Annotated in this window: 55 protein-coding genes and 1 pseudogene (1 of these 56 only partly in view); 27 read left to right on the top strand and 29 right to left on the bottom strand. The window is 68.4% G+C overall.

The window, feature by feature from the left end:
• Nucleotides 1-666 carry the beginning of a PepSY-associated TM helix domain-containing protein gene (locus tag CEK65_RS07880; protein ID WP_152181339.1) on the bottom strand. The gene continues 951 nt to the left of window position 1, outside the view, so the window shows 666 of its 1,617 coding nt (coding positions 1-666); the start codon lies at nt 664-666; the stop codon falls past the left edge of the window.
• Nucleotides 663-998 (bottom strand): DUF3649 domain-containing protein, encoded by a 336-nt coding sequence (locus CEK65_RS07875; RefSeq protein WP_226980511.1) that lies wholly within the window; start codon nt 996-998, stop codon nt 663-665. The genes CEK65_RS07880 and CEK65_RS07875 overlap by 4 nt, the downstream gene beginning before the upstream one ends.
• Nucleotides 999-1,313: 315 nt before the next feature.
• Between CEK65_RS07875 and CEK65_RS07870 the strand changes: the two genes are divergently transcribed.
• The gene (locus CEK65_RS07870) at nt 1,314-1,673 is read left to right on the top strand and encodes a response regulator (protein ID WP_152181338.1); all 360 of its coding nucleotides are present in this window, start codon (nt 1,314-1,316) and stop codon (nt 1,671-1,673) included.
• A gap of 37 nt (nt 1,674-1,710) precedes the next feature.
• Here CEK65_RS07870 and CEK65_RS07865 read toward each other — a convergent pair whose 3' ends face one another.
• The 14 genes from CEK65_RS07865 to CEK65_RS07800 all read right to left on the bottom strand — a co-directional run bounded on the left by CEK65_RS07865 (nt 1,711) and on the right by CEK65_RS07800 (nt 12,720).
• On the bottom strand, nt 1,711-2,364 hold the full coding sequence (locus CEK65_RS07865) for a tetratricopeptide repeat protein (protein WP_152181337.1): 654 nt from the start codon (nt 2,362-2,364) through the stop codon (nt 1,711-1,713).
• On the bottom strand, nt 2,361-2,831 hold the full coding sequence (locus CEK65_RS07860) for a cytochrome c-type biogenesis protein (RefSeq protein ID WP_017915625.1): 471 nt from the start codon (nt 2,829-2,831) through the stop codon (nt 2,361-2,363). The genes CEK65_RS07865 and CEK65_RS07860 overlap by 4 nt, the downstream gene beginning before the upstream one ends.
• Nucleotides 2,828-3,370 (bottom strand): DsbE family thiol:disulfide interchange protein, encoded by a 543-nt coding sequence (locus CEK65_RS07855; RefSeq protein WP_152181336.1) that lies wholly within the window; start codon nt 3,368-3,370, stop codon nt 2,828-2,830. Before CEK65_RS07855 ends, CEK65_RS07860 begins: the two co-directional genes overlap by 4 nt.
• Nucleotides 3,367-5,337: a heme lyase CcmF/NrfE family subunit gene (locus tag CEK65_RS07850; RefSeq protein ID WP_152181335.1), complete on the bottom strand. Its 1,971-nt coding sequence runs from the start codon at nt 5,335-5,337 to the stop codon at nt 3,367-3,369. Before CEK65_RS07850 ends, CEK65_RS07855 begins: the two co-directional genes overlap by 4 nt.
• 37 nt (nt 5,338-5,374) lie before the next feature.
• Complete coding sequence (gene ccmE / locus CEK65_RS07845; protein WP_017914417.1) at nt 5,375-5,854, bottom strand: cytochrome c maturation protein CcmE; 480 nt, start codon at nt 5,852-5,854, stop codon at nt 5,375-5,377.
• Nucleotides 5,838-6,050 carry a heme exporter protein CcmD gene (gene ccmD, locus CEK65_RS07840; RefSeq protein ID WP_152181334.1) on the bottom strand — a complete coding sequence of 71 codons (213 nt, stop codon included), beginning with the start codon at nt 6,048-6,050 and terminating at the stop codon, nt 5,838-5,840. Before ccmD ends, ccmE begins: the two co-directional genes overlap by 17 nt.
• The gene (locus tag CEK65_RS07835; protein WP_152181333.1) at nt 6,047-6,853 is read right to left on the bottom strand and encodes a heme ABC transporter permease; all 807 of its coding nucleotides are present in this window, start codon (nt 6,851-6,853) and stop codon (nt 6,047-6,049) included. The genes ccmD and CEK65_RS07835 overlap by 4 nt, the downstream gene beginning before the upstream one ends.
• A gap of 8 nt (nt 6,854-6,861) precedes the next feature.
• A complete protein-coding gene (locus CEK65_RS07830) occupies nt 6,862-8,190 on the bottom strand; it encodes a S8 family serine peptidase (RefSeq protein WP_152181332.1) in 1,329 nt (442 codons plus the stop codon).
• On the bottom strand, nt 8,187-8,828 hold the full coding sequence (locus CEK65_RS07825; RefSeq protein WP_152181331.1) for a zf-HC2 domain-containing protein: 642 nt from the start codon (nt 8,826-8,828) through the stop codon (nt 8,187-8,189). The genes CEK65_RS07830 and CEK65_RS07825 overlap by 4 nt, the downstream gene beginning before the upstream one ends.
• Nucleotides 8,828-9,409 carry a sigma-70 family RNA polymerase sigma factor gene (locus CEK65_RS07820; protein ID WP_017913785.1) on the bottom strand — a complete coding sequence of 194 codons (582 nt, stop codon included), beginning with the start codon at nt 9,407-9,409 and terminating at the stop codon, nt 8,828-8,830. Before CEK65_RS07820 ends, CEK65_RS07825 begins: the two co-directional genes overlap by 1 nt.
• Nucleotides 9,410-9,472: 63 nt before the next feature.
• Nucleotides 9,473-10,117 carry a hypothetical protein gene (locus CEK65_RS07815; protein WP_226980510.1) on the bottom strand — a complete coding sequence of 215 codons (645 nt, stop codon included), beginning with the start codon at nt 10,115-10,117 and terminating at the stop codon, nt 9,473-9,475.
• A gap of 241 nt (nt 10,118-10,358) precedes the next feature.
• Nucleotides 10,359-10,754 carry a c-type cytochrome gene (locus CEK65_RS07810; protein ID WP_152181330.1) on the bottom strand — a complete coding sequence of 132 codons (396 nt, stop codon included), beginning with the start codon at nt 10,752-10,754 and terminating at the stop codon, nt 10,359-10,361.
• Between the two features lie 23 nt (nt 10,755-10,777).
• Nucleotides 10,778-12,142: a cytochrome C gene (locus CEK65_RS07805; RefSeq protein ID WP_152181329.1), complete on the bottom strand. Its 1,365-nt coding sequence runs from the start codon at nt 12,140-12,142 to the stop codon at nt 10,778-10,780.
• A gap of 65 nt (nt 12,143-12,207) precedes the next feature.
• The gene (locus CEK65_RS07800) at nt 12,208-12,720 is read right to left on the bottom strand and encodes a cytochrome b/b6 domain-containing protein (protein ID WP_152181345.1); all 513 of its coding nucleotides are present in this window, start codon (nt 12,718-12,720) and stop codon (nt 12,208-12,210) included.
• Between the two features lie 276 nt (nt 12,721-12,996).
• Here CEK65_RS07800 and CEK65_RS07795 point away from each other — a divergent pair, with 276 nt between their 5' ends.
• The 15 genes from CEK65_RS07795 (at nt 12,997) to CEK65_RS07725 (ending at nt 28,014) form a co-directional block, all read left to right on the top strand.
• Entirely contained in the window at nt 12,997-13,413 is a 417-nt protein-coding gene (locus tag CEK65_RS07795; RefSeq protein ID WP_150409103.1) for an FdtA/QdtA family cupin domain-containing protein, read from the top strand.
• A gap of 4 nt (nt 13,414-13,417) precedes the next feature.
• Nucleotides 13,418-14,083 (top strand): acetyltransferase, encoded by a 666-nt coding sequence (locus tag CEK65_RS07790; protein WP_152181328.1) that lies wholly within the window; start codon nt 13,418-13,420, stop codon nt 14,081-14,083.
• Between the two features lie 5 nt (nt 14,084-14,088).
• Nucleotides 14,089-15,048, top strand: a complete 960-nt coding sequence (locus CEK65_RS07785; protein WP_152181327.1) for a hypothetical protein — start codon at nt 14,089-14,091, stop codon at nt 15,046-15,048.
• Nucleotides 15,035-15,970 (top strand): GNAT family N-acetyltransferase, encoded by a 936-nt coding sequence (locus CEK65_RS07780; RefSeq protein WP_152181326.1) that lies wholly within the window; start codon nt 15,035-15,037, stop codon nt 15,968-15,970. The genes CEK65_RS07785 and CEK65_RS07780 overlap by 14 nt, the downstream gene beginning before the upstream one ends.
• Nucleotides 15,967-17,097 (top strand): DegT/DnrJ/EryC1/StrS family aminotransferase, encoded by a 1,131-nt coding sequence (locus tag CEK65_RS07775; RefSeq protein WP_152181325.1) that lies wholly within the window; start codon nt 15,967-15,969, stop codon nt 17,095-17,097. Before CEK65_RS07780 ends, CEK65_RS07775 begins: the two co-directional genes overlap by 4 nt.
• Entirely contained in the window at nt 17,094-18,347 is a 1,254-nt protein-coding gene (locus tag CEK65_RS07770; RefSeq protein ID WP_152181324.1) for an O-antigen translocase, read from the top strand. The genes CEK65_RS07775 and CEK65_RS07770 overlap by 4 nt, the downstream gene beginning before the upstream one ends.
• On the top strand, nt 18,347-19,288 hold the full coding sequence (locus CEK65_RS07765) for a glycosyltransferase (protein WP_152181323.1): 942 nt from the start codon (nt 18,347-18,349) through the stop codon (nt 19,286-19,288). Before CEK65_RS07770 ends, CEK65_RS07765 begins: the two co-directional genes overlap by 1 nt.
• Nucleotides 19,285-20,451, top strand: a complete 1,167-nt coding sequence (locus CEK65_RS07760) for a hypothetical protein (RefSeq protein ID WP_152181322.1) — start codon at nt 19,285-19,287, stop codon at nt 20,449-20,451. Before CEK65_RS07765 ends, CEK65_RS07760 begins: the two co-directional genes overlap by 4 nt.
• An 11-nt stretch (nt 20,452-20,462) precedes the next feature.
• Entirely contained in the window at nt 20,463-21,311 is an 849-nt protein-coding gene (locus CEK65_RS07755; protein WP_152181321.1) for a Wzz/FepE/Etk N-terminal domain-containing protein, read from the top strand.
• 108 nt (nt 21,312-21,419) lie between these two features.
• Complete coding sequence (locus CEK65_RS07750; protein ID WP_152181320.1) at nt 21,420-22,268, top strand: class I SAM-dependent methyltransferase; 849 nt, start codon at nt 21,420-21,422, stop codon at nt 22,266-22,268.
• 2 nt (nt 22,269-22,270) lie between these two features.
• A complete protein-coding gene (locus CEK65_RS07745; RefSeq protein WP_152181319.1) occupies nt 22,271-23,503 on the top strand; it encodes an amidohydrolase family protein in 1,233 nt (410 codons plus the stop codon).
• Nucleotides 23,500-24,195, top strand: coding sequence for a class I SAM-dependent methyltransferase (locus tag CEK65_RS07740; RefSeq protein WP_152181318.1), 696 nt, complete (start codon nt 23,500-23,502; stop codon nt 24,193-24,195). The genes CEK65_RS07745 and CEK65_RS07740 overlap by 4 nt, the downstream gene beginning before the upstream one ends.
• Before the next feature lie 23 nt (nt 24,196-24,218).
• Entirely contained in the window at nt 24,219-25,730 is a 1,512-nt protein-coding gene (locus tag CEK65_RS07735; RefSeq protein WP_152181317.1) for a radical SAM protein, read from the top strand.
• A gap of 2 nt (nt 25,731-25,732) precedes the next feature.
• Nucleotides 25,733-26,881 (top strand): glycosyltransferase family 4 protein, encoded by a 1,149-nt coding sequence (locus CEK65_RS07730; protein ID WP_193314726.1) that lies wholly within the window; start codon nt 25,733-25,735, stop codon nt 26,879-26,881.
• On the top strand, nt 26,878-28,014 hold the full coding sequence (locus CEK65_RS07725; RefSeq protein ID WP_152181316.1) for a glycosyltransferase family 4 protein: 1,137 nt from the start codon (nt 26,878-26,880) through the stop codon (nt 28,012-28,014). Before CEK65_RS07730 ends, CEK65_RS07725 begins: the two co-directional genes overlap by 4 nt.
• A gap of 154 nt (nt 28,015-28,168) precedes the next feature.
• Here the strand turns inward: CEK65_RS07725 and CEK65_RS07720 are convergent, their stop codons facing one another.
• Nucleotides 28,169-29,452 (bottom strand): nucleotidyltransferase family protein, encoded by a 1,284-nt coding sequence (locus tag CEK65_RS07720; RefSeq protein WP_152181315.1) that lies wholly within the window; start codon nt 29,450-29,452, stop codon nt 28,169-28,171.
• Nucleotides 29,449-30,957, bottom strand: a complete 1,509-nt coding sequence (locus tag CEK65_RS07715; protein ID WP_152181314.1) for a radical SAM protein — start codon at nt 30,955-30,957, stop codon at nt 29,449-29,451. The genes CEK65_RS07720 and CEK65_RS07715 overlap by 4 nt, the downstream gene beginning before the upstream one ends.
• A 185-nt stretch (nt 30,958-31,142) precedes the next feature.
• Here CEK65_RS07715 and CEK65_RS07710 point away from each other — a divergent pair, with 185 nt between their 5' ends.
• From CEK65_RS07710 to CEK65_RS07700, 3 genes are all read left to right on the top strand, one after another.
• The gene (locus CEK65_RS07710; protein ID WP_152181313.1) at nt 31,143-32,204 is read left to right on the top strand and encodes a serine kinase; all 1,062 of its coding nucleotides are present in this window, start codon (nt 31,143-31,145) and stop codon (nt 32,202-32,204) included.
• Between the two features lie 99 nt (nt 32,205-32,303).
• The gene (locus tag CEK65_RS07705) at nt 32,304-34,016 is read left to right on the top strand and encodes an ABC transporter ATP-binding protein (protein WP_152181312.1); all 1,713 of its coding nucleotides are present in this window, start codon (nt 32,304-32,306) and stop codon (nt 34,014-34,016) included.
• Between the two features lie 133 nt (nt 34,017-34,149).
• A complete protein-coding gene (locus CEK65_RS07700) occupies nt 34,150-34,590 on the top strand; it encodes a hypothetical protein (protein WP_152181311.1) in 441 nt (146 codons plus the stop codon).
• A 92-nt stretch (nt 34,591-34,682) separates the two neighbouring features.
• On the opposite strand, the gene CEK65_RS07695 is transcribed toward CEK65_RS07700, so the two are convergent.
• The 3 genes from CEK65_RS07695 to CEK65_RS07685 all read right to left on the bottom strand — a co-directional run bounded on the left by CEK65_RS07695 (nt 34,683) and on the right by CEK65_RS07685 (nt 37,080).
• Nucleotides 34,683-34,964 carry a hypothetical protein gene (locus CEK65_RS07695; RefSeq protein ID WP_152181310.1) on the bottom strand — a complete coding sequence of 94 codons (282 nt, stop codon included), beginning with the start codon at nt 34,962-34,964 and terminating at the stop codon, nt 34,683-34,685.
• 272 nt (nt 34,965-35,236) lie between these two features.
• Nucleotides 35,237-36,517 carry a phospholipase D-like domain-containing protein gene (locus CEK65_RS07690; protein ID WP_226980508.1) on the bottom strand — a complete coding sequence of 427 codons (1,281 nt, stop codon included), beginning with the start codon at nt 36,515-36,517 and terminating at the stop codon, nt 35,237-35,239.
• A gap of 332 nt (nt 36,518-36,849) precedes the next feature.
• The gene (locus tag CEK65_RS07685) at nt 36,850-37,080 is read right to left on the bottom strand and encodes a hypothetical protein (protein ID WP_017910539.1); all 231 of its coding nucleotides are present in this window, start codon (nt 37,078-37,080) and stop codon (nt 36,850-36,852) included.
• Between the two features lie 190 nt (nt 37,081-37,270).
• On the opposite strand from CEK65_RS07685, the gene CEK65_RS07680 reads away from it, so the two are divergent.
• The 7 genes from CEK65_RS07680 (at nt 37,271) to CEK65_RS07650 (ending at nt 42,401) form a co-directional block, all read left to right on the top strand.
• Nucleotides 37,271-37,780: a DUF2796 domain-containing protein gene (locus CEK65_RS07680; protein ID WP_052250733.1), complete on the top strand. Its 510-nt coding sequence runs from the start codon at nt 37,271-37,273 to the stop codon at nt 37,778-37,780.
• Entirely contained in the window at nt 37,777-38,490 is a 714-nt protein-coding gene (locus CEK65_RS07675) for an ATP-binding cassette domain-containing protein (protein ID WP_043092026.1), read from the top strand. Before CEK65_RS07680 ends, CEK65_RS07675 begins: the two co-directional genes overlap by 4 nt.
• Nucleotides 38,491-38,492: 2 nt before the next feature.
• Nucleotides 38,493-39,746 (top strand): ABC transporter permease, encoded by a 1,254-nt coding sequence (locus CEK65_RS07670; RefSeq protein WP_343192911.1) that lies wholly within the window; start codon nt 38,493-38,495, stop codon nt 39,744-39,746.
• Between the two features lie 2 nt (nt 39,747-39,748).
• On the top strand, nt 39,749-40,345 hold the full coding sequence (locus CEK65_RS07665) for a DUF3299 domain-containing protein (protein WP_152181308.1): 597 nt from the start codon (nt 39,749-39,751) through the stop codon (nt 40,343-40,345).
• Nucleotides 40,332-40,982 carry a DUF3299 domain-containing protein gene (locus CEK65_RS07660; protein WP_226980507.1) on the top strand — a complete coding sequence of 217 codons (651 nt, stop codon included), beginning with the start codon at nt 40,332-40,334 and terminating at the stop codon, nt 40,980-40,982. Before CEK65_RS07665 ends, CEK65_RS07660 begins: the two co-directional genes overlap by 14 nt.
• Nucleotides 40,983-40,994: 12 nt before the next feature.
• Entirely contained in the window at nt 40,995-41,801 is an 807-nt protein-coding gene (locus CEK65_RS07655) for a hypothetical protein (protein ID WP_226980506.1), read from the top strand.
• A gap of 141 nt (nt 41,802-41,942) precedes the next feature.
• Nucleotides 41,943-42,401 (top strand): hypothetical protein, encoded by a 459-nt coding sequence (locus tag CEK65_RS07650; protein WP_152181307.1) that lies wholly within the window; start codon nt 41,943-41,945, stop codon nt 42,399-42,401.
• Between the two features lie 144 nt (nt 42,402-42,545).
• Here the strand turns inward: CEK65_RS07650 and CEK65_RS07645 are convergent, their stop codons facing one another.
• Nucleotides 42,546-43,457 carry a LysR family transcriptional regulator gene (locus CEK65_RS07645; protein ID WP_152181306.1) on the bottom strand — a complete coding sequence of 304 codons (912 nt, stop codon included), beginning with the start codon at nt 43,455-43,457 and terminating at the stop codon, nt 42,546-42,548.
• 137 nt (nt 43,458-43,594) lie between these two features.
• Between CEK65_RS07645 and CEK65_RS07640 the strand changes: the two genes are divergently transcribed.
• Nucleotides 43,595-44,812 carry an FAD-dependent monooxygenase gene (locus CEK65_RS07640; RefSeq protein WP_152181305.1) on the top strand — a complete coding sequence of 406 codons (1,218 nt, stop codon included), beginning with the start codon at nt 43,595-43,597 and terminating at the stop codon, nt 44,810-44,812.
• A 633-nt stretch (nt 44,813-45,445) separates the two neighbouring features.
• Here the strand turns inward: CEK65_RS07640 and CEK65_RS07630 are convergent.
• The 7 genes and pseudogenes from CEK65_RS07630 to CEK65_RS07600 all read right to left on the bottom strand — a co-directional run bounded on the left by CEK65_RS07630 (nt 45,446) and on the right by CEK65_RS07600 (nt 55,102).
• A complete protein-coding gene (locus tag CEK65_RS07630) occupies nt 45,446-48,148 on the bottom strand; it encodes an AAA family ATPase (protein ID WP_152181303.1) in 2,703 nt (900 codons plus the stop codon).
• A complete protein-coding gene (locus tag CEK65_RS07625; protein ID WP_152181302.1) occupies nt 48,148-48,681 on the bottom strand; it encodes a hypothetical protein in 534 nt (177 codons plus the stop codon). Before CEK65_RS07625 ends, CEK65_RS07630 begins: the two co-directional genes overlap by 1 nt.
• Entirely contained in the window at nt 48,678-50,165 is a 1,488-nt protein-coding gene (locus CEK65_RS07620; protein WP_152181301.1) for an ABC-three component system protein, read from the bottom strand. Before CEK65_RS07620 ends, CEK65_RS07625 begins: the two co-directional genes overlap by 4 nt.
• A gap of 456 nt (nt 50,166-50,621) precedes the next feature.
• Nucleotides 50,622-51,177, bottom strand: a pseudogene (locus tag CEK65_RS07615) (site-specific integrase); the annotation flags it as partial.
• Nucleotides 51,178-51,387: 210 nt separating this feature from the next.
• Nucleotides 51,388-52,569 carry a VWA domain-containing protein gene (locus CEK65_RS07610; RefSeq protein WP_152181300.1) on the bottom strand — a complete coding sequence of 394 codons (1,182 nt, stop codon included), beginning with the start codon at nt 52,567-52,569 and terminating at the stop codon, nt 51,388-51,390.
• Entirely contained in the window at nt 52,566-54,881 is a 2,316-nt protein-coding gene (locus CEK65_RS07605; RefSeq protein ID WP_152181299.1) for a DUF5682 family protein, read from the bottom strand. Before CEK65_RS07605 ends, CEK65_RS07610 begins: the two co-directional genes overlap by 4 nt.
• 14 nt (nt 54,882-54,895) lie before the next feature.
• The gene (locus CEK65_RS07600; RefSeq protein ID WP_226980505.1) at nt 54,896-55,102 is read right to left on the bottom strand and encodes a hypothetical protein; all 207 of its coding nucleotides are present in this window, start codon (nt 55,100-55,102) and stop codon (nt 54,896-54,898) included.
• Nucleotides 55,103-55,167: the final 65 nt, after the last annotated feature.

Here is a 55,167-nt window from a genome sequence, read left to right as displayed (position 1 = left end):
CCAGGGCAGGTACATCAACATCAGCGTGACCAGCCCGGTGTAGGTGATCATCGCGTGGTAGGGCAGGGCGAGCACCGCGCTGGCATTGTGGAAGTCCAGCCACGAGCGCTGGCCCTTGGCCGGGCGGAAGGTGAAGAAGTCCTTGAAGATCTTCTTGTGGGTGATCACGCCGCTGATGATCGCCACCAGCATGAACATCGCGCAGAAGCCCACGATGTAGCGCGCCCACAGCGCCGGGATGTAGTGCAGGTCGAAGTGCAGGCGGTAGAAGAAGTCGCCGCCGCGGGTCTCGCGGGTCTGGCTGGCCTCGCCGCTGACCGGGTCGAGCAGTGCGTTGCCGAACAGTTCCTTGCGGCTCGGGCGGGTGCCGTCGGCCGGCGGCGGATTGCGCCAGAACAGGTCGGTGAACGGCGCGCGCGGGTTGGCCAGCGACACGAACCACTGCGGCGACCGTGGCGCCTCGCGCTGCAGCAGCGCCACCGCGCGGGCGGCGACCACGTCGGTACTCGGCTGCGCACGCGGCAGCTCCGGACGCATCCACTGACTGATCTCGTTGCGGAAATAGCTGGCGGTGCCGGCCATGAAGATCAGCAGCAGCACCCACGACACCAGCAGGCCGCTCCAGGTGTGCAGCCAGGCCATCGATTGGCGGAATCCCTGCTTCATGGCGCGTGCTGCTGCAGCCAGGCGATGGCCAGCGCCATCGGCGCCAGCAGCGCGGCGACGCCCAGCCAGGCGCGCCCGGCGCTGCGCGCGGCGAACGCCCACAGCGCGGTGCAGGCGCAGACCAGGATGCCCAGCATCATGCCGCTCAACACCGCCTGCGCACGCACCGATGGCCACAGCATCGGCAGCAGCACGGAGGTGGCCGCGGCCAGCGCATAGCCGCCGACGATCGCGGCCAGGGTCCGCGCCAGCACGCTCAGCCAGGGCGGCCAGGTGCGCCCTGGCGGCTTGGCCGAAGCGTCAGGATCGCGAAGCGAAGTGGAAGAAGACATGCAGGCCCGTGGTAAAGGCACCGGCTGGGCAGCGAGGCAGCGCGTGGCGACGGTGGTGGATGGCAGTTGGTTAATGATACTCATTCTTATTATTGCGGCGCAAATGTGGAGTGAACACCGTCCCGGTAGCGAATGCGGCAACACAGAGGTCGCGGTACGCCGCCGGGCAGGGATGCATCGTTGCGTGTCCCGTGATCGCGCCTCGCTGATGCGCACGTGCGGCGCATATGCACGGGCGACCAGCCAGTTGACGATGGCGGTGTCCGCCGGACTTCTGCACCATCGACAACGCCATTTACCAAACGGGTGCATGTCATGAAGATTTTGATAGTCGATGAAAACCGAACGATGCGGCGCATCACTCGCCATCTATTGCGCCAGCTCGGCTACGAGGACGTGGTGGAAGTGAGCGATGGCGAGGCAGCGCTGGCGGCAATGCGCGCGCAACGGATTGATTTGGTCATTGCCGACGCAAATACGGAGCCGATGAGCGGCCTAGAGTTGTTGCAGTGGGTTCGCTACGACGCAGGACTGAAAGACACGCCGTTCGTGATGCTAGTAATGGACGATCGCAGCGAGAAAATTATCTCAATCCGCGAGGCCGGAGTGAGCGCGTACCTCGTCAGGCCGTTCACGGCGGACACGTTGAAGCAGACCCTGGACTATTTCGTTTGAACGGACCGCCGGCGTCCATTCGGTCGATGCGACGATTTCAACGCGGCTCGGTGCTAGCCGCTGGGACGGGCGTGGTGACCATCGCTTCTGCAGCGGCGATCTTCTGCGTCACCGCCTCGCGCAGTGGCGACGACGCCGGCAGCAAGGTAGACAGATGGTGCCAGTCGCCGGCCGCATCGGCATAGCGCTGCTGCTGGAAGGCGGCGATGCCGTGCATCCATAACGCGCGCTGGTTGTCCGGCTGCTGCGCCAGCACCCGGTCGAGCATGGCGCGTGCGGCGCTGCCCACCGTGAGATCGGCGCGTTGCGCCATGTCGGTCTCGGCCCAGCCGAGCAGGGCCTCGACGTTGTCCGGGGCGATCCGCAGCGCCTGCGCATAGGCCTGCTGCGCTTCGTGCGGGCGCTGCGCCTGCTGCGCATCCCAGGCCTGCTGCAGCCAGCCTTGCAGCAGTTGCGCGGTCTGGTCCGGCGCGGGCGGCGGCAGCGGTTGCAGCGGGACGCCGGCCAGGGCCGTAGGTGTGCCGACGCGCCAGTACAGGCCGGCCCCCAGCAACGGCAGCAGCAGCGCAAGCAGCAGCGCGACGCCGCGTTGCCGACCTGCGCCGGAACGCTGGACGAGCAACGGGCGCAACACCGCGAACAGGGCAATGCCCAGCATCGCGGCGGCGGCGAGCAGAAAGCCGTGCGTCACCAGGCGTCCTCCGCTTCCGTCGTGACGGCGCCAAGGGCGCGGCGGCGTTGCCGCAGCGTCGCCAGCACCATCGCGGCGCCGCCCAGCAGCAACAGCGCCGGCCCGAACCACAGCAGCCAGGTGCCCGGCGCCAGCGGCGGGTCGTACAGCACGAAGGCCGAGTAGCGATCGACCATGTATTGCTTGATCTGCGCATCGCTGCGCCCGGCCTGCAGTTGCGCGAACACCTGGTGGCGCAGGTCGCGCGCCAGCGTCGCGTCGGAGTCGGCCAGGTTCTCGTTTTGGCACACCAGGCAGCGCAACTGCGCGGTCAGGTGCTGGAAGCGCTGTTCCTGCGCGCGGTCCTTGAAGGGGAGTGGGTCCACTGCCTGGGCGAAGGCCGGCACTGCACCGCCCAATAGCCACAGCAGCACCAACAGTCGCCACCACGGCGTGCGCCTGCGCGTCCGTGCGACCAGCACGCTCATCGACGTGCTCCCTTGAGCGCGGCAATCGCCGGACGCAGTTCGTCGGCCAGCACCTGCGGCGTCAGTACGCCGACGTGCTTGTAGCGGACCACGCCGTCGGCATCGATCAGGAAGGTCTCCGGCGCGCCGTACACACCCAGGTCGATCGCCTGCTGGCCGTCGGCGTCCACCAGCACCAGCGCATACGGATTGCCGCGCTGCGCCAGCCAGGCGGCGGTGTCGTGCGGCGCGTCGCGGTAGGCGTAGCCGACCAGGGGCACACCGAGTTGCCGGGCCTGCGCCATCAGCAGCGGATGCTCCTCGCTGCAGGCCATGCACCAACTGCCGAACACGTTGAGCAGATACGGGCGGCCGCGCAGTTCCTGGCTGCCGCTGCGCAGGTCCGGACGGTCCAGGCGCGGCAGCGCGAACGCCGGCACCGGCTTGCCCAGCAGCGGCGAAGGGACCTCGCGCGGGTCGTGGCTGCGGCTCCACCACAGGCCGAATCCGAACAGCGCGGCCAGCAGCGCGAACGCGGCCAGCGGCAGCAGCCGGCTCATGGCGCGGCTCCGGCGAGCGCGGCCGGCGCGGTAGCGCTTGTCGCAGCCGGCTGCGCACGCAAGCGGCGCGCGCCGGCGCTGACGAAACCGCCGAGCATCATCAGCAGGCCGCCGGCCCAGATCCAGCGGATGAAGGGCTTGTCGTACAGGCGCAGAGTCCAGCCGTATTCGATGTGCTGGTCGTCGACCGGCTCGCCGAGGGCGACATACAGGTCGCGCAGCACACCGGCGTCGATCGCCGCCTCGGTCTGGATCCGCTCGCTGCTGTATAGACGCTTCTGCGGATGCAGCACCGCCACCACGGCGCCGTCGCGCAGCACGCTCACCGTGCCTTGTTCGGCCTTCCAGTTGGGGCCATCGATCAACTGCACGCCATCGAAGCGAAAGCTGTGCGCGCCGATCTGCGCGCTCTGGCCGGGATCCAGGCGCACATCGCGTTCCACCGACAGGCTGTCCGACAGCAGCACGCCGGCCACGAACACCGCGACCCCGGCATGCGCGAGCAGCATGCCGGCCAGTTCGGCGGGGAAGCGGCTGCCACGCGGCGCGCTGCGCCAGCGGGTCAGCGCATACAGCGCGGTGCCGACGCCGACCCAGACCGCGGCGGCGACGCCGGCCACCGCGCGCAGCGTGCCCGCGCTCAGCAGCCACGCCAGCAGCGCGCAGGCCAGTGCGGCCAGCCCGGCGCGCGCGGCCACCGCGCGCAGTGCGCCGGGTTCGGTGCGGCCCCAGCGCAGGTAGGGACCGAACGGCAACAGCAGCACCACCGGCAGCATCAGCAGCGGGAACAGCAGGCCGAAGTAGGGCGGCCCGACCGAGATCTTGCCCAGCCGCAGCGCATCGCCGAGCAGCGGGAACAGCGTGCCCAGCAGCACCATCGCCGCGGCCACGCTGAGCATCAGGTTGCCGACCAGGATCGCGGTCTCCCGCGACAGCGCGGCGAACGGCTTGCCCGCGGCCAGGCGGGGCGCGCGCAGTGCGTACAGCAGCAACGAGCCGCCGACCACCAGCACCAGGAAGCCGAGGATGTACAGGCCGCGGCGCGGGTCGGCGGCGAAGGCGTGTACCGAGGTCAGCACGCCCGAGCGCACCAGGAAGGTGCCCAGCAACGACAGCGAGAACGCCAGGATCGACAGCAGCAGGGTCCAGGCGCCGAGCGCGCCGCGCTTCTCGGTGACCGCCTGGGTGTGGATCAGCGCCGCGCCGACCAGCCACGGCATGAAGCTGGCGTTCTCCACCGGATCCCAGAACCACCAGCCGCCCCAGCCCAGTTCGGCGTAGGCCCACCAGCTGCCGGCGACGATGCCGGCGCTGAGGAAGCCCCAGGCGACATTGGTCCACGGCCGCGCCCAGCGCACCCAGGCCTGCTGCTGTTCGCCGCCGAGCAGGGCGGCGATGGCGAAGGCGAAGGCCACCGAGAAGCCGACATAGCCGGTGTACAGCACCGGTGGATGCAACACCATGCCCGGGTCCTGCAACACCGGATTGAGCTCGCTGCCGTCGCGCGGCATCGGTGAGAGCCGCACGAACGGATTGGAGGTGAACAGGACGAAGGCCAGGAAGCCGCTGGAGATCAGCCCGAGCACGCCGAGTACGCGCGCGGCGAACGCCTCCGGCAAGTGCCGGCCGCTGCGCGCCAGCGCCACCGTCCACAGGTTGAGGATGGCGATCCACAGCAGCAGCGAGCCTTCGTGCGCGCCCCACACCGCGGCCAGCCGGTAGTACCAGGGCTGCGCCAGGTTGGCGTTGGCGGCGACGTAGCGCACCGAGAAATCCAACTGCAGCAACACGTAGCCGAGCAGGCAGAAGGCCAGCCAGGCGAAGCCGGCCTGGGCGTAGGCGGCCGGCCGCGCCACCGCCATCCAGGCGCGCTGGCCGCGCCAGGCACCGAGCAGCGGCAATACGGCCTGCACCAATGCCAGCAGCAGGGCCAGGATCAGCGCGCACTGGCCGAGTTCGGCGCTCATCGCGCGTCGTTCCCGGCGCGGTGGGGCGCGATCGGCCTCATGGCCGTGCCGTCGCTGCAGCGGCCGCCGCGGTGTTGCCGACGTGGGCGCGCTCGGCATGCGCCTGCGCCATCGCGTCCTTCAGTTCCTGCGGCATGTAGGTCTCGTCGTGCTTGGCCAGCACCTCGGTGGCGACGAAGCGCGCACCCTGCATCGAGCCGGTGGCGATCACTGCCTGGTTGTCGCGGAACAGGTCGGGCAGGATGCCGGTGTAGGCGACCGCGGTGGCGCCGGCCTTGTCGATCACGGTGAACTGCACCTGCAGCGCATCGGCGCTGCGCGTGATCGAGCCGGCCTTGACCATGCCGCCGAGCCGGAACACCCGGTAGTCCCTGGCCGCGCCGGCCTGCACCTGGCTGGGGGTGAACAGGTAGCTGACGTTGTGCTGCAGGGCCAGCACGAACAGGCCGGTGGCCAGCGCCGCGGCGCCGAGCAACAGCAGCACCAGCAGCAGGCGGCGCTTACGGGTGGGATGCATCGCGCGCTCCGTTGGTCGCAACGTTGCCGCGGACACGGCGTGCCTGTTCGCGCGCCACTTGCGCACGGATGCCGGCGAGCAGGCGGCGCTGGCGGCGGCGCGGCAGCAGGCTGTCCAGAATCAGCACCAGCAAGGCCAGTGCGTACGCGCTCCACACGTAGACGGCGTAGCCGCCCATCGCCCAGAACCCGCTCATGCCGCGTGTTCCGCGGGCAGCGGCACGACATCGGCGGGCATCGCCGGCACCGGCGCGGCCTGCAACGCGATCGCACGCACCCAGGCCTTGCCGCGCTCCAGCGCCAGCAGGTCGGTGCGCATGCGCCCGCACAGGCTGGCGACGTAGTAGCACTTGCTGGCGACCACGCAGGTCAGCAGCGGCCACAGCATCGACAGCGGCATCTTCGACGGGCCCAGCACGCGCACCGTGGAGCCCTGGTGCAGGGTGTTCCACCACACCACCGAGTAATGCACGATCGGCAGGTTGATCAGTCCGACCAGCGCCAGCAGCGCGGCGGCGCGCGCGCCCTGGCGCGGATCGTCGATGGCACGGTGCAGGCCGATCACGCCCAGATACAGGAACAGCAACACCAGTTCCGAGGTCAGCCGCGCGTCCCAGGTCCACCAGGTGCCCCACATCGGCCGGCCCCACAGCGAGCCGGTGCACAGGGTGACGAAGGTGAAGGCCGCGCCGATCGGCGCCGAGGCCATGCAGGCGATTTCCGCCAGTTTCACCCGCCACACCAGCGCGACCAGGCCGGCCACCCCCATCGCGGCGTAGACGAACAGGCTCATCCACGCGCATGGCACGTGCACGAACATGATGCGGTAGGCGTCATGCTGCTGGTAATCCGGCGGCGCCAGCACCAGCCCGCCGTAACAGGCCACGGCGCCGAGCAGCACGGCCGCGGCCAGACTCCACGGGCGCACCGCGCCGGCCACGCGGTAGAAGGTCGGCGGCGCGCCGAGCCGGTGCAACCAGAGCGGGATCCAGGAACGCATGGAGGTCTTCAGCGGGCGAGGGGCGCGCTGCGCGGCAACGCCTGTACCGCGGCGGCGGCGTCGACCTGCAATAGGCCGTCGCGCGTGCGGCTGGTGCGCAGCAGCAGGTCGTGCACGCTGCGCGCGTCCAGTTGCGGGGCCAGTGCCAGCAGCAGCGCGACCACGCCGCTGACGTGGGCAGTGGCCATCGACGAGCCGGAAGTGAAGTCGTAACCACCGTTGGGCTGGGTGGTGAGGATGTCCTCGCCCGGCGCGCTGAGCACGCCCGCCGGCGCCGGGGCGGTGGCGCTGCTGCGCACCACGATCACCCCGGGAATGCCGTCGGGAAACCCGTCCAGGCGGCCGTTGGGCGGCATTGCCGCGACCACGATGCGGCCATCGCGCAGCAGCTGTTCCAGCAGCTTGCGCAGCAGCGGGTCGGCCGGGCCGCCGAGGCTGAGATTGACGATGCGGGTGCGGGTGTCGCCGATCGCCGCCAGCGCCTTGGCCAGGGTGAAGGAGTTGCAGCCGGCGCCGGCGCCGGGGCGCTGCGGATACCAGCAGGCCTTGTACACGTCGAGCATCGCCTTCGGCGCGATGCCGACGATGCCCAGGTGGTTGTTGCTGCCGGCGGCGATGATGCCGGCGACCTCGGTGCCGTGGTGGTCGCGGTTGAACGCGCCCGGGTCGGCGGCGACCAGGTCGCGGGTGTTGCGCAGGCGCCCGCGCAGGTCCGGGTGCGCGGTGTCCACGCCGGTGTCGACGATCGCCACGTCCACGCCCTGGCCCTGGCTCAGCGCCTGCGCGGTGGCCGCGTTGGTCGCGGCGAAGCCGCGCTGCATGTCCACGTAGGGATCGTTGTAGCGCAGCGGCTGCGCCGGTGCGGCCGCAGCCTGGCTGTCGGTCGAATAGGTGCCGAAGTCCTGCAGCGGCTGCGACAGCGCCACCCGGTCGTCCTTGGCCAGTTGCGCCAGCAGCGCGGCGCGGTCGCTGCCCGGCGCCGGCTCCAGCACCACGCAGTACAGCCCCAGCGCCTTGATCGGCCAGCCGGCGACCTGGCGCAGGCCGTAGCGCTTGTTCAGCGCGTCCAGGGTGGCGACCGCCTGGGTGCCGGCGCCGTAGTAGCGGGCGGAGGCGTAGCCGAGCAGGTTGGAGCCGGCGTGGCGGCTCGGCGCGGCCATCGGGTTGGCCACGGCGAGGACGATCTGGCGCTGGCTGTCCAGCGCCGGCGACGGATCCAGGCTGGGCGCCTTGGCGTCCGTGGCGGGCGCCGGATCGGCGACGGCCGCCGGCGCGGCATGGGCGCAGGCGCCCAGGCCCAGGCAGGCGAGGAGCAGGCTGACGAGACGCAGCTTCATGGCGCGGCGATCGGCTCCGCCAGGCGGATGCCGGCGGTGGCGCGCAACTGCTGCACGCTGCGCTGCGGCTGCGCCGGCGACCCGGCCTGGGTCGGCACCACGGTGTAGGCGCCGGCGGCGTTGGGGCCGCCGACCACCCGCAGCTGCAGCTTGCGCAACAGCGCGTCCCAGTCGGCCAGGGTCATGCGCGCGTCCGGCACCACCCGGATCGCGTCGGCCGCCAGCGGCTGCGCGGCATCGCTGAGGGTGCGGTAGGCGGTGCTGCGCTCGTGCTCGGCGGACAGGCGCATGCCCAGCACGCCCAGGCCCACCGCCTGCAGCAGCGCGGCGGCGACCAGCGCCCGCGTGGTCCAGCTGGCGCGGCCGCGCTGCGGCGGCGCCTGCGGAACCGGCGTGTCCAGGCGCTGCAGCAGGCGCTGCAGCCCGGCTTCGGCATCCACCGGCACGTCGCTGGGCAGGGTCATGGCCATGCGCAGGCGGCTCTGCTGGGCGAACTCGGCGCTGCAGTGCCGGCACTTGGCCAGGTGCGCGACCAGCCACTCGTTTTCGGCTTCCGTGGCGCTGTCCTGCAGCACCCACGGCATCAGGTCCCAGGCATGCGCGCACTCGTTGCCCGGCTCGTTGAAGCCCGTTTTCATCACGCGCTCTCCGTCAGCGTGGACGCATCGCCGGCCAATCCCGGCAACACGTTGCGAAGTTTGACCCGGGCATGGAACAACCGGGCTTTGATGGTGCCCACCGGGCACTGCATGATCGCGGCGACCTCTTCCAGCTTGTGGCCGAGGCCGTAGACCAGTTCCACCACCAGGCGCTGGTCGGCCGACAGGCGTTCCAGGCCCTTGCCCAGCCAGTCGCGCAGCTCGCGGTCCTCGTCCGGGTCGGCCGCCGCGGCGTGGTCCTCGGCGGCCACGCCGTCGTCGATGGCGTCGTCGCTGTGGTGGCGGATCGCCTTGAGCCCGCAGCGGTAGGCGATGCCCATGATCCAGGTCGAGACCTGCGAATCGCCGCGGAAGTCGCCGGCCTTCTGCCAGACGATCCAGAAGCAGTCGTTGATCGCTTCCTCGATGATGTCCGGGCGCCGGGTCAGCCGCGAAAGGAACCGGCACAGGCGCCCGTGGTAGGCGCGGTACAGGCGGGTCAGCGCCTCGCGGTCGCTGGCGGCCATGCGCCGGAGCAGCATGCGGTCGGTGGCATCGCCGAGCAGGTCGGTGTCGTTCATGGGGGCAGGTGTGGCAACGGGCACCGGTATGTGCCGGGGCGGCACGGAAAGGTTGCGCTGGCCTCAGAAGCTGCGGGAGACGCTGGCCACCCACGGCCACAGGCCGCGGTCGGCATAGCCGGTGCGGGCGTTGCTGAACACACGGTCTACCTCCAGGCTCCAGCGCCCGGCGTTCCAGATCAGCCCGGCGTGGCCGTAGCGATAGTGCGCCGTGTAGTCCAGTCCGTACAGGGTCGGCGGCGCCTGGCTGACGCCGGCGCCCATCGACAGCGACAGCGGGCCGGTCAGCGGCTGGTGCGCGGTCAGGTCCAGCGCCCCGTACCAGCGCTGCTGCAGGCCGCTGTCGGGCATGCGGAAGGCGGCCAGCGACAGGCTCAGGCGGTCGCGGTAGCTCCAGCCCAGGCTGACCTCGTCGCGGTTGAACAGGCGGTTGGCGCGCGCGCCGGGGTAGCGGTACAGCAGCGCCTCGGCCTGCAGTTGCCAGCTGTCGGACACGGTCCAACTGCGCGACAGGCCGAGGCTGCTCATCAGCACCGTGCCCGGCGCGTCCAGCGCCACGCTGGCCGAGCCGCTCAGCGACCAGCCCGGCGCCGGCAGCCAGAACAGCGCGCCCTGCAAGGTCGGGGTCGCGCGGGTCACGGCGATGCCGCGGTCGACCAATTGCGAGCTGATCCCGGCGGCGCCGCCGATGTCGCCGGCCGTCGCCACCGGGGCGTGCAGGGCGGCCAGCGCCAGGGCCAGCGCCGCGCCGGCGCACGGATGCGCTGACCGCCGGGCCGCGGTGCCCGTCCTGCAACGCTGGGCGACGGCGGGTGGCCGGGACGAGGCACCGCGGACGGCAGGCAAAAAACGCACGGTGACTCGATGCTCGCAGGTCAGGAATCGGGCACGGGCGCGGCACGCTGGCCGGCCCGTCGGGCGCCGAATATGACCGGATCGGGCAGCCAGTTCAATGCAGGCTGTGCAGGTAGGCGATGAGGTCCTGCAACTGCTTGGCATCGTCCAGGCCGTCGTACTTCATCTTGCCGCCGGGCAGGGCCTTGGACGCCGGTTGCGAGAGGTAGCTGCGCAGCTTGTCGTCGCTCCAGGTCCACTGGCTCTGCTTCATCGCGTCGGAGTAGGCGTAGTCCGGCACGCTGCCGGCGCGGCGCCCGGCCACGCCGAACAGGGTCGGGCCCTTCTTGTTCTTGGCCGGCGCGGCGCTGTGGCATTCGGCGCATTCGCTGGCGAACACGCCGGCGCCGGGCATGCCGCCGGCGGCCTGGGCGGACGGCGCCACCGCGGCGGCCAGCGGCAGCAGGCCGGCCAGCAGGGTGCACAGGGAGAGGGCATGGGTGCGTTTCATGGGGGAAGCTCCGTGCGGGGGAATCAGAAAGCGAGGCTCAGGCTCAGCGCGAACTGGTTGAGGTCGCGCGGGCGGGTGACCGGGGTGGCCCCGAACACGTTGCCGGTGCTGCCGTTGAACTTGCTGAAACGGAACCAGGTCGCGGACAGGCGCAGGTTGGAGATCGACGAATAGCTGTCGTCCTTGCCGAACGGCGCCCACGAGGCGCTGATCAGGTTGCTGGTGGTGTCCGGTGCGCCGTACGGGCGGTAACGGAATGGATCGTCCGAGCCGGTGTTGATGAAGTGCGCCAGCAGCAGGCTGTAGCTCTGCTTGTAGGTGTAGTTGAGGCTGATCGACTGGTCGCGCACGCTGGCCCGGCGCGGGCCGGCCAGGGCCGGGTTGCTCGGGTCGATCAGTGCGCTGCCGTAGCGGCGGCGCTCGTAGATGTTGAGGTAGCCGAGCCTGAGGATGTGCTCGCGGGTGCCCAGGAACTGGTAGTTGAGGTCGTAGCCGAGGTCGGTGAAGTCGTCGCGCGGGCCGGTGCTGCGCGGCAGTTGCCGGCGCGTGGTCAGCGCGACCACGCCGGCGGAGAAGAACTGCCGCTTGAGGTCCTTCATGTAGCTCAGGCGCAGGTAGCCGGTGTCGCTGAGCTTGCCCGGATCGCCGCCGATGGCGTAGCCGAGATCGTCCTGGGTCGACACCGGCAAGGCGGTGTAGGTGCCGACCTCGCCGTACCAGTTGCGGTCGTACAGGCCGTAGACGCTGGTGCCGATCACCCGGTTGGACAGCGACGACTGGTTGAGCAGGGTGGTCGAACTGGCATAGGCCGAGGCCGGACCCAGGCCGGAGGCGTTGGGCAGCATGCCGATCGGATCCTGGCTGCCGGGATTGTTGTTGACACTGACGCCGAGCAGGGTGTCCTTGCCGCCGAGCTGGAAGCTCTTGACCACCGCGCGCAGGTCCACGTTGTCCAGGCGCGTGGTGTAGTCGTTCTTGCCGTTGTTGGTCCTGGCGACCTTGACGTAGCCGCCGACGTTGTCGGTGATGCGTCCGGCCAGGTACAGGTCGGCTTCGCTGAAGCGGGTGCGGCTCTCGCCGCGCGCCGGCACGCTGCGGGTGGCGGTGAGCTGGGCGGAGACCGGGATCTTGGTGCCGTTGCCGTCGCTGTCGGTGTAGCCGCCGAGCTTGAAGCGCATGCCGTACGGGGTCAGCGCCGGGCCGTAGGCGCCGATGTGGCAGTCGGCGCAGGACGAGCCGGTCTGCCGCGCGAATGCCGGCACCGCGGCCGCGCGCGGGCTCAGCACCAGCAGCAGCGAACCGAGCGCCGACCACAGCAGCGCCTGCTCGGCGCCGCGCGTCCTGTCGCTGCGGGAGAAGGTGGAGGGGGACGACGGGGCCTGGTGCATGCGGAAAGTCCTTTGGCGGGCGGGTGGGGGCGGCGACGGACGCTAACGGGGAAGGGAGACGCGGCTCAGCGGCGGCGCAGGAACGGCAGCATCCGTTGCAGCACCGCGTCGCGGCGGACGAGGTGGTGCCACAGCGCCGCGCCGATGTGCAGCAGGATCAGGCCGAGCAGCAGCCAGGCCGCGTCCACGTGCCAGGCGCCCAGGGTGTCGGCGAGATCGGGATCGGGCGCGACCAGCTCCGGCAGCGTCGCGCCGAACAGATGCACCGGTTTGCCCATCGATTGGCTGAGCGCCCAGCCCAGCACCGGCAGGGTCAGCAGCAGCGCGTACATCACCACGTGGGTGGCGCCGGCCAGCAGGCGCATCAGCGCCGAACCGGCCTCCGGGCCGTGGCGCTTGCCCAGGCGCATCCGCAGCACGACGCGCAGGCAGAACAGGCCGAGCACGAACAGACCGAAGTGGCGGTGGCCTTCCAGCAGCCACTGCCGCCACATGCGGCCTTCGATCTCTTCGCGCAGCAGGATCAGCCCCGCCGCCAGCACCAGGCACAGTACGGTGAGCCAGTGCAGCCACACCATCGGCCGCGGCAACGCGGCCGATGCGGCAGCGGGGGACACAGGTGGTTTCGGAGCGGCCAGCGTGGGCGAGGTCATGGCGGTACGCGGTGTCCTTGGGGCAACGAAGTGGGGCGCAGCCCGATGCCGGCGGGGCATCGCGGCAGCGGTGGTCGTCGATGGGTGCCGGCGCTGCGGCGAAAGGTTGCGTCGCGCGTCGCGTCGGCCTCGCGCAACCTTTCCGCAGACCCGCGGCACTCAGCCTGGACACTCCGATGTGGAGCCCGGTCGGGCACTCTGATGGCAATCGAACGAATCCAGTTGCGGACGCACGGCGATGCGCGCGGGCAGCTCGTGGCGCTGGAACAACAGCGCGACGTGCCTTTCGACATCCGCCGCGTGTACTACCTGTTCGCCACCCGCAACGGCGTGCACCGCGGCCAGCACGCGCACCGCCATCTCAACCAGTTGGCGGTGGCGCTGCACGGTTCGGTGTCGTTCCTGCTCGACGACGGCAATGGCCCGATGCAGGTGGTGCTGGACGATCCGCGGCAGGGCCTGCTGCTCGGCAGCATGGTCTGGCGCGATCTCTACGACTTCAGCGAGGACTGCGTGCTGATGGTGCTCGCCGATCAGGCCTACGATCCCACCGACTACATCTTCGACTACGACGAGTTCCTGCGCGAAGCCGCGGGCCTGCGCCGCCAGGAGGCCTGAAGCCATGGCACGTCCCCTGGTCATCGTCGGCGCTGGCGAACTGGCGCAGATCGCCTGCGAATACTTCACCCACGACAGCGACTACGCCGTGCTGGCCTTCAGCGTGGAGCGCGACTACCTGTCCACGCCGACCCTGGCCGGCCTGCCGGTGGTGGCCTACGAGAAACTCGAGCAACGCTATCCGCCGTCGCAGGTGGAGGTGTTCGTGGCGATTCCCGCCAGCGGCCTCAACCGGTTGCGCACGCGCTTCTACCTGGACGCCAAGCGCCGCGGCTACCGCATGGCCAGCTACGTCAGTTCGCAGGCCTTCGTCTGGCGCAACGTGGAACTGGGCGAGCACTGCTTCGTGTTCGAGCACAACGTGCTGCAGCCGTTCACCCGCATCGGCGCCAACTGCATCCTGTGGAGCGGCAACCACGTCGGCCACCGCACGGTGATCCATGACCACGTGTTCGTGGCCTCGCATGCGGTGATTTCCGGCTACTGCGAGATCGGCGCGGGCAGCTTCGTCGGGGTCAACGCCACGCTGAGCGACCGGGTCAAGGTGGCCGCCGACAACGTGATCGGCGCCGGCGCGCTGCTGACCCGCGACACCGAGCCGGGACGCGTCTACGTCGGTGCGCCGGCGCGGGCGGTGGCCGGCAAGTCCAGCTTCGACGTGGACCTGTGAGGCACATGTTCGCCTGGCACAAACGTGGTCTAGTCTTCGATACCGCACGCGATGGCGTCGGCGGCTGGATGCGGCATTCGGCGCTGACGCCGACGCCGCTGCGCCTGGATGCCGAGCGTCTGCGCATCTACGCCGGCTTTCGCGACGACGCCGGGGTCAGCCGCATCGGTTACGTCGACGTGCGCGCCGACGATCCGACCCGGGTGCTGGGCGTCAGCGCAGCCCCCGTACTGGATATCGGCCGCGCCGGCTGTTTCGACGACAACGGCATGATCCTCGGCGACGTGGTGCACGGGCCGGACGGTCTCTACATGTTCTACGTCGGCTTCCAGCAGGTGGCGAAGGCCAAGTTCCTGGCCTTCACCGGCCTGGCGGTGTCCACCGACGGCGGCGACACGTTCCAGCGCCGCCAGGACACGCCGCTGCTGGACCGCGCGCCGGGCCGCAGCACCATCGCCGCGGTGCATTCGGCGCACTATCGCGCTGGCCGCTGGCAGCTCTGGTACGCGGTGGGCGACGACTGGGAATGGCTCGGCGGCACGCCGTATCCGCGCTACCACATCCGCTGCGTGGAGACCGACGACCTGCAGGCGGTCCCGCGGCAGGACACCGTCTGCCTGCAACCGCAAGGCGACGAATACCGCATCGGCCGCCCGCGGGTGTACCGATGCGATGGCCGCTACCTGATGCTGTTCACCCACGGCAGCCGCGGCGACGCCTATCTGCCCGGCATGGCGGTCAGCGACGACGGCCGCCACTGGCAGCGCTGCGACGCGGCGCTGGGCCTGCCGCTATCGGCCGAGGGCTGGGATGCGCGCACGCTGTGCTACCCGGCGCTGATCCGCCACGACGCGCGGCTGCTGCTGTTCTACAACGGCAACGACATGGGCCGCGACGGCTTCGGCGTGGCCGAGGTGGTGCTGCCCGTTGGCACCGTCTGGGAGGATGACGATGCTGTCGGTTAGGGGCTACACCGCGGCCGACGCACCGCTGTGGGATGCCGTGGTGGAGGCCTCGCGCAACGGCAATCTGCTGCACCGGCGCGGCTACATGGACTATCACGCGGCGCGCTTCGTCGATGCCTCCTTGCTGGTCGAGGATGCCGGCACGCCGGTGGCGGTGTTCCCGGCCAACCGCGACGGCGACGTGGTGACCAGCCATGCCGGGCTCAGCTATGCCGGTCTGGTGTCGACCCACGCGCTGCGCGCAACGGCGACGCTGGAAGTGTTCGAGCGCATCGCGGCGCATTACCGCGCCGCTGGCGTGCGCTCGCTGCTGTACAAGGCCGTGCCGCATCTGTTTCACCGCAGCCCGGCGGAGGAGGATCTGTACGCGCTGCATCGGTTGGATGCGTGCCTCTACCGTCGCGACCTGTCCTCCGCGGTGCCGCTGCGCGTGCCGCCGCGCTTCGCTGCCGCACGCAAGCGCTCGGTGGCCAAGGCACGCCGTGCTGGGCTGCACGTGCAGCGTGTGGACGACCCGGCGCCGCTGCATGCGCTGCTGGGCGAGGTCCTGCAACGCCACGACGCGCGTCCGACCCACAGCCTGGACGAACTGCGCCTGCTGTGCGCGCGCTTCCCGGCGCAGATCGTGCCGTATGAAGTCCGCGACGGCGGCGACCTGCTGGCCGGCACGCTGGTGTACGACTTCGGCCACGTCGTCCACACCCAATACCTGGCCTGCTCGGAGCAGGGCCGCCGCGCCGATGCGCTGAGCCTGCTGCTGGCCGAGCTGATCGAGCAGGTCTACGCCCAGCGCGACTTCCTCAGCCTGGGCATTTCCACCGAGCAGCAGGGCCAGGTGCTCAATGCCGGCCTGGTCGAGCAGAAGGAGCGCTTCGGCGCGCGCGCGGTGGTTCACGATTTCTACCGTTGGGAGTTGCAATGAGCCTGCCGCCGGCCAGCGTGCCGTTCCTGGATCTGCGGGCAAGCAACGCGCGCTATGCCGACGAGCTCAAGGCCGCAGCGGCACGGGTGATCGATTCGGGCTGGTATGTGCTCGGCGAGGAGCTGGAGGCGTTCGAGCGCGAGTTCGCCGCGTACTGCGGCACGGCCCACGCCGTCGGCGTCGGCAACGGCATGGACGCGCTGACCCTGATCCTGCGCGGCTACCGTGCGCTGGGCCGGCTGCACGAAGGCGACGAGGTGCTGGTGCCGGGCAACACCTTCATCGCCAGCTTCCTGGCGATCAGCGAGAACCGGCTGCGGCCAGTGCCGCTGGAGCCGGAGGCGGCCAGCTTCAATCTGGATCCGGCGCAGGTGGAGCGGGCGATCGGCCCGCGCACCAGGGCGATCCTGGCGGTGCACCTGTATGGGCAGCTGGCCGACATGGCAGCACTGCGTGCCATCGCCGATCGCCATGGGGTGCTGCTGCTCGAGGATGCCGCGCAGGCGCATGGCGCGCGCCGCGACGGCCGCCATGCGGGCAGCTTCGGCGACGCCGCCGGCTTCAGCTTCTTCCCCGGCAAGAACCTGGGCGCGTTGGGCGACGCCGGCGCCGTGACCACCGACGACGACGAACTTGCGGCGCAGCTCCGCGTGCTGCGCAACTACGGCTCGGATATCAAGTACCGGCATCTCGTGCAGGGCGTGAACTCGCGCCTGGACGAGCTGCAGGCGGCGCTGTTGCGGGTCAAGCTGCGCTACCTGGATGCCGATATCGCCGCGCGCCGCGCGATCGCCCAGCGCTATCTCGACGGCATTGCGCATCCGCAGATCGCCGTGCCGCAGGTGGCCGACCCGGCGGCGCATGCGTGGCACCTGTTCGTGGTGCGCTGCGCGCAGCGCGACGCGCTGCAACGGCATCTGCAGGCTCAGGGCGTGCACTGCCTGGTGCATTATCCGACGCCGCCGCATCGGCAGCCGGCCTATCCGGAACTGGCCACCCTGCAGTTGCCGCTGTGCGAGCGCTTGGGCGCCGAGGTGTTGAGCCTGCCGACCGGCCCGACGCTGGACGCTGCTGCCGTGGCGCAGGTGATCGATGCCTGCCAGCGTTTCGGGGGTGTGGCGGCATGAACGTGCTGCGCAGCGGCGTGTACAGCGGCGTGGCCACCGCGGCCAAGCTGCTGTCCGCGTTGCTGGTGCTGAAGCTGGTGGCGGTGTACGCCGGCCCGGCCGGGGTGGCCCGGCTCGGCCAGTTCACCAGCCTGATGTCGCTGCTGGCGGTGGTGGCCGGCGGCGGCATCGGCGCTGGCGTGGTGAAGTACGTGGCCGAGTACCGCGACGATGCACCCGCACTGGCCCGGCTGCTCGGCAGCGCACTCGGCTACGCCTGCGTCGCTGCGGTCGCGATGGGCGTGGCCGCGCTGCTGTGCAGCCGCCTGATCGCCGAGCGCCTGCTCGGCGATGCGCAGTACCAGCCGCTGATCTGCGTGCTGGCGGTGGCGCAGCTCGGCATTGCGCTGGCCAACTACATCCTGGCGGTGGTCAACGGCTTCATGGACGTGCGCCGGCTGGCCTTCGTCCAAGTCGCCGGTGCGGTGCTGAGCGTGCTGCTGGTGGCCGCGCTGGCGCACGGCATGGGCCTGTCCGGGGCGCTGCTGGGCCTGGTGCTGGGGCAGGTGGCCTGGCTGTGCGCCGGCGTCCCGGCGCTGCGACGCAGCCCGTACTTTCGTCGCGAGATGCTGCGCATCCGTTTCGACCCGGCGATGGTGCGGCGATTGGCCGGCTTCTCGGTCATGACCCTGGCCTCGGCGCTGCTGCCGCTGCTGGTCAACATCGGCGTGCGCGATCATCTGGCTGGCCAGTTCGGCTGGCAGCAGGTCGGTTATTGGCAGGCGGTGAGCCGCGTGTCCGATGCCTATCTGCTGTTCTTCACCACCGCCATCAACGTCTACTACCTGCCAAAGCTAGCGGCGTTGCATACGCGGCAGGCGCTGTGGCAGGAACTGCGCGGTGCCTACCGCTACGTGCTGCCGGCGGTGCTCCTCGCCGCGGCGGCGGTGTACCTGTGCCGCGACTGGATCACCCGGCTGCTGTTCTCGGCCGATTTCGCCGCCGCGCTGCCGCTGTACGCGCCGCAGCTGCTCGGCGACGTGCTCAAGATCGCCTCCTTCGTGCTGTCCTACCTGATGCTGGCCAAGGCGATGACGCGGCTGTTCGTGCTCTCCGAATGCCTGTTCGCCGCCAGCTACCTCGGCCTGGTGGTGCTGTTCACCGAGCGCATGGGCCTGATCGGCGCGGTCTACGCGTTCGCCTGCAACTACGCGCTGTACCTGGCGTTCAACATGCTGGTGGTGCGCCGCTACCTGCGAGGACTAGGCTGATGGACGCAACGTATACCCCGACGACGCTGCCGCTGGTGTCGGTGCTGATTCCGGCCTACAACCACGCGCATTTCGTGCAGCGCTGCCTGGACAGCGTGCTGGAGGACCCGTACCCGAACAAGGAGCTGGTGATCGTCGACGACGGGTCCAGCGACGGCACCGCCGAGCGCATCGCCGAGTGGATCGCGCAGCACGGCGACAGATTGCACGTGCGCTTCTGGCCGCGCGAGAACCTCGGCATCGCCGCCACGCTCAACCACCTGGTGGCGATGGCGCGCGGCGAGTTCCTGCGCCTGGGTGCCAGCGACGATTACCTGTTGCCCGGCGGGCTGGGTGTGCAGGTGGCCTACCTGGGCGCGCATCCGCACAAGGCCGCGGTGATCGGCGACGCCATCGTGGTCGACATCCAGGGCCGCACCGTGCACCAGAGCAGCATGCGCGACCTGCACGGCGTGGACAAACGCCTGTACCTGAGCGAGGCCGGCATCCGCCGCGCGGTGATCCGGCACTGGGCGGTGAGCGGGGCGGTGGCGCTGGTCCGGCGCAGCGCGCTGCAGCCGGGCGCCGAATGGGACGAGGGCCTGCGCATCGAGGACTGGGACTTCTTCCTGCGCCTGGTCGCGCGCGACGCGCTGGGTTTCCTGGACGTGGCGGTCTGCGCCTACCGCGTGCACGACCACAACGCCAGCCGCACCCGGCATCTGCCCAGCCGCCTGGCCAACCTGGCCGAGTCGCGGCAGGTGGCCTTGCGCCGCGCACGCTTGTTCGATCCGGCCTGCCGCACCCTGCTGCACGCGCAGGCGCACTACATCGCCGCCAAGATCGCGTTCCTGCGGCGCAGCCCGCTGGCGCTGGGCGGACACCTGCTGACGCATGCGTGGCTGTCGCTGTTGGCGCGGCTGCGCCAGGGCGGCCAACCGACGCTGGCCCAGCGCGGATGAGCCGCCTGCTGCGCCTGCCGTCGGCGTATTTCGGCCTGCCGCTGCTGCTGAGCTGCGCGCTGACCCTGCTCACCTTCGACCTGCCGCCGGGCTATCTTGCCGGCATCGCACTGCTGGCCGCCGTGGCGCTGGCGACGCTGGGCCTGGATGCGCTGCTCGGCATCCGCCTGCCGCCGCTGATGGCGTTCCGGTCGCGCGAGTACGCCGGCACCCGCGAGGCCTTCGTCGCGCTCGGCCTGGCCGCCGCGGTGGGGCTGTTCTGCCTGCTGGACCTGCTGCTGTTCCCGATCCCGTTGCTGCACAACCCCTCCGCCTACGCCGACCTGAGCCCGCTGCAGGCGCACGTGCGGCATGTGTCGAACATGTGCTGGATCCTGCCGCCGATCGGCCTGCTGTGCGTGCGCGAGCGCAGCGTGCGCAATGCGCTGCTGCTGGCCGGCTTCGCCTTTCCGGTGCTGGTGATCGACCGCAACCGCCTGTTCGCCGCGGTATTCAGTGTCGGCCTGTTGCTGTTGCTGCGCCGCGACCCGGCACGGCCGCTGCCGTGGAAACGGGTACTGGCGCTGCTGTGCGCCGGCGCCGCCGCGTTCTCGCTGTTGGGCACGCTGCGTTCCGGCTCGCTGGATTCGGTGGCGCTGCCGTTCGGCGCGCTGTACCGGGCCGCGCCGCAGGGCATCAAGTGGCTGCTGCTGTACATCGGCGCCGGCCCGTACAACTTCGGCGCGCTGCTCAGCAAGGGCTACGCCAACGCCAGTTTCCTGATCAACCAACTGGTGCCGCTCAGCGGTTCCATCGCCACCGCCGGGACCGGCATCCCGCTGGATGCGCCGAACATCAATATCGGCACCGAGTTCCTGCCGTTCCTGCTGGCCGGCGGCCCCGGTGCCGCGCTGGCAGCGATGCTGGCGCTGTACGCGGCGCTGCTGTGGAGCGTGCGCCTGCTCGGACGCGGCGTGGCGCTGTTCAACCTGCTGGTGTTCCTGCGCATCGCCTACGCCTGCGTGATGTCGCCGTTCGCGCCGCAGGCGTTCACCTGGACCAATGCCGGCTTCGTCGCGCTGTGCCTGCTGCTGCACGCCTGCAGCGCCTTGCTGCCGAACCGCCGCGAGCCCGCCGCGGACGTGGCCCTGCCTTCCGTTTCCCCGAGATCCCCGCTGCCATGACCGACACCGCCATGCCCCAAGACGAAATCTACCTGCTCGACCTGTGGCGGATCCTGCGGCGCGAATGGCGCTGGTGCCTGCTGCCGCTGCTGCTGGCATTGGCGCTGGCGGCGTTGTTCCTGCACGGCGCGACCCGCCAGTGGCAAGCGACCGCCTGGGTACAGGTCGGCGAATTCGGCCCGACCCCGGTCGGGCGCGACCCCAAGCTGGAGCCGTTCCAGCGGGTGATCGACCGGATCAAGACCCGGCAGTTCCAGGAACAGGTGCTGCACAGCGCCGGCGTGGCGCTGGACAGCCGCCAGGCCGCGCTGTACCGCGACAGCCTGAAGCTGGATCCCGACCCGTACGCCAACCTGATCCAGTTGACCCTGCGCGCGCAATCGCCGCAGCAGGCGCGACAACTGGCCACGGCCACCATCGCGCAGTTGCAGGCGCTGCACCGGCGCATCCAGGCCGCGCCGCTGCAGCAGGCCACCGCGCGGCTGCAGGAGTTGGCCACGGACATCGCCGCGACCCAGGCAGAGCGCGACCGCCTGCTGCAGCAGCAACGCGAAGGCCGCGGCAGCGTCGAGCAGCAATTGCTCGGCAACATGCTGCTGTCGGAGAAGACCACCACGCTGCGCGGCCTCAAGGCCGAACGCGAGGATCTGCTCGGCCGGCTCGGCACGCGCTACACCTACGACACCTCGGCGCCCTGGGAGACCTACGTGCCGCCGCGCGCGGCGTTTCCCAACCCGGTGCTGGTGCTGGCGGCGGCGCTGCTGGCCGGGCTCGGCGGCGGCGTACTGGCCGCGGTGGCGCGCAATGCGCTGCGCCGGCGGCAGGCGCGGCCGACAGGGGCGAGCGTCGCCGCCGCATAACAGCAACTCGTCGATTCAACCAAACGGCGCTGCCGCCGCACCTACCTGCAGTACCGCGCGCTCGATGCGCGCGGATTCCGACAAGGGCAGGGCAGTGGAGAGGTGCAGGTGACAGCGAATGGCAAGGCGGGTGCAACGGCGCACACGACCACTCTGGACCCGGTGCGGTTGCTGGACACGCAGCGCGCCTTCGACAGCGTGGCCGCCGATTACGACGGCCCGCGCGGCAACAACGCGCTGATCCAGCGCATGCGCACCACCCTGTGGGACACGGTGGCGACGCAGTTGCCGGTCGGCTCGCGGCTGGTCGATCTGGGCTGCGGCACCGGCCTGGATGCGCACGCCTTCGCCCAGCGCGGCTACCGCGTGCTGGCCACCGACTGGTCGCCGCAGATGGTGGAGCGCACCCGTGCCCGCGCGCAGGATCCCAGTCTGCGCGGCCGGCTCAGCGTGGCCCATGTCGGCATCCAGCAACTGGATCTGCTCGACGGCGAGTTCGACGGCATGTACTCCAACTTCGGCCCGCTCAACTGCGCGCCGGACCTGCCCGACGTCGCGCGCCACTGCGCACGGCTGCTGCGCCGCGACGGGCGCCTGGTGTTCTCGGTGATCGGCCGCCTGTGCCCGTGGGAGCTGGGCCACTACCTGCTGCGCGGCCGCCTGCGCCGTGCCGCCGTGCGCGCCGCACGTGGCGCCACCGCCGTGGGCATGAACGGGCACACGATCTGGACCTGGTACTACTTCCCACGCGAGTTCTACCGCGCGTTTTCGCCGCATTTCGCGCTGGAGTCGTACCGCGCGCTCAGCCTGTGCCTGCCGCCGCCGTACCTGGTCGACCACTACCAGCGCCATCCGCGCCTGGGGGAGGCGCTCGGCCGCCTCGACGACCGCATCGGCGGCTGGCCGCTGCTGCGCGACATGGGCGATCACTTCCTGATCGTGATGCGCAAGCGCTGAGCATGGCCGCGTCTGCCGCCCCCATCGACCTCTGCCTGGAGAGTGCGCGCGTCGCGCACGCCTGTGGGGCGGTGCACGCACCGCTGGCGCTGCGCGCCGGCCGGATCGCCGCGGCGGCCACGCCGGCCGCGCTGCGCATCGATCTGCACGGGCAGTTGGTGCTGCCCGGCTTGATCAACGCCCACGAGCATCTGCACGTCAATGCGGTGCCGCCGCTGCCGCAGGCTACGCCGTTCGCCAGCAGCTATGCCTGGATCGACGCCTTCGCCGCGCATTTCCGCACGCCGGCGGTGACCGCCGCGCTGGCCCTGCCCAAGTCGCTGCGGCTGCGCCATGGCGGGTTGAAGAACCTGCTGGCCGGGGTGACCTGCGTGGCCCACCACGACCCCTGGCATCCGGCGCTGGATGCGGCCGACTTCCCGGTGGCGCTGCTGCGCGATTTCGGCTGGAGCTACACCTTGCACGGCCCCGACTACGGACCGCCGCTGGCACAGAGCTTCGCCGCGGCGTCCGTCGCCGGCTGGCCGTGGATGATCCACCTGGCCGAAGGTACCGACGCGGTGGCCGCCAGCGAACTCGCCGAGCTGGAGCGGCGCGGCTATCTGGCGGACAACACGGTGCTGATCCACGGCGTGGGCCTGGGCGCGGACGACGTCGCCCGCGTGCTCGCCTGCGGCGCGGCGGTGGTGTGGTGCCCGAGCAGCAACCTGACCCTGCTCGGACGCACCCTCGATCCGCAGCGCCTGAGCGCGGCCGGGCGCCTGGCGCTGGGCAGCGATGCGCGGGTCAGCGGCGGCCGCGACCTGCTCGAGGATCTGCGCCTGGCCGCCGCCCACGGCCTGGACGCGACCCAGGCACTGCGCCTGGCCACGACCGCCGCGGCCGACATCCTGCGCATGCCGGATCGCGGGCATCTGGCGCCGGGCGCACACGCCGATCTGCTGATCGTCGCCGACCGTGGCGGCGCGCCTGCCAACAGCCTGGTCGGGCTGCCGCGCAGCGCATTGCGCGCGGTCGTGCGCGACGGGCGGCCGCGGATCGCCGATCCAGATTTCGCCGCGTGGTTCGCAGCCGCCGGCGTGGACACGGTACCGGTAACGCTGGACGGGACCCCCAAGCTGCTCGCAGCGGAGCTGGCCGACCCGGCGCTGCTCGCGCTGGAGCCCGGCCTGGAGCTTCACGTTGCGCCACCGCGTTCACACACGACGCACCTGTCGCAGGAATGCCCCGCATGAGCGGCGTCCCGACCCTCGACCCGCTGGACGCCTATGCGCTGTGGGCGGACAGCTACCCGGCGCAGGCGCACAACCCGGTGATGCAGGCCGAGCAGCGCGCCATGCTGGCCTTGCTGCCGCCGTCGTTGCGCGGCCAGCACGTGCTCGATGCCGGCTGCGGCAGCGGCCGCTACCTGCTGCATGCGCTGCAGCGTGGCGCCGGCCACGTCACCGGCGTGGACCTGTCGCCGCAGATGCTGGCGCGCGCCGCGCAGGAATTGGGCGACGTCGATACCGGCCGCTACACGCTGCACGAAGGCCGCCTGGAGGCCTTGCCGCTGGCCGACGCCAGCGCCGACCTGAGCCTCTGCGCGCTGGCGCTGGGGCACCTGCCGCAGCTGCCGCCGGCCCTGGCGGAACTGCGCCGGGTCACCCGGCCCGGCGGCTGGGTGCTGTGCAGCGACGTGCACCCGATCGGCCCGGCGCTGGGCTGGCGCCGCGACTTCAAGGCCGGCGGCCAGCGCTACGCGGTGCGCCACACCCAGCACCTGTACAGCCACTGGCACGCCGCCTGCGCCGCGCTCGGGCTGGCCATCGACGCGGTCAGCGAACCGATGCTCGACCCGGCGGACGTCCCCGCCGGCGCCCATTTCGATCCCGCTGCATTGCAGGTGCCGGTGGCCCTGGTGCTGCGCCTGCGGCGCCTGCCGTGACCTCCGTCCTGCGTCCGTACCGTATGTCCTCCACATCGAACACGCTGCTGGTCAATCCCACCATCACCAAGCCGTCCAGCGCCCGCTTTCCGCTGTCGCTGCTGAACCTGGCGGCGGCGCTGGATCGCACGGGCGACAGCCGCATCATCGACGGCAACGTCGACCGCGACTTCATCGACCGGAGCCTGCAGGCGCTACAGGAGCAGCGCTTCGATGCGGTGGGCATCAGCGTCATGGGCGGGCCGCAACTGGCACCGTCGATCGCACTGTCGCAGGCCATCCGTGCGCGCTTCCCGGCGCTGCCGATCGTCTGGGGCGGCTATTTTCCCACGCTGTACCCGGACACCGCGCTGGCCGCGCCGTACGTGGACTACGCGATCCGCGCGCAGGGCGAGGACACCTTGCCGGAACTGCTGGCCGCCTTGCGCGGCGAGGGGCCGACGCTGGCGCAGGTCGACGGGCTGTCCTGGAAGCACGACGGCGCCGTGGTGCACAACCGCAACCGCGCGTTCCAGCGCGGCGACGCGCTGCCATCGCTGCCGTACGAGAAGCTCGGCGAACCGCGCCGCTATCTCGGCCGCACCTTCCTCGGCCGCCGCACCGCCTCGCACCAGGCCGCGCTGGGCTGCCGTTTCCGCTGCACCTTCTGCGGGGTGGCGGCGATGTTCGGCGGCGCCACCGCCTTGCCGACCGCAGCCCGCCTGGAGCGCGAGCTGGGCTATCTGAAATACGGCCTGGGCGCGGACTCGATCCAGTTCTTCGACCACAACTTCTTCGACCGCGAAGCCGACATGATCCCGCTGCTGGAGGTGATGGCGAAGCTGGAACTGCCGTGGTGGTGCTACGCCCGCGCCGACGCGCTGCTCAACCTGTCCGAGAGCACCTGGAAGCTGGTGCGCAAGAGCCGCCTGCGCATGGCCTACATCGGCGCCGAGTCGCCGAGCGGGGCGATGCTCAAGGAGATCCGCAAGGGCACGCGCCCGGACCAGACCCTGGAAGTGGCCGAACTGTGCCGGCGCAACGGGGTGATTCCGGAGCTGTCGTTCATGGTCGCGCCGCCGCGGGACAGCGAACGCGAGACCGAGCAGACCTTCGAGTTCATCCGCGAGCTGAAGCGGATCAACCCGCAGTCGGAAATCATCGTCTACGTGTATACCCCGCTGCCGGACAGCAGCCGCCACGAGAAGGACCGCGGCCGCCGCGCCGGCACGCCCTTGCTCGATCGCGACGGGGTGCCGGTGCAGTTCCCGCGCACGCCGGAGGAATGGGCGCAGCCGCAGTGGGTGGACTACGCCTGCCACGCCGATGCGCCCTGGCTCACCGATGCGCTGCGCCAGCGCATCCGCGATTTCGTCACCGTGCTCGGCTGCCGCTATCCCACCGCGCAGGACCAGCGCTCGCCGGGCTGGGCCAAGCGCGGCCTCAGCGCGCTGGCCGCGTGGCGCTACCGCTACCGGCGCTACGACCGGCCATGGGAACTGAACCTGGCCAACCGGCTGGTGCGCCTGCACCGGCCGCAGGTATCCGGGATCTGAGCATGGACGGCAACGTCGACCGCGCCGTGCATGCCGTGCAACTCAACTTCGTGCCGTTGCCGGACGGGGTGACGCCGGAGCAGGCGTTCGCGCTGTGGCCGTCGCTGGCCGACATCGCCGAGGCGGTGGCCAGCGCCGGCACCCGCGTTTCGGTGATCCAGGCCGCCGCGGTCGATGCGCACCTGCAGCGCAACGGCGTGAACTATCACTTCGTGCGCCATGCCGAGACCGCGCGCCGGCGCCATCTGCGCCGCATCGCCGCGCTGCTGACCGAGCTGGAGGCCGACGTGGTGCACGTGCACGGCCTGCAGTTCGCGCGCGAGGCGGCGACGCTGGCGCGCTGGCGGCCGTCGCGGCCGATCCTGCTGCAGGACCACGCCAACCGTCCGCCGCGCTGGTGGCGGCGGCCGCAGTGGCGGCGCTGGTACGCCGCCGCCGCCGGCATCGCCTTCACCTCCCTGGAGCTGGCGCGCGGTTTCGCCGGCGCCGGGCTGTTCGCCGGATCCACGCGCCTGTTCGCCATTCCCGAATCCAGTTGCCGCTTCACTCCCGGCGAGCGCGACCAGGCGCGCCGCGACAGCGGGCTGCATGGCGCGCCCTGCGTGCTGTGGGTCGGCCATCTGAGCGAGGGCAAGGATCCGCTCACCGTGCTCGACGGCGTGGCCCGCGCCAGCGAGCAACTGAGCGGGCTGCAGCTGTTCTGCGCGTTCGGCGATGCGCCGCTGCTGCCGGTGGTGCAGCAGCGCATCCAGGCCGATCCGCGGCTGGTCGGCCGCGTGCACCTGCTGGGCCGGGTGGAGCACGCGCAGATCCAGACCCTGATGCGCGCGGCCGACCTGTTCGTGTCCGGCAGCCTGGGCGAGAGCTGCGGCTACGCGGCGCTGGAGGCCTATGCCTGCGGCACGGTGCCGGTGTTGACCGACATCCCGGCGTTCCGTGCGCTCAGCGACGGCGGCCGGGTCGGCGCGCTGTGGCCCTGCGGCGACGCCGAACGCCTGGCCACCGCGCTGCTGCAGGCCTCGCGCGACGGGCCGTCGCGGGCGCTGGTGCGCGCGCATTTCGATGCGCAGCTGTCGTTCGCGGCAGTCGGCCGGCGCTGGGCGCGCGCCTATGCGCAGTTGCTCGGTGCCACGTCGCGGAGCGCGGCATGAAGCTGGCGCTGGTGGTACCGGGCGGCGTCGACCGCAGCGGCGAGTACCGGGTGATTCCGGCCTTCCTGAGCCTGATCGAGCGGCTGGCGCGCGTGCATGAATTACACGTCTTCGTGCTGCACCAGGAACCGCTGCCGGCGCAATGGGACCTGTTGGGCGCGCGGATCCACAACATCGGCGCGGCGCGTACGCGCTGGCGGGCGATCGCCGCGATCCGCGCCGAGCACCGCCGCGCGCCGTTCGACGTGGTGCAGTCGCTGTTTTCCGGCCACTGCAGCCTGATCGCGGTGGCGGCAGCGCGCTGGCTGCGGCGACCGAGCCTGGTGCACATCGCCGGCGGCGAACTGGTCGCACTGCATGCGATCGGCTACGGCGGCCGGCGCAAATGGCAGGGACGGCTGCGCGAGGCGCTGGTGTTGCGCCTGGCGAGTGCGGTGACCGCCGCCAGCGCGCCCATCCTCGACAGCCTGCGGGCGTTGGGCATCGCCGCCGAACGCGTGCCGCTTGGCGTGGACCTGCGCGCCTGGCCGCCGCGCCCGCCGCGCGCGCGCGGGGAGGGTCCGGCGCGGCTGTTGCACGTGGCCAGCCTCAATCCGGTGAAGGACCAGACGACCCTGTTGCGCGCACTCGCTGCGCTGGCCCGCGCCGGGGTCGACTTCCGCATCGACCTGGTCGGCGTGGACACCCTCGACGGCGCGATGCAGCGCCTGGTCGCCACGCTGGGCCTGAGCGCGCGCGTGCGCTTCCTCGGCTTCAAGACCCAGCGCGACCTGCGGCCGCTGGTGGAGGCGGCGGATCTGCTGGTGCTGTCGTCGCAGCACGAGGCCGGGCCGCTGGTGTTGCTGGAAGCGGCGGTGGCCGGCGTGCCGACCGTGGGCACCGCGGTCGGGCATCTGCAGGAGTGGGCGCCGTCGGCGGCGCTGGCGGTGCCCGTGGCCGACTGGGCCGGGCTGGCCGATGCGCTGCGCCAGGTACTCAGCGACGACGACCTGCGCCTGCGCCTGGCCTGGGCGGCGCAATGCCGGGCCGTGCGCGAGGACGCCGACTGCAGCGTGCGCGGCTTCACCACGCTGTACCAGCGCCTGTGCGCACCGCGCAGCACCGATGAGCGGCGCGCGGCGCAGAACGGTTGACGCGCAGCGCGGCGTGCCGGCGCTTCGCCTTTAAGAGGGCATCGCGTTTTGTCGTAGGAGAGGCTTCAGCCGCGACAGCCATTCCTGTGGCGTGTGTCGCGGCTGAAGCCGCTCCTGCGACGGTCGTTTACTGCGCGCTCTAGGGGGGCGTGCGTCATTCCGACGACGGCGCATAGCCCTGCAGCGCGGTGCGCACCGCGTACAGCGTGTCCATGCGCGGCACCGGGCGCAGCAGGCGCTGCAGCACGCGGCGGCGCTGCGGCAGGCGCACCCAGTCCTGGCCCTGCAACCACAGTTGGGTGCGGATCATCTCGGCGCGTTCCTGGCGGCTTTCCGCCGAGGGCTGCAGGCGCTGGCGCAGATAGTCCAGCACCTCGCCGCCCGAACGCGCCCATTCGATGCCCGGCAGCGCCGGCAGCCACAGTTGCGAGCACGACGCACCCGTCAGATCCAGTCCGCGCGCGCGCAGCCGCAACAGCGGCGGACACTGCGCGCGCAGTTGCTTGAGCACCGCCGACGGAATCGCCGCGCGGTAGTAACGCAGCATCAACCGCAGCGGCGGCCATGCCCACCAGGCGTCGGTGCCGGTCAGCATCTGCCAGTCGCTGGCGCGCATGCGCGGAGCGAGCAAGGCCAGGTCGTGCAGGTGCATCAGCCGCAGGCTGCGGCTGCACAGTCCGCCGGCCGCGTGCAGCAGCAGGTGGCGCATCAGCGCGCCGTTGCTGGGGTAGGGATTCAGGCCGGGCCTGCCGTCGTCCGGCAGGAGCTGCGTGCCAAGGTCGACCCTGCGCAGCGGCAGGCGCTCCTGGATGCGCACGTGCAGTTCGATGTTGATCGGCGTGTCGCGGTGCTCGCCCAGGCCACCCACCGCCTGCGCCTGCGCCGGACGGAAGGTCTGGTGCTTCCACTGCGCGAACTCGGCCACGTAGCCCAGCGCGGCGAGCAAAGTCGCGGCGCGCTCGGCGTCCTCGGGACGCACCAGCAGGTCGATGTCGGCCATCGGCCGGTCGCCCGGCCGATACAGGCCTTGCGCATGCAGCGCCGCGCCTTTCAGCGGCACGATCGCCAGGCCGGCGGTCTGCGCCAGGGCGTCGATTCGCTGCAGCAACGCCGCGATGCGCTGGTAGCGCTGCGCCACGTGTTCGCGTTGCCCCTCCAGGAACGCGCGCCACGGCCGGTCCGGCCATTGCGAGCGCTGGCTCAGCAGTGGCGCCACGCCGTGCGCGACCGCCGCGGCTGCGGCCAGTTGCCAGTGCAGGCCGCTCCAGTCCGGCATCGGCGCACCGGGGCGTGCCAGCTCATGCGCCAGGGTTTCGGTGGCCAGGCGCAGGCCACGGCCGATGCGCCGCAACGGCAGGTGTGCCGGCGTCGCCGCGGCTGCCGCTGTCGGCAGGTCGGCCGCCACGGCCGGAGACGAGGGCGTCGCCAGGTCGCTCATGAGCGCTGCACCAGCGGGATGCGGCGGCTGCCGCCGGCGGCGACCGCCTTGGCCGCCGGTGCTGGCGGCGCGTCGGTCCGATGCTCGGCTTCGCGCGCGATCAGCGCTGCCCAGTCGGCGTCCAGCGCCGCCCAGTCCTGCGCGTGCGTCGGCGCCGGGCGCGCATCCTCGCGGCATTGCAGGTCCACCTGCCGGTGCAGCAGATCGCGTACCTGGCGGTAGAACGCCGAGTCGTAGGCGCCACGGAACATCATCGCCAGGTCGTCGCTGTCCTGCCAATGGGTCTTGCGCCCGAGCTGGTCCTTGACCTGTTGGTAGAACACGGTGCCGGGCAGGGGATAGGACACGCTGACGCCGATGTCGTCCGGGCGCGCCTGCGCCACCAGCCGGCGCGTGGCGAGGATGTCGTCGAGTTGCTCGTCCAGGTAGCCCAGCTGCAGGAAGAAGCCGACGCGGATGCCCTGCGCGCCCAGCCGCTGGCGCGCGGCGATCACGCCGTCCACGTCGGTGCCCTTGGTCATCTTGTCGAGGATGCGCTGGCTGCCGCTCTCCGCGCCGATCCAGGCCTCGCGGCAGCCGGCCCGCGCCAGGGCGGCGGTCATGCGCTCGCTGCACAGGTCGGCACGGGTCTGGATGGTGAAGGGCACCGCGCCGTCGGCGGCGGCCAGCGCATCGGCGAAGTCCTCCACCCAGTCCACGTGGAAGCCGAAGATGTCGTCGGCCATCCACACATGGTCGGGTGCGAAGCTGCGCTTGAGCTGGGTCATCTCCGCGGCCACGTCCTGCGCCTCGCGGCGCTTGTAGTGATTGCCCCAGATCGGCTTGGCGCACCAGTTGCAGCGGAACGGGCAGCCGCGCGAGGCGGCCATGTTCAGGCTGAAATGGCCGTGTCGCTGCTGCCAGAACGCGCGGTAGCGCGGGATATCCAGCAGGTCCCAGGCCGCCGTCACCGACAGCCGCGGATCCGGCGGCCGCGCGCCGATCTGCGCGCGCTTGAGTTGCGGCAGCACCGCGCTGGCCACCTCGGCGAGGCCGGCCACCCAGCGCGCCGGGTCGATGTCCGGTTCCGCCTGCAGCCGCGCCACCAGGTCCAGCAAGGCCGCGATGCCTTCGCCGATCAGCACCGCGTCGGCACCGGCCGCAAGGAACGCCTCCGGATGGTCCGAGGCGTCGGAGCCGGCGACGAGTACCCGGCTGCCGCCGGCGCGCGCCTCGGCGATCATCCGGCACGCGGCCTCGCGCATCCGGCTCAGGCACATCTTGGTGAGGAAGTTGAAGTTGTCCTCGTAGAACACCACCAGGTCCGGCCACTGCGTGCGGACGGCGTGGTCGTAGTCCTCCACGCCCTCGGCCAGCATCGCGTCGAACAGCGTCACCTGGTGTCCGTGCTGACGCAGCAGTGCCGCCACCTGCAGCGTGGCCAGCGGCGGGTACGGCTTGCCGCGTTCCCATTGCTTGGGGTCGTAGCGCAGGAAGTAGGAGTGGCTGACCTGGATCTTGAGCATCGGCGAAAGGTCTCGTTCGGCGCCGCGGGGGAGGGGCGCATGCAGCGATGGCCGCGCACAGGTGGCCGTGGCGGTAGGTGCCGGGGCTGCGCCGTTTGGTTGCGCGAAACACCGGCATGACCACGCGCAACCTTTGGTCACGGCAGGCGCACCCACGCTGCATCCACCCAAGCGACTCTTCTCCGATGCAGCGATCGACCGTGCGTGTCCTGGACGTGGCAACAAGCGACCACGCCACGCCAGTCGTCGCTGCGGGCGGTGCCTGCGATCCGTTCCACACCCAGCTGCGGCGCCCCCACACCCTCAGCAAACAGCTGCTGGGTGGACGCTTCCACTTCGAGAGCAACAGTCCGGCGCTGCTGGCCTTGGTGGAAGCGGCATTCGGCGCGGTGCCGGCGCATCGCCTGCCGGAGAGCGACGCATTCCGTATCGAACTGACCCTGGTGGACCGCGGCGACGCGCCCTACGCGCTGGCAATGGAACCGCCGCCGGTGCAGACCCATTCCGGCGCGGGTGTATTGAGCGGGGTGATCGATGCGCACAACTACGTCGTGCTGGTGCCCGAGCAGCGCAGGGCGCTGGTGGTGGTGTCCGAGGACATGCTCGCGCACGCCTACCACGTGCGTTACGAACTGATCGAGTTCGCCGTGTTCGTGCTTGCCGCGCACGGCATGCGCCTGGTGCCGCTGCACGGCGCCTGCGTCGGCCGCGACGGCCGCGGCGTGCTGCTGCTCGGCGGCAGCGGTGCCGGCAAGTCGACCCTGGCGCTGCACAGCCTGCTGCGTGGGCTGGAGTTCCTTGCCGAGGACGCGCTGTTCGTCGCCCCGCACTACCTGCTCGCCACCGGCATCGGCAACTTTCTGCATCTGCGGCCGGAACTGTTGCACCTGCTCGATCCGCAGACCCGCGCCTGGATCGCCGCGGCGCCGATGATCCGCCGCCGCAGCGGCGCGCTGAAGCACGAGGTGGACATCCGCCAGGGCGAGGGGCGCCTGGCACAGGCACCGTTGCGGCTGGCCGCGGCCGTGTTCGTCTCAGCCACCATGGCCGCCGATCCGCAGCGGCTGCTGCAGCCGATGCCCGACGCGGACGTGGCGGCACGCCTGGCCGCGGACCAGCCCTACGCCGCGGGCCAGCCGCACTGGCCGTTGTTCGCGCGCCAGGTGCAACGACTGGGCGTGTACGAACTGCAGCGCGGCACGCATCCGGAGGCCTCGGTCGATGCGCTGCAGACACTGTTGGCCTGATCCTGTTCAAAACGTGACGGTGCCGGCGACGTGCATCGCCGACGCAGGGGAGTGCGGATGGCGCACCGCGTCGATGGTCCGCCGCATGGATACCCATCGATGAGCACACGTCCGCAACCGGCATCGCACTTGCTGCGCGCCTTCGTCGCCGTGCTCGGCCGCGGCGAACGCCTGCGCATCGCCTGGTACGTGCTGCTGTCGCTGCTCGGCGCGCTCGCCGGCGCGCTGGCGGCGGTCGCGCTGGTGCCGCTGGTGCAACCCGGCCACGTGCTGACCCTGGCCGGCCACGCCTTGCCGTTGCCGACCGGCTTCCTCGCGCAGACCCTGCTGTTCGTTGCCGCCAGCAGCGGCTTCGCCCTGCTGCGTTGGTGGGGCACACGACTGGCCGCGGACCTGGCCAGCCGCCACGCGCTGGACCTGCGCCGGCAGGTACATGCGCGGCTGCTGCAGGCGCCGCTGCCGGCCCTGGCCGACGCCAGCTCGGCGGAAATCGCCAACCTGCTCACCTACAACGTCGAGATCGTGGTGCAGGGCTTCAGCGCGCTGCTGCAACTGCTGGTGGCGGCGATCACCGCGGCGGTGAGCCTGGCCGCGGCGTTCCTGGTCTCGCCCATGCTGGTGCTGGCACTGCCGCCGCTGCTGGCGCTGGGCCTGCTCGCCTTCCGCATCGCCGGCCACGAACAGGCCCGGGTCAGCCGCCAGTACGTCGCCGACATGACCCGGCTGTTCTGGCTCAGCGAGGATTTCCCGCGGCGCCTGCGCCACGTGCGCTCCTTCGCACGGGAGGCGCGCGAGCAGGAAGCCTACGAGGCGATCGCCGGTCGGCTCGCCTATGGCTACGCGCGCCAGCAGGCACTGGTCGCCTCCGGCCGCCTGTTGCTGGAACTGGCGGCGGTGGCGGCCATCGCCGCGATCATGCTGCTGGCTGGGGTGTGGCACGGCATCGACCGCGGCGCGCTGATCACCGTCGGCCTGCTGCTGGGACGGCTGCTGCCGTACCTGGTCTCGACCCGGCAGAGCGTGCAGCAACTGCGCTCGGCCGCGCCTGCACTGGAATTGTGGCAGCGCTACGTGGCGCTCGGCACGCTGCCAACACCACCTGGCACCGTGGCGGCGCAGCCCAGTGCGGCGACAGCAGCGACGGCGCCGATCCAGATCGAACGCATCGGCCTGGCGCCGCCGCTGGCCGCGGTGGCCTTGACCGGTCTGGTCCTCGCGCCAGGCACGCTGACCCTGATCAGCGGCCCATCCGGCGCCGGCAAGAGCAGCCTGATGGACGCGCTGGCCGGCATGGTCGCGCCACCGCAGTTCGCCGCGCACTGCGACGGCCGTGCGCTCGACTTCGCCGGCTATCGCGCCGCGCTGCAGCCCTTGGCTTATGTCGCCCAGAGCGTGCGGCCCTGGCAGCACAGCGTGCGGCAGTGCCTGGCCTGGGCGGCGCCGAGCGCGAGCGAGGCGGCGATGTGGGAGGCCCTGCGCGACGTCGGCCTGGCCGCGCGCCTGCAGGGCGGCGCCGGCCTGGACACCGCCGCGCACGGTGCCGGCGCGCGCCTGTCCGGCGGCGAACTGCAGCGGTTGCTGATCGCCCAGGTGCTGCTGCGCCGACCGCGCGTGGCCTTGCTCGACGAAGCCACCAGCGCGCTCGATGCCGTCGCCGAACAGCAGGTTCTGAGCACGCTGCGGCGCCGCTTGCCGCAGACGGCGCTGGTGGCGGTTTCGCATCGGCTTGGCCTGTCTGCCATCGCCGACCAGTGCGTGATGGTGCAACGGGCGACCGTGGCGCCGCTGCTGTTGGCGGATCGCGCGTCCTGAGCGAAGGCGGCTGTGCCCTGGCGGGGGCCGGCGCTGTTGTCTTCAACTGTGCTCGACTTCTACGTGGCTAAGCGCGGTTTTGTCTAAGCACCATGGGCCGGGCGTCGCTAAGCTCTCCGCACAGGGGGAGATCATGGACGTCATTCAACGGGCAGCCGCAGGGCTGCTCCTCATCGCCGTCTCGGCGAGCGCATTCGCGCAAACCCGCTCAGCGGTCGGGCAAGGCATCGCGCGTGTGAATCCGCAGCGCAACGTGGCCCCGATTCCACGCCTGGATTGCCGCAAGCTGCTGGCAAACGATCCTCGTCCCTGGACGCATGCCTACTGCGAACACGTGGACTTCACTATGCAGGACGACCTGGCCCACACCTTTGGACGACCGCGACCGTCCCAGATCCAACTCGACATTCCCGCACTGGGCACTGCCGAAGCCCGGGCCGCCGGCGTGTCCTGCTCCGAAGGACGCGTGATCCGTAAAGTAGGCAACGGCTGGGAACAGGCGCTGGACCGCGATCGAAACTATCTGCGTTGCAGGCCGTCGGTGGAACTGCCGTCAGGGTTCATTGGCAGGTGACGGAGTGGATGTCCTCCCGCAGAAAAAGGCCCCGCAAGCGGGGCCTTTTCGTCTTCGAGCGCCTGTGGATGTGAATCCGGCTGACGTCCGGCTCAACCCTGCGGAAGATCGCACTTCATCTTTCCGTCCACGTAGTACGGCTTCGGCACGTCCGGATTCTGGCTGGTCTTCTCGAACACCACCTCGAACGAGTTGGGGTCCGGCTTGCCCTTGCGTTCGGTGCAGGCGTCCTGCAACTTCTTTTTGACCGCGGCGATGCCGGCGTCGCGGTTGGCACCGTCGGCGCTGTTGGTGAGATTGGCGACCTCGGCGAAGGCCGGCGAAGCAAGGCCCAGCAAGCTTCCTGCGAACACGAGTGCGTGCAGCGTCTTCATGGCGTCTCCTTGTTTTGATGTCCGTACGCGGTGGGAGGCGTGCGTTGCGGCGCATGCGGCAATGCCCGGCGCCGCGGCCGCCCTCCAGCGCGGAGCTAGGATAGGGAGTGCTGGTTAAGGCTTCGTAGGGATCGGCGCGCAAGACCGTCGCAGCAACATTCGACAGGTCAACGCAGCGCATTGACGCGGCGCTGGATCTTCGGGCCGAGCGCATGCTTTGACACGCGCCGGCTCGCCCATGGACGCACAGGCCGCGCAGGACGACTCAGCGACTACTCGGTACGCGGCGCCTCGTAGTTCTGCCCAGGCTGCAGCGTGGTGACGTAGGGGCCGTTCCAGTCGCGGTCGAAGATGCGCGTCAGTGTCTCGGCCGGTCCCTTGCCCTTGACGAACACCGAAGCGTCCACCGCGGTATTGAAGTAGCTCCATTCCCAGTTGCCGGTGCCGATCACGCTGCTGCGGTCGTCGGCCACCGCGTACTTGGCGTGTTCGACCCGCGCATACGGAATGAAGCCCTGTGGCGCCGGTGGCAGGCGGCTGAACTTCACCGCGATGTTCGGCAGTGCGGCCAGGCTTTTCAGATAGGCCTGCATCGGTTCGCGCAGCGCCCAGTCGGCGACGATGATGTGCACCTGCACGCCGCGGGCGGCGGCGTCGCGGATGGCGCTGTCGACCGGCGCCCACCAGCCCTTGGGCCCGAAGCTGCGGATCGCCGACAGCGTCATCACCTGGATGCGCAACGCATGCTGGCTGGCGCGGATCATCTCGACCAGGGCCGGCTCCTCGGCGCTGACCCACGCCGGCTGCAGCGCCGGCGGGCTGAACGCGGGGAAGGCGACCAGCGGCGCATCGCTGCCGGCATCCAGCAGCACCGGATCGGTGGCGGTGACCGGAACGAAGTCCGGCGGCTGCACGCCGCGCGCCTGCGCCTTGGCCAGATTGCCTTCGTCGGCCAGGCGCCAGCTGTAGTCGAAGCTCGCGGCGAAGGTCTTGGCGAAGCGCGCGTCATCGATGCGCGCGCCGATCTCATGGATCTGCTCCAGCGCCCGCCAATCCCAGTTCTGGCTGCCGACGAACACGCTGGCGTCGTCGACGATCATGTACTTGGCGTGCAGCACGCCGCCGGTCAGCGTATCGACCGGCAGCACCCGCACGGTGATACCCGGCACCTTGCCCAGCCAGGCGACGCTGTCCGGGTTCTTGGCCAGGAAGGTGTGGTCGACCAGCAGGTGCACCGTCACGCCGGCACGGGCGCGGGCGGCCAGTGCGTCCAGTACCGGCGTCAGGCCGGTGCCGGGCTTCTCGGAGATGTAGAACGCGGCGATGTCGATGCGCTGCCTGGCCCCGTTGATCATCGCCAGCCAGGTCTGCTGGGTGCGCGGCACGCCGGGTTCGCCGTAGACGCTGGCCTCGGGCACGCTCTCGACGATCTGGAACTGCGAGGGCTGCGGCCGGGCCTCGGCGCCGGTGGCTGCCGACAGCAGCAGGCAGGCCATGGCGGCGGACAGGAGGCGGCGTGCGGGATGCACGCTGGCGATGGAAACGAGAGGCACGTTGGGTGTCCTTGCGGGAGCGTGGGAAGTGGATGCCGGGCGGCGATGCGCGTGCATGCTACCGGCAGCTGTCGTAGCTTGGCAGCCTGCTTTGCAGCGCATATGTCAGTCAGATGGTGACGGCTGAGTTGGCGTTCCCGTCCAGGGGCGTCAGCGCTTCAAGGCAGAGCGCGCCACCAATGCGCACGCAGGCCGCGGCCGACCTTCATCGCTTGACCACTCACGGTCCTGATTGGATCAGGACGTCGCCATGCCGCGCCGTGCGGCGTTCGCAGAAGGAATGCATCGCCGTCCAACGGCACCGGCGACCGCGTCGTGCCGTGCGAGAAGATTCATGCCCGACCGTCGGCGAATGCGGCCTGCGCCTGCGCAAACCACTGCAGCACCTGCTGGCGATGCGGCTCGCCCCAGCAGCGCACGAACTGCTGGGTGTGGTGGTCGGTGAGGTCGTTGAGCGCGGCGATGCGTTGCGCGACGTAGGCAGGCTCCAGTCGCAGGCCGCAGTCGACCTCGATGCAGTGGCGCCAGGCGGTGTAGCTGTCGGGAATGATGGATGAAGACATGAAGATCCCTGGAGTTCGGCGCCCGTCGCGGCACAGGGCCGCCGTGCGAGGCGCGTCGGTGGTGGCCAGATGCGAACCGCGGCTAACTGACGGTAACGGCAGGCTTGCACCCGCGCTCGATAGTTCACTAATGTTATAGTGTAACTCAACCGATGCGCTGCATATGCGACCTGGCATTCCCCTGATCCTGTTGCTCCTCTCCGCCAGCTCGCCAGCCACCGCTGCGATCCGCCACCACGGCCCGCACGTGCACGGCCAGGCCAACCTGGAGGTCGCCGTCGACGGCACCGCCGTGGACGTGCAGCTCAGCGCGCCCGGCATCGGCATCCTCGATTTCGAACACCCCACGCGCGATGCCGGCGAGCGCCAGCGGCTGGAGGCCGCGGTCGCCACCCTGCGCGGTGCGGGCTGGTTGCAGTTCCCGGTCGCGGCGGCCTGTTCGCTGCGCAGCGCGCAGGTCACCACCGAGGGCTACGACGTGGCGATGGCCGATCCAGACGAGCCCGGCCACAGCCACGCCGAGTTCCACGCCCGGTACGCGTTCAACTGCACGCAGCCGGCGCGACTGGATCACCTGCAGGTGCTGTTGCCGCAACGTTTCCCCGGGCTGCACACGGTGCTGGTCGATGTCGCCACCGCTGCGGGCCAGGGCCGCACCGAGGTGGTGCCCGGGCAGACCCGGGTGAAGCTGCCGGAATGAACCAGCACCACGTCGTCGAACTGACCGAGGTGCGCTTCGGCTATCCCGGCGCCGCCGCACCGGTGCTGGACATCGCATCGTTTGCGCTGCCGCGTGGGCAGCAACTGTTGCTGCGTGGCGCCAGTGGATCGGGCAAGAGCACCTTGCTGGCGTTGATCGCCGGCGTGCTGCAGCCTACGGCCGGCTGCGTGCGCGTGGCAGGGCAGGACCTGGCGGCCTTGCGCAAGGCCGCACGCGACCGCTTCCGCGCCGACCACTGCGGCGTGGTGTTCCAGCAGTTCAACCTGCTGCCGTTCCTGAGCACCCGCGACAACATCGCGCTGGGCCTGCAGTTCTCGGCGCGCCGCGGCCGGCTGGCTGCGGGCACGCAGGCGCTGGACACCGAGATCGAGCGGCTGATGGTCGCGCTGGGCCTGGACGTGGCGGCGCTATGGTCGCGGCCGGCTGCCCGCCTCAGCGTCGGCCAGCAGCAACGCGTGGCCGCCGCGCGCGCGTTGATCGCGCGGCCGCCGCTGCTGCTCGCCGACGAACCCACCTCCGCGCTCGACCCGGTCGCGGCACAGGCCTTCCTGCAGTTGCTGTTCGCCGAGTGCCGGCAGGGCGGCACCAGTTCGATCGTGGTCAGTCACGATCCGTCGATCGCACCGCTGTTCGACGCCCAGGCCGACCTGGCCACGCTCAACCGCGCCGGCGCCGGAGGTGCACGATGAGCCTGTTGAAGCTGGCCCTGGCCAGCCTGCGCAGCCGGCGCCTGGGCGTGGCGTTGACCGTACTGGTGATCACCCTGAGCGTGACCCTGCTGCTGGGCGTGGAGCGGATCCGCACCCAGGCGCACGAAGGTTTCGCCAGCACCGTGTCGGGCACCGACCTGATCGTCGGCGCGCGCTCGGGCCCGGTGAACCTGTTGCTGTACTCGGTGTTCCACATCGGCGATGCCACCAACAACGTGTCGTGGAAGAGCTACCAGGACCTGAGCGCGATGCCCGAAGTGAAGTGGGCGGTGCCGCTCTCGCTGGGCGATTCCTACCGCGGCTACCGGGTGGTCGGCACCAGCACCGGCTTCTTCGAGCACTACCACTACGGCGCCAAGCATCCCCTGGCGTTCGCGCAGGGCAGGGCGTTCGACGATCTCTACGATGCGGTGATCGGCGCCGACGTCGCCGCCGCGCTCGGCCGCCACCTCGGCGACGAGATCGTGCTGACCCATGGCACCGGGCGCATCAGCCTGGCCAACCATGCCGACAAGCCGTTCCGGATCGTCGGCATCCTGCGCCGCACCGGCACGCCGGTGGATTCCAGCGTGCTTGTGTCGCTGCAGGCGATCGAGGCGATCCATATCGACTGGCATTCCGGCGTGCGGCTGCCGGGCCACCACGTCAGCGCCGCGCAGGCGCGGGCGATGGACCTGACCCCGGACACCATCACCGCCTTCATGCTCGGCCTCAAGACCCGCATCGCCACCTTCTCGGTCCAGCGGCGGATCAACGAGTACCCCGAGGAAGCGATGCTGGCGATCATGCCGGGCGTCACCCTGCAACAGTTGTGGGGCACGCTGGGCACGGCCGAAGGCGCCTTGCGGATGATCGCCTCGCTGGTGGTGCTGCTCGGCCTGGTGTCGATGGTCACGCTGCTGGTGGCCACGCTGCAGGAGCGCCGGCGCGAGATGGCGATCCTGCGCGCGGTCGGCGCACGGCCGCGCGACATCGCCTGGCTGCTGCTGTTCGAGGCCGGCTTGGTCACCGTGGTGTCGTGCACACTTGCGCTGCTGGCGGTGACCGCGGCCAGCTGGCTGGCGCGTGGCTGGGTGCTCGATCATTTCGGCCTGGCGATCAACCGCATCGCACCCAGCGCGGCGGAATGGGGCTGGCTCGGCTGCGTGCTGCTGGCCGGCGTGCTCGCCGGCATCGTACCGGCCCTGCTGGCTTATCGCCGCACCCTGGCCGATGGCCTGTCGCCGGAGCTGTGAGCATGACCCGCTGGATCCTTCCCTTGCTGGCGCTCGCACTGCTGTGCGGCTGTGGCCGCCAGCAACACCCCCCCATCCCGGAAAAAGCGCAGGCGACAGCGGCGGCGCAGCCAGCACCAGCCAACGACGCCGCGATCAATCCGCCACTGGGCGAGCCCGATGCCGACGGCTATCGCGAACTGGACTGGAGCGCGATGCTGCCGCCGGCCGAACTGAAGGCGCTGGAAAACAGCGAGGAACCAGCGGTCGACCACACCGGCAAGCGTGCGATGCCGCAGACCGGTACCTACAACACCGTGGCCGCCGTGCTGGCGCGCAAGGTGCGCCTGCCGGGCTACGTGGTGCCGCTGGACAGCGACGACGCCGGCCGCGTGCGCGAGTTCCTGTTCGTGCCGTACTACGGCGCCTGCATCCACGTGCCGCCGCCGCCGCCGAACCAGATCGTGCATGTGCGCCTGGACACCCCGATCGACCCGCCCGACATGTACAGCCCGTTCTACCTGACCGGTCAACTGCGCGCGGAAACCCTCCACGGCGAACTCGCCGGCACCGCCTACACGATGGAGCAGGCGCACCTGCATCCCTATGAAAAAGGCTGATCGCCATTTCCTGCTGACTGGAGTGCTGTGCCTGCTGGCGGGCTGCCACGGTGATGGCGGGAAGCAGCCGGACGCCACGCCCACACCATCGCCGGCAGCCACGCACGCGACCGCAGCCGCCGACGCCGTCCCGGACACAGTGGAACGCTGGGAACAACTGGCACCGGCCAACGATATCTACCAGCGCCCGCCGCCGCGGATCGGCACGGCGTGGCGAGGCGATGCCGCGGTGATGGATCAGGCGGCGCCGGTCGACGATGGCCCCTCGGTGGTCAATGGCATGCCGATCGACCATTCCGGCACCCAGCGCGCCGCGCAGTTCGGTTCATCGCAAGTGGTGAAGGGTCTGGAAGGCAAACGCTTCGCCCTGGACGGCTACGTGGTGCCGCTGGAAAGCGACGACCAGGGCAAGGTCAGCGAACTGCTGTTCGTGCCGTTCTATGGCGCCTGCATCCACGTACCACCGCCGCCCCCGAACCAGATCCTGCACGTGGTGCTGCGCACCCCGATCGATGTCCCGGAGCTGTGGGACCCGTTCCACTTGCAGGGGCGGCTGCATCTGGCCGACTTCAAGGCCGATATCGCCAATGCCACCTACGAGGCGGAGGACGCCACGCTCACCCCGGTGCAGGGCTGAGGGCGCGGTCCGATGCGCCTGAAGTCGCCGATGCGTTTGGCGATCGCGATCGCCGCCTGTGGCGCCGTCGTTACCGGCGGCGTGCTGTTGGCATTGCGCACGCACGGGGATGTGGCACCGACACCGCGTGCCGCTGCGACCACCGCGATCCACCCGCCAACGGTGCCCGCATTTCATGTCGCACCATTGTCCGAAGATGCAGCCGACAAACGCATCACCGCACTGCTGCACAGCGATCCCGCATTCGCGCGCGACGCCACATTCCTGATCGTGGCCAGCGTCCGCGAACGCTGCGCACCGGCCCATTCTGGCGAACTGGCGAAGATGGCCAACCGCGCGCGCCTGCCGGTATTGGTCGCAACATCCGAGGTGACGACGCGCGAACCCGACCTGGACCACCCGATCTACCAGGCGATCCAGCGCACCGCCGCCGCTGCGCCTTGCGGGCGCGCGCTCGACCTGACAGCGACCGGCCTGCCGCTGCAACTGGACCCGGAACGCTACGCGGCGGCGTTCCCCGACAGCTACTACCAACCTACGCTGGACATCGTTCCGCACCAGTATGCCGGCCAGCCGCTGGCCACCCGCGCCGCGCAGGAATGCCAATCGATCGCCTACGCGGTGCTGCCGCTGGGCCGGGACGGCTGGCAGTGCAGAGCGCTGTGGTCCGGCATGCGCCCGCGGATCGTCAAAGCCTGCGAACAAGCCCGTAGCGAAGGCGGGCAGGGGGCAGGTGAGGCGATTCCGCCGGAGGTCGCGAAACGGCTGACGCCGGTGGTGGCGGGGTTGCTGGAGAAGTTGCCGGAATCCTGTCGCTGAAGGCTCTTGCTTAGTTGCAGCGGCTGGTGGGATCGCGCCAGTGCTGCAGCGAAAGCACGAACTGCGGTAGCGTGTGCTATGGCTAACAACCACTCAACTGGCACCGCTTCGCTACGCGGCTAAATTCAGGAAAACTCGCCTATGCAAGGTTCAGCGTTTCTAGTGGCAGCGCTTTCCGGCGTCTCGGCGCTTTTGGGCGTCGCATTAGGTCACATACTTGCCGCAAAGCGCGCACGCCAAGATGAACTGGCAGCGATGAGGATGGCCGCCTACGTCGACTTCCTAAAGTCGACCTCACTTCTGTTCACCGCGCGTCGCGCAGGACGCACCAAGGATGAAGTAGAAGAATTGGCTCACCTCAACGACGCCAAGGCGCGCATCTTGTTGACGGCTGATCTTCCTGTAGCCAAAAGCTTACAAAAATTCTGGTTGCAAGGCGGAACTTTGGAGAAAGAGCAAGAGATCCTTGCCTTCAGTACTCTCTGTGATGACATGCGCGAAAGCCTCGGCAAGGAACACCTTTCAATGAGAATGGATCTTGCTGGTGTTTTGTTTAGGCTTGAACCGTCAACTTATTCGTACAAGGCTAGTGGTGGATAGGCATCACTCATCTCAGTCGACGCTGTTTCGCGACGTAACTTAGTTCCGCATTAGGGAGCTGCCATTCCTTTCCGGACACGGGTTGGATCCGTAACGGCAATTAGGGATATTTTCCTAGGCCACGTTGTTAAGTGGGTTTTACGTTCACTTGCCCCCGAACACCTGCAACCGCACTTGGATGAACTCCAGCAACGCCCGAACCCGCGCAGTGACCGAATGACGGTGACTGTAGGCGCCAAGCAATTGCAGCGGGGCAGGGTATAGATCCAGCGGCACTTCCTGCAACCTGCCTGCGGCAAGATCTTCCTGGCACGGATAGGCCGCGACGATCGCAAAGCCGAGACCTTGACGCGCGCCCGCCACCGCGAGTTCCCCGCTGTTGACGCGGTAGCGGCTACGCACTGGCACCTTCACGATCTCACCCGCAGGATCGAGAAACTGCCAGGGCTGACCCTTCAGTGCGCTCACGGTGGTGATGCAAGGCAAGGACTTGAGTTCGCGCACGTGTCGCGGCGTCCCGGTTTGGGCCAATAGCGCGGGGGACGCGACCACGATGCTGGGCAAGGTCGCCAGTTCGCGGGTGATGAACGCACTGTCGTCCTGACGTCCTCGGTGGAAGACGATGGAGAGATCCATGTCCTCGCGCAACACTTCCAGGCCGGTGAGGCGCGTGTCGCATTCCAACTCGATGCCCGGATGGAGGCTGCAGAATTCGGCGAGGATCGGCGCGAGCAACCTGGGCGCTTCGTTGGGCATGCACATCCTGAGAGGCCCCTTCAATTCGCCTTGTACTGCGCCGAGTTCCTCCTCTGTGGACAGCAAAGCGTCGAGGAGCGGCTTGGCACGCGCATAAACCAGCCTCCCGGCTTCCGTCATGCGCAGATGGCGCGTGCTGCGTTCCAGCAAGCGCACGCCCAGCCTGCGCTCCAGTGCCGCGACATGACGGCTGACGTTGGACGACGGCAAGGCCAGCAAGCGCCCAGCCCCGGAAAAGCTCTGCGCGTCGACGACGGCCACATAGACGCGGACTGCATTCAGATCGAGGTTGGTGCGCATCATTGTCCCAAATGGGGTATGAAATACCGCCATTTTCGCATGCTAGTTAGCGGAATTGGTGAGGTCCAAGATGCACTCCCGTCCAATGGCTGCCCTGCAACGGCACGCCTGGACCAATTGAATCGGGATGTATCGGCATGGAGATCGGAATACTGGGTGGCGGCATTGCAGGCTTGAGCGTGGCCCTCGCGTTGCACAAGCAGGGGCACACCCTCCGCGTCTATGAACGTCGGAACGGGCCGGCCACCATGGGCGCTGGCGTGACGCTTTGGCCGAACGCGGGCTTTGTGCTGCAAGAACTCGGGTTGTTGGAGGATGTCGGGGCAGTGGGCGGTCGGCCAGTGTCGGTACACCGCAAAGACGCAGCGGGTAACGCGCTGGGAGGCCTGGACATCACACTGCTGGACCAACTCATGGGCTACCCGACCCATACGATCCTGCGCCGCGACTTGCAGGCGGTACTGCTGGACCACGTGGCACGCGCTGGTATCCAGGTGGAGTTCGGGCATCGGGCGATAGCGATCGATCTGGATGCCGGCGGCAAGGCCGTGGCACGGTTCGAGAACGGGAAGAGCATCTCTCCGGATCTGCTCATTGGCGCGGATGGCCGCATGGGCTCGGTGGCGCGCAAGTTCGTCGCCGGGGACAACACGCCGATCTATCAGGGGTTCGTAAACTGGATCGGCGTTGCACAGGGCAATGGCCCATTGCTGAGCGACATGGCGATTCACGATTACTGGGGGTCTGGCGATCGTTTCGGTTGCGTGCCGATCCGGACGGATCTGGTGTACTGGGCTGCCGCGCAGGCGCGGCCATTGCCTGAGGCGAAGCCAGCAGCGGAGACGCACAAGGAGGTGATGGATCTGTTTGCAGGATGGCCGGAGCCGGTCGCCCGCCTCATCGAAGCCACGCCGGCGCACTCCATCCAACTGATCGCCGTGCACGACGTCGAGCCGCTGCACACGTGGAGCCAAGCAAATGTGCTGCTCGTCGGCGATGCGGCGCACGCGCCACTGCCGACCTCGGGCCAGGGCGCCTGTCAGGCCCTGGAAGACGCTTGGCATCTGGCGCGGTGCCTCGACGAGGCCGGCGGTGCGCTGGATCGAGCATTACCGCGTTTTGCCGCAATCCGCGGACCCAAGACCACCAAGCTGGCAGAGCAGGGCAGAATGTTCGCGCGCGGCCTTTTCGCCCAAGACCCCGAAACCTGCCGCCTTCGTAACGAGCGCGCCAAGGCGTCCGATCCATTGCGTGATGCGCAGGCCATGGCGGCTGGATGGTCGCAGGGGTTGCCGATGGCGGACTGCATAGACGGTACGCCGGCGAGCGGCGCTGGTAGTCTGTATCGCCTATGACAGACAATCCTGATGCGAGCGTCGCGTAGCACCTCCGCTGCAGGGAGTATTTCTACCGGATCCGGGGTTCCATTTTATTGGGTTGCTACGTCATGCTGATCAAAGGCCTTCCACTGCGCTGCCCCTGCTGTGGCTACAAGACGCTTTCCGAGCGAGCAGCATTTGAGATTTGCGCTATTTTTTTCTGGGAAGATGATGGGCAAGATAACGATGATGCTGATGCTGTACTAGGCAGTCCGAATGGCAGCCTTAGCCTCACAAAGCCCGAGCCGACTATCAGCAATTTGGCGCGTCTCGCAGGCAGGATCTCCCATATGTCCGCCCGCCCTTAGGTGAAGATACGTAGAGTGGGAGGTAGCCAACTCGACTTCCTGGCTCGAGTTACGCCGATATCGTGGAAGGTTTTCTTATGGTCAAGAGAAAGCGTAACCGGGAAGCGATTAGGAAGATTTATCGTGGGCAGATGATACGTCCCCACTCTTGTAGATACCTCTTAGGTGTTCTAAGACTGGTCGATGTGAGGAGTCAGCCGCGGCGAGCGACCCCCGTCCTTGACCTCAGCCGCCGCCCGCTCTGCCACGGTAATACCTGAGCAGAATCGCCGGTTCCACTCCCGCGCGTGTTCAGATGCGGTCAGTGGGAGTGCCCCGAGGGCGGGGTTGGAAATAGCTCAACGCAGCCAACGCTTGAGCTCACGTTTCCGGTGAGCTGATAAGCCCTGAGCAGTGGCGCCTTTCGATTGATTCGCATGAACTTCTGTATGACGTGTCTCGTAGTGGTCCAACTTGCGGTCGTGAGGACGAGACGTGTCTGCTGATGGGATTGCTGCTGGCCAGAAAGTACAAATGCTCTCAGAGTGTCGAGCACGGCGACTCGATTGAGGTCGTCCAAGTGCGCCAATGGTTCGTCGAGGAAAAAGCTGCCACTCAATGTGTAAGCGCGCACAAGGAAGAAGGCGAGCGCAAGATCCTGGCGCTGTCCCGTGCTGAAGACCTCCGGCTCAACGGAGTGTTCCTCGAGCAGGCCTTTGAGCTCAAACGAAGGGTTAACGCTGACAGAGCTGAAGACTCTGTTCACTTGCATTCGCTGGAACAGCTGGCTTACCGAGGGGCCGACGGCTTCAATAAGTCTCGTCCGGTGGTACTCGCTCTGAGACTCGATGCGGTCATTAATCTGGTCGATTCGAGAAAGCTCTTGCTCTACGGAATTGATATCCCGAGCGACAGCCGCAGCCTCTTGCGAGACTAGCTCGGCCTTCTGTGCCAGTACCGTCTTTGTCTGAATTTCACCAACCACATCGAGGTGTCTAAGTGCCGTTTGGACCTGGTCGTGTCGAAGAGATAGGGCTCTTTCAACTTCATCAAGATGTTGTTTCGATAGCGAAATCAGCCCAAGCGATCTTTGGATTCGATCCGCTCGCCGCTTCCACGTCTCAGTCTCAGAGTGCTGACCCCGTAGTTTTGCAAGCTGCGTGGACAGCTTAGAAAGTCGACTTTCGCCAATCGCCATTGCCAACGAAACCTCCTTGGCATGAAGCCGCTTTTCCGCTGCAGCAGCTCTGAGGGTCGCTGCAGAGGAACTAAGTTCTCCGATCTGCTGACGGGGGGTATGATTCGATGGCGGGAGATGGGTGATGTGACTAACAGAGCACGCCCTTTCAAACGCACCAAATGCGCTGGCGGACCTGAGGCGTCGTTGCAACTCACTGATATCAGAGTCGCCGACGACTGCTGCAGTTGCAAAGCCAAAGCGCGCTGCCAATAGGTCGGCCTCCACGATCTTCTTACTGATGCACTCCAGATCGTCTGTGGCCTGAATGAGTTGCTCGCTTAGTTCATTGGTGTGATCGAGCTGCTCCTTCAATAGGTCGATGTCGGCCGACAGCGTCGTTTCATGCGATAGAAGAAGGGCCTCGGCCTGAGGGAGTGATGCTAGGGCACCCTTGAGTGCTTCCCCCAATTTCTCGTGGCTGCCCCAGTCGTGTCCGCAGGCCGGGCAGTTAGAGTCGTCTTCGAAATGCTGGTGGGCGAGCAGCGAAGCGCGAACGGCTTCGTTCTTTAAGGTTCTCAGCGACTCTCTACTTGCGCGGCTGTGTGCGGCATCCCGCTGCTTTCCGGCCAAGTCCATCTCAAGCTGTTGACGAGACGCAAGACCACTCCGCTCTTGCTGGATGACTGAAACTCTAGCTTCGATCTGCTTTTTCGCTTCCTGGTCGGCGCCAGATTGACTAACAGTACGTGCGAGCGCACTTAGCTCCTTCGCTGCGGCCTCAAAGTCCGAGAACAGGACGGAGATGCTATCCTTGTCTGCGAAAAGTGTGCGAAACGTCGTGTCCGCGCTCGTGTTCGCTTGGAGATCCAGTAGGGCGTCGACGATAATCTGCACGCCGTCTGCGTTACGAGTAAGCTGACTTGCGTCTCTATCAAGCGCCTGGAACTGCTCGGCTTCATCCTCTAGTGCTTTGTTTGCTTGTCGAACTTCGGTCTCGATGGAGACAATTTGAGCTTGCAGTGCATCGAGGTCAAGGTCGGTTGGCTGTGTGCTTAGGAGTTCACGGAGCGTCTCAAGCGCTGCGATCCTGGAGTTGATTTCGTCAAGTTCGCTGTTCGCTCGAACAGTAAGTTCTGCATGCGGGAGGCCGGTCATTGACTCCGCCCCCGACAATATCCGCATGGCCTCTCCAATGAGCGCGTCGACGTCCGACCGCGTGACGGATAGGTCGAGATACTCTCGCTGACGCGAGTGTAGATCGGCTAGGTCGTCTATTAGCTTGGTGTGCTTCTCGCGAAGTTTCTTTCGATACAGATCGATCATTTTCTGGGCGTTACGCTGCGCGCGAGTGCCCGTGAGATCGGCCATAGCATCTGCGCGGGCGTCGGCGTTATCGCCATCGATCAATCTAGATAGCGAATCGATGCCTAGCACACGGTTCGAGGACAAAAAGGCCTTCAGTCGCGGAATTCGGGCCAAGGCGCTTAGCTCGGACACGTCGCAATCTGGGGCCAACGCTTGGAGAAAGTCTGCCTCACCAACTGTAACTCCGTTGGCGATCCTTAGAGTCTTCCCGTTGCTTCGAAGCGACTTCTTTGCGCTCAGTGGCTTGCTTGCGACCGTGCCACCAAGGGTGACTTCTGTAGTCTCGTGATCCAATGCAAGTTTGCAACGTTCTTCGCGCACCTCGCCGCCGAGTAACCAATCGATGGACTCGATAATGGAGGTTTTTCCTGTTCCATTGGGCGCGTAAACGAGTGTCAACGGAGCACTAAAGTCAAGCTCAAGCGGGTTGCGAATACCGCCAAATGCTGCGACGCGAACGCTGTCGACCAAGATAGACATTACTTAGAAGTCTCCAGCATGGAGATGAAGCGCGTAAACGTTCCAGTAGCTCCATCGAGAACGAGATGATCAAGCCAGCTGATGTCTTCACGGGACAGGTCGATCTGAGCGGAACTCAAAGGAGGTGCGCTCGTGACTGGGAGGAGAGTCAGCCGGTTCTCCAGCTCATCTTGCAGATTTGAGCTGTTGATCCAGTATTTTCTAGATACGTGGCGTACGAGTTGTTCATTCTGCTGCGCCCACGACAGAGGGTACTTGTCGTCAATAACCACGAAGCAAACATGTGCGTCGATCACTCCGCCCCCAGCAAGCTCCGTCGATCGAACATCTTGAAGGATTTTCCGGTCCACTCGACGCACGATATCCGACCAATCGATTGAGTCGCTGAGAACACAGTTTGTAATGTACAGGCAGGCATACTCGGACTCAAATGTGTCAGCCGTTATTCCTGGTGCGAGTTCGGACGAGCCGGCGTGCTCGACAATGCCGACCTGAGCAAGCAATTTCTTGACTGCAGTATTGGATATGTTCATGCGTCCGCAAGACCTATTGACTCGATGATCGAAGTGCGAATCGTCTTTGCTTGTGTCTTAAATGTCGTCGCAGAGGTCACAAGGGTGCTTAGGCGCTTGGCCTTGCTGAATGGTACGACGATGACTGCATTTGAATCAGGCCGGGGTGCCGCCGGGTCGAATGCGTGAAGAGGCGCGGCTGAGTCGCGGCCGAGGCTGACGTCATCCATCGTTACTTCCACTCCATTCACGTCCTCGCCGAAGACGACAATGGCAGGTTGTGGGAAAGGATTCTGCGCGTATGCCTGCAGCTTAGCGGCCATTGCCGACCAGGTTTCAGAGGGGCTCCGCCATACGTAACCATGAGACGTGAATATCGCGCCTCCGTCTGTCGAGGGAATATTCACTTCCAGAGTTACCTGGTCGTCTGCGGGCCATTGTAGAAAGTCGGTTCGTATCAAAGCGTCGGTTACGGCTAATGCAATCTCAGAGGCGTCGTTCAGACCGCTGCTGCTGGCGGGATCCGGATCCCGGTTTGTAGATGCTGGACCGTCAATCAGAGACAGAAAGAAGCCCTTTCTTCGAAGGTCGCTCGCACCACTCAGGTGCGCGGCGACCTCAGCGATTCCTTGACTACCCGACGGAGCAAGATGACGTGTTCGATTGCAAAGTCTTGGGATCTCGAACGTGAGCCGAGTCGATACTGGCTCGAATGTGCCTTTCGCAAACTGCAGCCCCCACCGGGAAATCCAAAGGTGTCTGCCCGTGGTGGGAGAAAAGTCTTCCACCCTGAGGACGCCTGCGGCAAAGATCTGGCAAGAGTCGCGAAGTACGATTCCCTTTGACGTGGGGTTGTCCCGACCATTGCAGACCACTGATTGAGGGGACGCATGTGAGATAAGCCCAGCTCGCGCATAGGCGCCACTTAGATTTCGATTTCCATCGTCCGCGTAGTCCGAAGGACGATTTGCATGGGAGTAGTTGGCCAGCGCAAGTATTAGGTCGCCGTCCACCGCGCGATCTATTCGGCTGCTCCAGATATGATGCCAGGGCTTTCCTTGAAGGACGCTCGCAGCAACAACTATTGGGCGCCTATTTTTAAGGCGGTACGCTTTGAGCTTATCAACTGCGTTTGGCTTTCCCATTTGCGAGTCTGCGAGCAGGTCCGCGCAAATTACTGGGGCAATTGAGCAGTCTTCAAACGCGAGGATGATGTGATCCGAGCCCAAGTAAGGGTCAAAATTGGGGACTTCGGCGCTCTGCTCTGCGAAATTTTTGCAGTAGTAGTGGACTGCAGACAAGGCTGGAAGCTCACCCTTCGCTGGTAGTTGCAGCCAAGCGCACCCAAAATTTACATTGCGTTCGTTCGATACCTCAGCGCCGAGAAAAGGGACGTGCTCCCTAATCATGCCGGCTCTTGTGAAACCGATGCCGGCAATGAGGACAAGCGGCTTGTTGTAAGACTTAACCGCGGCATCGACAGTCGCCCAGTCCTCCCAAGCCAAGGACAGCTCGGGCAGGATCAGGAGTCTGGTGAGCTCGGGATTGTCGCAATCACGATCGATAGGTGCGACGCCCGCTCCATCACACCGAAGCAAGGCGGCGACGGATTGGGCAGAGCTCGGGTTCCTAGAGTCAGGGCCAAGCTCCGTCATGCTGCGTCCGAGTTGCGCTATGCACAGCCATAGCTCGGAGCAGTTCAACAGCTGTCGGCTGACCACAACCTCTTTCAATGACATCCGTTTCGCCCCCTGGGGCACTTTTAATCCTGTGGATTAGCTTACATCTTACTAAGACCGGTACCGCCCCCCCGATTCGCCTGCCATAAGGCGGCAGACCCGCAGGGGGCGGGCCCCCGTCTAGATGGAGTACGGGGATGCAATTCCATTCGAGGAATAAGCGTCCTGAGGAACGAGCTTTCCTGAGTCTGAGCGCGCGAGCCCACGATTTGCTGCTGGCAGTTAATCTTCCAGCAAGCGAGCGGCGGGATTGGCGGACGCACCTCCAGCCTGGAAATACCCCACCACGCTCGACACCGACCGATGCTCGGTCAGCTGCGTGATTGCCGGCAGCGCCACCCCTTGGCGGCTGGCTTCGGTCACGAACCCGGACCGCAGGCTGGGACCCCAAAAATCTCCCTCCAGCCCGGCCAAGCGTGCCCGTCGCTGCACGATTTCCCCGACCGCGGCAGGGGAGAGGGCAGGGCCGAGCCGGTTCTTCCAGAGCCGCCGGAAGATCGCCCCTTCGCTGATTCCGGAAGCCTCCAGCCAGTCCGCCAGCGCCAGCGCCGCCCGGTCCAACACCGGCTTATCGGGGTGGACGAGGCCGTGACGCCGGCCTGCTGGGTTTTGCTGTGTTCGAGCCGGTAGACGTAGCCCTGAGCCCCGATCCGGCGCAGGTCACGCAGGTCAGCCGCGGCGATCTCTCGCTGCGCTGCCGCTCCCCACTGGCAAAGCCGAAGCAGAGCAGGGCACGGTCGCGCAGGCCCTCTAGGCTGTCGTCGCAAGTGGCCAGCATCGTGTCCTTGGAGAGAGAAAAAAACCTTTGAAATCAGACAGGTGGCACGATCCAAGCGAAAAAGACACGAACTAAAAAAACTGACAGCCACAGCCAGACCCAACGCAGGCGCGCCCGCATCAGGCGCACACGAAATTTCGCATAATGTATATTATGTAAAAAAGCGACTGGAGTAGAAGCAGCCTCCAGACACCATTAGTCCCACCAACCTCACCGCACTGTCACCAACCCCTGCGCGCCCGCCCACTGCTGGATGTCGTCACGGCGGATCGCCGCGGCCATCAGGCCGGGGAAGGCATCCGGTGTGCAAGCGAACGACGGCACGCCTAGCGCCGCCAGCTTGGCGGCCAGGGCGCGGTCGTAGGACGGTGTGCCTTCGTCGCTGAGGGCCAGCAGCACGATGAACTGCACGCCGGATTCGACCAGTTCGCGGGCACGCGCCAGCAGCCGCTCCTCGACGCCGCCTTCGTACAGGTCGGAGATCAGCACCAGGATGGCGTTGTGCGGTTCGCGGATGATGCTCTGGCAATAGTTCACCGCGCGGTGGATGTCGGTGCCGCCACCCAGTTGCACGCCGAACAGCAGGTCCACCGGATCGTCCAGTTGCTCGCTCATGTCGACCACTTCGGTGTCGAACACGACCAGGCGCGTGGACACCGCCGGCAGCGAGGCCATCACCGCGCCGAAAATGCTGGAATACACCACCGAGGCGGCCATGGAGCCGCTCTGGTCGATGCACAGCAGCACTTCGCGTTGCGGCTTCCTGGCCTTGCGGCCGTAACCGACCAGGTCCTGCGGCACCACGGTGCGCAGGTCGGGTTGCCAGTGCCGCAGGTTGCTGCGGATGGTGCGGTGCCAGTCGATCTCGGCCAGCCGCGGGCGGCGGTTGCGGCGAGCGCGGTCCAGGGCGCCGGTCACCGCCGAGCGCATCGGTTCCTCGAGCTGGCGCAGCAGGCTCTCCACCACCTGGCGCACGACCATGCGCGCGGTGTCCTTGGTCTGCGCCGGAATCACCTGGCTCAGGCCGATCAGGTTGGCGACCAGGTGCACGTCGGGCTGCACCTGCTCGAGCATTTCCTTTTCGAGCAGCATCTGGGTCAGATCCAGGCGCTGCAGGGCGTCGCGCTGCATCACCTGCACCACCGACGAGGGGAAGTAGCGGCGGATGTCGCCAAGCCAGCGGGCCACATTGGGCGAGGAGGCCCCTCGCCCGCCGCGGCGCCCCAGGCCGCCTGGGCCATCGGGCTCGTACAGGGCGGCCAGCGCCTGGTCGATGCCCTGCAGCGGCTTGGGCAAGGCGCCGCAACTGGATTCGGCCTCCTGCCCCAGGATCAGGCGCCAGCGCTGTGCGCGCGAGGTGGGCGTGTCGGGAGTGGATGGCGTGTCGGTCATGCGGGCAATCCCAGCAGTTCGCGCAGCATCGGCACGGCGCGCTCGGCGCGGGCCAGGTTCCAATCGGGGACGACAGCGGCCTCGGTTTTCTCCACCGGCGCCTGGCGCACGCGCGTTCCCAGGTCGCGGCGGTCGGCGGGCTGGAAGGCGGCGAAGGTGCGCCGCACCAGCGGCAGCACGCGCACCAGTTGCGCCTCGTCCAGCGCCACGACCCAGGCGTCGATCATCTGCCACACGGCATCGTCGTGCAGCAGCACGGTGGCGTTGCGGTTGAGGAAGCCGTCCAGCCATTGCGCGGCCTGCAGCGGTTCGGCGCCCGGCGACAGGTGCTGCTGCAGCTGCAGGTGCACGGTGGTGCCCTGCACCACCTGGGTGTCGAACAGCAGCCGCAGGGTGACGCCCTGCAGCAATGCGTTGCATGCCGGCGACAGCGCCACGCGTTGCAACGCCTGTTGCCAGTTGGCGCTGCCGTCCGCATCGCCGCGCAGGCCGATGGCGCGATCGGCGTCCAGGACGATGCTGCGCGCCTGCTCGGCGCGGGCCTCATCGAGGCTGGACAGCGCCAGGGTCAGGCCGATGACCGCGCGCGCCAGCATGCTGTCGAACAGGTGCGCGACCTGGCGGCCCTCGGTCTGGCGGACATTGCCGTAGCGGTACACGTTGGCCAGCGGCGGCAGCGCGCTCAGCAGCGCCAGCGGGTCGGCATCGGTGGCGGCACGGGCCTCGAGTTCGGCGGCGATCGCGCTGACCGCCTGCGGCAGATCGGCCAGCAGCACCTGGTCCACCAACGCGGACAACGCCGGCAGCGCCTCGGCCTTGCGCGCCTGCGCGATGGCCATGCTGGACACGGCATCGGCCAGGGTCTGTCCGTAGCGGCTGGCTTGCATCAGGTCCACCAGGAACTGCGGCTGCCAGGCCAGTTGCCAGATTTCGTGGAAGGTGCCGCGTGCGGACTGCCCGGTGCGCGCCAGCCGGCCCCATTCGATGCCGATCAGGCGCAGCCGATGCAGCAGATGGCTGCGCGCCAGATCGGTGTCCTTGCGCAGGTCCAGATCCAAGGTCTTTTCCAGCGCTTCGGGTTTCAGGCGCAGGCGCTTCTGCTGCGCCTCCAGGTCGCGCTGCAGCGGCACCGCCGGCACGCTGTCGGGCACCTGACCCAGGGCGTCGCCGACCATCAGGCGCTCGCGGATGAGCCGCATCGGCGCATCGTCGCCGCTGCAGATGACCGCGCGGCTGGCTTCGGCGATGTCGTCCAGGCCCGGGGCCGGATGGCCACGCAAGGCAGCCAGGGTGTCGGCCAGGCGTGTGGCCTCGATCAGGTGCGCCGACGAGCAGTCGAGTCCGTGGTCGCGCAACAGGCGCCCCACCCGCGCATACCAGCCGACGGCGCGCTGGTCGTGGACGCCACTGCTGCGCCACAGGTGGTCGTACCAGCCCGGCGCTTCCACGCCGGCGCCGTAGCCGCTGTCCATGCTCAGGTGGCGATAGGTCCATGGCACCCAGGTGCTCTGCGTCTTGCGCTTGGGCATGGCCTTGAGCAGGCGGCTGTCCGCGGTGGCGCTGTTGGCGCGCAACGCCGCCGGCTGCAACGCCGGCACATGCCAGGCGCCACAAACCACCGCGACACGCGTGAACGCCTTGCTGGCGCTGCGCAGCGCGCTGCGCATGTGGGCTTCGCGCACGGCCTCGTGTTCGCCGCGCAGGCCGGGAGGCTCCGGCGTGTGTTCGCGCACGGCGGCCATGGCCTCGGCGATGGCATCGAACAGCCCCTGCCCGTCGCCCCGCTCTTCCACCATGTGGTTCCACCAGGCCTCGCCGTCGGCATGGCCGGCGGCGCGCGCCAGCCAATCCAGCGGATCGGACGGGCGCACCTCGGCGCGCTCGTCCTCGGGTGCGTCGGCGTCGTCCTGCGCCGGTGGCGGCGTGTCCGCCGGTTCCGGCATTTGGTCTGCATGCGCAGCCACGCGCTCGGCACGCGCCTGCGCCTGCCATTCCAGGGTCAAGGCCGGCGGCACGTCCATGAAGCGCACCGCCACGCCGTTGCGCAGGGCCCAGTGCATGGCCTGCCATTCCGGGGAGTACGCCGCATACGGATGGAACACGGCCAGTTGCGGGTCGTCGACGCAATAGGACAGCAGGGCCACCGGCGGCTGCATGCCCTCCTCCAGCACGTGCGGCAGCAATGCTTCGGTACCTGCCGGCCCTTCGATCAGCACGCAGTCCGGCTGCAGGGCCGTCAACGCGGCGACCAGGCTGCGCGCGCAGCCGGGACCGTGGTGGCGAATGCCGAACAGGGAGATGGCTTCGCTCATCGAGGCCGGCTCGCTCAGGCCTGCTCGCGGAACGCGCGGTACAGGTCCTTCCAGTCCTCGCGCTCCTTCACCACGGTTTCCAGGTATTCCTTCCACACCAGCGCGTCCTGCACCGGATCCTTGACGATGGCGCCGATCATGCCGGCGGCCATGTCGCCGGGGCGCAAAGCGCCGTCGCCGTACTGGCCGGCCAGGGCCATGCCGTTGTTGTTCACGGACATGGCCTCGGCGGGTGGACGCGTGGGGGGTCTGGTGGTTCTACTGGTCTTGTCGTGTTCTTTGGAGA

It is taken from the genome of Xanthomonas sp. LMG 12459 (genome assembly GCF_009192905.1).
GTDB lineage: Bacteria > Pseudomonadota > Gammaproteobacteria > Xanthomonadales > Xanthomonadaceae > Xanthomonas_A > Xanthomonas_A sontii.
This window is presented reverse-complemented; position numbering and strand designations above follow the sequence as displayed.

Excerpts from the sequence above, each read along its gene's own strand:
- CEK65_RS07875 (WP_226980511.1), bottom strand. The coding sequence starts at position 998 with ATGTCTTCTTCCACTTCGCTTCGCGATCCTGACGCTTCGGCCAAGCCG.
- CEK65_RS07870 (WP_152181338.1), top strand. The coding sequence starts at position 1,314 with ATGAAGATTTTGATAGTCGATGAAAACCGAACGATGCGGCGCATCACT.
- CEK65_RS07860 (WP_017915625.1), bottom strand. The coding sequence starts at position 2,831 with ATGAGCGTGCTGGTCGCACGGACGCGCAGGCGCACGCCGTGGTGGCGA.
- CEK65_RS07855 (WP_152181336.1), bottom strand. The coding sequence starts at position 3,370 with ATGAGCCGGCTGCTGCCGCTGGCCGCGTTCGCGCTGCTGGCCGCGCTG.
- CEK65_RS07850 (WP_152181335.1), bottom strand. The coding sequence starts at position 5,337 with ATGAGCGCCGAACTCGGCCAGTGCGCGCTGATCCTGGCCCTGCTGCTG.
- ccmE (WP_017914417.1), bottom strand. The coding sequence starts at position 5,854 with ATGCATCCCACCCGTAAGCGCCGCCTGCTGCTGGTGCTGCTGTTGCTC.
- ccmD (WP_152181334.1), bottom strand. The coding sequence starts at position 6,050 with ATGAGCGGGTTCTGGGCGATGGGCGGCTACGCCGTCTACGTGTGGAGC.
- CEK65_RS07835 (WP_152181333.1), bottom strand. The coding sequence starts at position 6,853 with ATGCGTTCCTGGATCCCGCTCTGGTTGCACCGGCTCGGCGCGCCGCCG.
- CEK65_RS07830 (WP_152181332.1), bottom strand. The coding sequence starts at position 8,190 with ATGAAGCTGCGTCTCGTCAGCCTGCTCCTCGCCTGCCTGGGCCTGGGC.
- CEK65_RS07825 (WP_152181331.1), bottom strand. The coding sequence starts at position 8,828 with ATGAAAACGGGCTTCAACGAGCCGGGCAACGAGTGCGCGCATGCCTGG.
- CEK65_RS07820 (WP_017913785.1), bottom strand. The coding sequence starts at position 9,409 with ATGAACGACACCGACCTGCTCGGCGATGCCACCGACCGCATGCTGCTC.
- CEK65_RS07810 (WP_152181330.1), bottom strand. The coding sequence starts at position 10,754 with ATGAAACGCACCCATGCCCTCTCCCTGTGCACCCTGCTGGCCGGCCTG.
- CEK65_RS07805 (WP_152181329.1), bottom strand. The coding sequence starts at position 12,142 with ATGCACCAGGCCCCGTCGTCCCCCTCCACCTTCTCCCGCAGCGACAGG.
- CEK65_RS07800 (WP_152181345.1), bottom strand. The coding sequence starts at position 12,720 with ATGGTGTGGCTGCACTGGCTCACCGTACTGTGCCTGGTGCTGGCGGCG.
- CEK65_RS07795 (WP_150409103.1), top strand. The coding sequence starts at position 12,997 with ATGGCAATCGAACGAATCCAGTTGCGGACGCACGGCGATGCGCGCGGG.
- CEK65_RS07790 (WP_152181328.1), top strand. The coding sequence starts at position 13,418 with ATGGCACGTCCCCTGGTCATCGTCGGCGCTGGCGAACTGGCGCAGATC.
- CEK65_RS07785 (WP_152181327.1), top strand. The coding sequence starts at position 14,089 with ATGTTCGCCTGGCACAAACGTGGTCTAGTCTTCGATACCGCACGCGAT.
- CEK65_RS07780 (WP_152181326.1), top strand. The coding sequence starts at position 15,035 with ATGCTGTCGGTTAGGGGCTACACCGCGGCCGACGCACCGCTGTGGGAT.
- CEK65_RS07775 (WP_152181325.1), top strand. The coding sequence starts at position 15,967 with ATGAGCCTGCCGCCGGCCAGCGTGCCGTTCCTGGATCTGCGGGCAAGC.
- CEK65_RS07770 (WP_152181324.1), top strand. The coding sequence starts at position 17,094 with ATGAACGTGCTGCGCAGCGGCGTGTACAGCGGCGTGGCCACCGCGGCC.
- CEK65_RS07765 (WP_152181323.1), top strand. The coding sequence starts at position 18,347 with ATGGACGCAACGTATACCCCGACGACGCTGCCGCTGGTGTCGGTGCTG.
- CEK65_RS07760 (WP_152181322.1), top strand. The coding sequence starts at position 19,285 with ATGAGCCGCCTGCTGCGCCTGCCGTCGGCGTATTTCGGCCTGCCGCTG.
- CEK65_RS07755 (WP_152181321.1), top strand. The coding sequence starts at position 20,463 with ATGCCCCAAGACGAAATCTACCTGCTCGACCTGTGGCGGATCCTGCGG.
- CEK65_RS07745 (WP_152181319.1), top strand. The coding sequence starts at position 22,271 with ATGGCCGCGTCTGCCGCCCCCATCGACCTCTGCCTGGAGAGTGCGCGC.
- CEK65_RS07740 (WP_152181318.1), top strand. The coding sequence starts at position 23,500 with ATGAGCGGCGTCCCGACCCTCGACCCGCTGGACGCCTATGCGCTGTGG.
- CEK65_RS07735 (WP_152181317.1), top strand. The coding sequence starts at position 24,219 with ATGTCCTCCACATCGAACACGCTGCTGGTCAATCCCACCATCACCAAG.
- CEK65_RS07730 (WP_193314726.1), top strand. The coding sequence starts at position 25,733 with ATGGACGGCAACGTCGACCGCGCCGTGCATGCCGTGCAACTCAACTTC.
- CEK65_RS07725 (WP_152181316.1), top strand. The coding sequence starts at position 26,878 with ATGAAGCTGGCGCTGGTGGTACCGGGCGGCGTCGACCGCAGCGGCGAG.
- CEK65_RS07720 (WP_152181315.1), bottom strand. The coding sequence starts at position 29,452 with ATGAGCGACCTGGCGACGCCCTCGTCTCCGGCCGTGGCGGCCGACCTG.
- CEK65_RS07715 (WP_152181314.1), bottom strand. The coding sequence starts at position 30,957 with ATGCTCAAGATCCAGGTCAGCCACTCCTACTTCCTGCGCTACGACCCC.
- CEK65_RS07710 (WP_152181313.1), top strand. The coding sequence starts at position 31,143 with ATGCAGCGATCGACCGTGCGTGTCCTGGACGTGGCAACAAGCGACCAC.
- CEK65_RS07705 (WP_152181312.1), top strand. The coding sequence starts at position 32,304 with ATGAGCACACGTCCGCAACCGGCATCGCACTTGCTGCGCGCCTTCGTC.
- CEK65_RS07700 (WP_152181311.1), top strand. The coding sequence starts at position 34,150 with ATGGACGTCATTCAACGGGCAGCCGCAGGGCTGCTCCTCATCGCCGTC.
- CEK65_RS07695 (WP_152181310.1), bottom strand. The coding sequence starts at position 34,964 with ATGAAGACGCTGCACGCACTCGTGTTCGCAGGAAGCTTGCTGGGCCTT.
- CEK65_RS07685 (WP_017910539.1), bottom strand. The coding sequence starts at position 37,080 with ATGTCTTCATCCATCATTCCCGACAGCTACACCGCCTGGCGCCACTGC.
- CEK65_RS07675 (WP_043092026.1), top strand. The coding sequence starts at position 37,777 with ATGAACCAGCACCACGTCGTCGAACTGACCGAGGTGCGCTTCGGCTAT.
- CEK65_RS07665 (WP_152181308.1), top strand. The coding sequence starts at position 39,749 with ATGACCCGCTGGATCCTTCCCTTGCTGGCGCTCGCACTGCTGTGCGGC.
- CEK65_RS07660 (WP_226980507.1), top strand. The coding sequence starts at position 40,332 with ATGAAAAAGGCTGATCGCCATTTCCTGCTGACTGGAGTGCTGTGCCTG.
- CEK65_RS07655 (WP_226980506.1), top strand. The coding sequence starts at position 40,995 with ATGCGCCTGAAGTCGCCGATGCGTTTGGCGATCGCGATCGCCGCCTGT.
- CEK65_RS07650 (WP_152181307.1), top strand. The coding sequence starts at position 41,943 with ATGCAAGGTTCAGCGTTTCTAGTGGCAGCGCTTTCCGGCGTCTCGGCG.
- CEK65_RS07645 (WP_152181306.1), bottom strand. The coding sequence starts at position 43,457 with ATGCGCACCAACCTCGATCTGAATGCAGTCCGCGTCTATGTGGCCGTC.
- CEK65_RS07640 (WP_152181305.1), top strand. The coding sequence starts at position 43,595 with ATGGAGATCGGAATACTGGGTGGCGGCATTGCAGGCTTGAGCGTGGCC.
- CEK65_RS07630 (WP_152181303.1), bottom strand. The coding sequence starts at position 48,148 with ATGTCTATCTTGGTCGACAGCGTTCGCGTCGCAGCATTTGGCGGTATT.
- CEK65_RS07625 (WP_152181302.1), bottom strand. The coding sequence starts at position 48,681 with ATGAACATATCCAATACTGCAGTCAAGAAATTGCTTGCTCAGGTCGGC.
- CEK65_RS07610 (WP_152181300.1), bottom strand. The coding sequence starts at position 52,569 with ATGACCGACACGCCATCCACTCCCGACACGCCCACCTCGCGCGCACAG.
- CEK65_RS07605 (WP_152181299.1), bottom strand. The coding sequence starts at position 54,881 with ATGAGCGAAGCCATCTCCCTGTTCGGCATTCGCCACCACGGTCCCGGC.
- CEK65_RS07600 (WP_226980505.1), bottom strand. The coding sequence starts at position 55,102 with ATGTCCGTGAACAACAACGGCATGGCCCTGGCCGGCCAGTACGGCGAC.